The 56,737-nt window shown below is 50.5% G+C and carries 57 protein-coding genes and 1 tRNA gene (2 of these 58 running past the window's edge); 23 read left to right on the top strand and 35 right to left on the bottom strand.

Features of this window, described 5'->3' with window-relative positions; translation table 11 throughout:
• The 7 genes from BJF97_RS19040 to BJF97_RS19010 form a co-directional block, all read right to left on the bottom strand.
• On the bottom strand, positions 1-359 hold the 5' portion of the coding sequence (locus BJF97_RS19040; RefSeq protein ID WP_025106063.1) for a fimbrial protein. Its footprint begins 145 nt before the window's first position; the window shows 359 of its 504 coding nt (coding positions 1-359); it begins with the start codon at positions 357-359; its stop codon lies beyond the left edge, outside the window.
• A gap of 12 nt (positions 360-371) precedes the next feature.
• A complete protein-coding gene (locus BJF97_RS19035; protein WP_014229993.1) occupies positions 372-899 on the bottom strand; it encodes a fimbrial protein in 528 nt (175 codons plus the stop codon).
• 10 nt (positions 900-909) lie between these two features.
• Positions 910-3,537 (bottom strand): fimbrial biogenesis usher protein, encoded by a 2,628-nt coding sequence (locus BJF97_RS19030; protein WP_032693826.1) that lies wholly within the window; start codon positions 3,535-3,537, stop codon positions 910-912.
• A gap of 74 nt (positions 3,538-3,611) precedes the next feature.
• Positions 3,612-4,322, bottom strand: a complete 711-nt coding sequence (locus BJF97_RS19025) for a fimbria/pilus periplasmic chaperone (RefSeq protein ID WP_014229991.1) — start codon at positions 4,320-4,322, stop codon at positions 3,612-3,614.
• A 46-nt stretch (positions 4,323-4,368) separates the two neighbouring features.
• The gene (locus tag BJF97_RS19020) at positions 4,369-4,908 is read right to left on the bottom strand and encodes a fimbrial protein (protein ID WP_014838896.1); all 540 of its coding nucleotides are present in this window, start codon (positions 4,906-4,908) and stop codon (positions 4,369-4,371) included.
• 72 nt (positions 4,909-4,980) lie between these two features.
• The gene (gene fimA, locus BJF97_RS19015) at positions 4,981-5,523 is read right to left on the bottom strand and encodes a type 1 fimbrial major subunit FimA (protein ID WP_014229989.1); all 543 of its coding nucleotides are present in this window, start codon (positions 5,521-5,523) and stop codon (positions 4,981-4,983) included.
• A gap of 39 nt (positions 5,524-5,562) precedes the next feature.
• Positions 5,563-6,063, bottom strand: a complete 501-nt coding sequence (locus tag BJF97_RS19010; RefSeq protein ID WP_014229988.1) for a helix-turn-helix transcriptional regulator — start codon at positions 6,061-6,063, stop codon at positions 5,563-5,565.
• 804 nt (positions 6,064-6,867) lie between these two features.
• Here BJF97_RS19010 and BJF97_RS19005 point away from each other — a divergent pair.
• Both BJF97_RS19005 and BJF97_RS19000 read left to right on the top strand, forming a co-directional pair.
• Complete coding sequence (locus BJF97_RS19005; RefSeq protein WP_014229987.1) at positions 6,868-7,689, top strand: winged helix-turn-helix domain-containing protein; 822 nt, start codon at positions 6,868-6,870, stop codon at positions 7,687-7,689.
• Entirely contained in the window at positions 7,673-8,158 is a 486-nt protein-coding gene (locus BJF97_RS19000) for a hypothetical protein (RefSeq protein ID WP_014229986.1), read from the top strand. Before BJF97_RS19005 ends, BJF97_RS19000 begins: the two co-directional genes overlap by 17 nt.
• Positions 8,159-8,233: 75 nt before the next feature.
• Here BJF97_RS19000 and BJF97_RS32840 read toward each other — a convergent pair whose 3' ends face one another.
• Positions 8,234-8,446: a hypothetical protein gene (locus tag BJF97_RS32840; protein ID WP_077270226.1), complete on the bottom strand. Its 213-nt coding sequence runs from the start codon at positions 8,444-8,446 to the stop codon at positions 8,234-8,236.
• A 539-nt stretch (positions 8,447-8,985) separates the two neighbouring features.
• Between BJF97_RS32840 and BJF97_RS18995 the strand changes: the two genes are divergently transcribed.
• From BJF97_RS18995 to cap3, 7 genes are all read left to right on the top strand, one after another.
• The gene (locus BJF97_RS18995) at positions 8,986-9,948 is read left to right on the top strand and encodes a patatin-like phospholipase family protein (protein ID WP_070082969.1); all 963 of its coding nucleotides are present in this window, start codon (positions 8,986-8,988) and stop codon (positions 9,946-9,948) included.
• Between the two features lie 15 nt (positions 9,949-9,963).
• Positions 9,964-10,857: a nucleotidyltransferase domain-containing protein gene (locus BJF97_RS18990; protein WP_070082968.1), complete on the top strand. Its 894-nt coding sequence runs from the start codon at positions 9,964-9,966 to the stop codon at positions 10,855-10,857.
• A 59-nt stretch (positions 10,858-10,916) separates the two neighbouring features.
• Positions 10,917-12,662 (top strand): hypothetical protein, encoded by a 1,746-nt coding sequence (locus tag BJF97_RS18985; RefSeq protein WP_070082967.1) that lies wholly within the window; start codon positions 10,917-10,919, stop codon positions 12,660-12,662.
• A gap of 422 nt (positions 12,663-13,084) precedes the next feature.
• Positions 13,085-14,158: a CBASS cGAMP-activated phospholipase gene (locus BJF97_RS18980; protein ID WP_040120416.1), complete on the top strand. Its 1,074-nt coding sequence runs from the start codon at positions 13,085-13,087 to the stop codon at positions 14,156-14,158.
• Complete coding sequence (dncV, locus tag BJF97_RS18975; RefSeq protein ID WP_070082966.1) at positions 14,158-15,456, top strand: CBASS phage resistance system c-GMP-AMP synthase DncV; 1,299 nt, start codon at positions 14,158-14,160, stop codon at positions 15,454-15,456. The genes BJF97_RS18980 and dncV overlap by 1 nt, the downstream gene beginning before the upstream one ends.
• On the top strand, positions 15,456-17,225 hold the full coding sequence (locus BJF97_RS18970; RefSeq protein WP_077270218.1) for an E2/UBC family protein: 1,770 nt from the start codon (positions 15,456-15,458) through the stop codon (positions 17,223-17,225). The genes dncV and BJF97_RS18970 overlap by 1 nt, the downstream gene beginning before the upstream one ends.
• 40 nt (positions 17,226-17,265) lie before the next feature.
• The gene (gene cap3, locus BJF97_RS18965; protein WP_227502469.1) at positions 17,266-17,673 is read left to right on the top strand and encodes a CBASS system CD-NTase/cGAS isopeptidase Cap3; all 408 of its coding nucleotides are present in this window, start codon (positions 17,266-17,268) and stop codon (positions 17,671-17,673) included.
• A gap of 323 nt (positions 17,674-17,996) precedes the next feature.
• Here the strand turns inward: cap3 and BJF97_RS34795 are convergent, their stop codons facing one another.
• Positions 17,997-18,599: a hypothetical protein gene (locus BJF97_RS34795; RefSeq protein WP_071886202.1), complete on the bottom strand. Its 603-nt coding sequence runs from the start codon at positions 18,597-18,599 to the stop codon at positions 17,997-17,999.
• Positions 18,600-18,608: 9 nt separating this feature from the next.
• Entirely contained in the window at positions 18,609-18,968 is a 360-nt protein-coding gene (locus BJF97_RS18955) for a mCpol domain-containing protein (RefSeq protein ID WP_025368085.1), read from the bottom strand.
• A gap of 842 nt (positions 18,969-19,810) precedes the next feature.
• Between BJF97_RS18955 and BJF97_RS18950 the strand changes: the two genes are divergently transcribed.
• Positions 19,811-20,758, top strand: coding sequence for an ArdC family protein (locus BJF97_RS18950; protein WP_070082965.1), 948 nt, complete (start codon positions 19,811-19,813; stop codon positions 20,756-20,758).
• 196 nt (positions 20,759-20,954) lie between these two features.
• Here the strand turns inward: BJF97_RS18950 and mobC are convergent, their stop codons facing one another.
• The 20 genes from mobC to BJF97_RS18865 form a co-directional block, all read right to left on the bottom strand.
• Positions 20,955-21,701, bottom strand: coding sequence for a MobC family replication-relaxation protein (gene mobC, locus BJF97_RS18945; RefSeq protein ID WP_070082964.1), 747 nt, complete (start codon positions 21,699-21,701; stop codon positions 20,955-20,957).
• 9 nt (positions 21,702-21,710) lie between these two features.
• Positions 21,711-23,570 carry a type IV secretory system conjugative DNA transfer family protein gene (locus BJF97_RS18940; RefSeq protein WP_070082963.1) on the bottom strand — a complete coding sequence of 620 codons (1,860 nt, stop codon included), beginning with the start codon at positions 23,568-23,570 and terminating at the stop codon, positions 21,711-21,713.
• 698 nt (positions 23,571-24,268) lie between these two features.
• On the bottom strand, positions 24,269-24,571 hold the full coding sequence (locus BJF97_RS32825) for a TrbM/KikA/MpfK family conjugal transfer protein (RefSeq protein WP_077270217.1): 303 nt from the start codon (positions 24,569-24,571) through the stop codon (positions 24,269-24,271).
• Positions 24,572-24,631: 60 nt separating this feature from the next.
• Entirely contained in the window at positions 24,632-25,651 is a 1,020-nt protein-coding gene (gene virB11, locus BJF97_RS18935; RefSeq protein WP_070082962.1) for a P-type DNA transfer ATPase VirB11, read from the bottom strand.
• Positions 25,641-26,948 (bottom strand): VirB10/TraB/TrbI family type IV secretion system protein, encoded by a 1,308-nt coding sequence (virB10, locus tag BJF97_RS18930; protein ID WP_070082961.1) that lies wholly within the window; start codon positions 26,946-26,948, stop codon positions 25,641-25,643. Before virB10 ends, virB11 begins: the two co-directional genes overlap by 11 nt.
• Positions 26,945-27,832, bottom strand: coding sequence for a P-type conjugative transfer protein VirB9 (gene virB9, locus BJF97_RS18925; protein WP_070082960.1), 888 nt, complete (start codon positions 27,830-27,832; stop codon positions 26,945-26,947). The genes virB10 and virB9 overlap by 4 nt, the downstream gene beginning before the upstream one ends.
• A complete protein-coding gene (locus BJF97_RS18920) occupies positions 27,832-28,515 on the bottom strand; it encodes a virB8 family protein (protein ID WP_070082959.1) in 684 nt (227 codons plus the stop codon). The genes virB9 and BJF97_RS18920 overlap by 1 nt, the downstream gene beginning before the upstream one ends.
• Positions 28,508-28,648 (bottom strand): hypothetical protein, encoded by a 141-nt coding sequence (locus BJF97_RS34790; RefSeq protein ID WP_020078407.1) that lies wholly within the window; start codon positions 28,646-28,648, stop codon positions 28,508-28,510. Before BJF97_RS34790 ends, BJF97_RS18920 begins: the two co-directional genes overlap by 8 nt.
• A gap of 89 nt (positions 28,649-28,737) precedes the next feature.
• A complete protein-coding gene (locus BJF97_RS18915) occupies positions 28,738-29,769 on the bottom strand; it encodes a type IV secretion system protein (protein WP_070082958.1) in 1,032 nt (343 codons plus the stop codon).
• Positions 29,770-29,840: 71 nt separating this feature from the next.
• Positions 29,841-30,116 (bottom strand): EexN family lipoprotein, encoded by a 276-nt coding sequence (locus tag BJF97_RS18910; protein WP_012541166.1) that lies wholly within the window; start codon positions 30,114-30,116, stop codon positions 29,841-29,843.
• Positions 30,117-30,127: 11 nt separating this feature from the next.
• Entirely contained in the window at positions 30,128-30,856 is a 729-nt protein-coding gene (locus BJF97_RS18905; protein ID WP_070082957.1) for a type IV secretion system protein, read from the bottom strand.
• 22 nt (positions 30,857-30,878) lie between these two features.
• Positions 30,879-33,626: a VirB3 family type IV secretion system protein gene (locus tag BJF97_RS18900; protein ID WP_070082956.1), complete on the bottom strand. Its 2,748-nt coding sequence runs from the start codon at positions 33,624-33,626 to the stop codon at positions 30,879-30,881.
• 11 nt (positions 33,627-33,637) lie between these two features.
• The gene (locus BJF97_RS18895; protein ID WP_020078412.1) at positions 33,638-33,916 is read right to left on the bottom strand and encodes a TrbC/VirB2 family protein; all 279 of its coding nucleotides are present in this window, start codon (positions 33,914-33,916) and stop codon (positions 33,638-33,640) included.
• Positions 33,913-34,557 carry a lytic transglycosylase domain-containing protein gene (locus BJF97_RS18890; protein ID WP_070082955.1) on the bottom strand — a complete coding sequence of 215 codons (645 nt, stop codon included), beginning with the start codon at positions 34,555-34,557 and terminating at the stop codon, positions 33,913-33,915. Before BJF97_RS18890 ends, BJF97_RS18895 begins: the two co-directional genes overlap by 4 nt.
• 70 nt (positions 34,558-34,627) lie before the next feature.
• Positions 34,628-34,849 (bottom strand): hypothetical protein, encoded by a 222-nt coding sequence (locus BJF97_RS18885; protein ID WP_003036394.1) that lies wholly within the window; start codon positions 34,847-34,849, stop codon positions 34,628-34,630.
• Positions 34,850-35,245: 396 nt separating this feature from the next.
• Complete coding sequence (locus BJF97_RS32820) at positions 35,246-35,455, bottom strand: TraR/DksA family transcriptional regulator (protein WP_003036397.1); 210 nt, start codon at positions 35,453-35,455, stop codon at positions 35,246-35,248.
• Positions 35,445-36,032 carry a DUF2857 domain-containing protein gene (locus BJF97_RS18880; RefSeq protein ID WP_180566295.1) on the bottom strand — a complete coding sequence of 196 codons (588 nt, stop codon included), beginning with the start codon at positions 36,030-36,032 and terminating at the stop codon, positions 35,445-35,447. The genes BJF97_RS32820 and BJF97_RS18880 overlap by 11 nt, the downstream gene beginning before the upstream one ends.
• Positions 36,033-36,154: 122 nt before the next feature.
• Positions 36,155-36,340, bottom strand: a complete 186-nt coding sequence (locus BJF97_RS18875) for an AlpA family transcriptional regulator (protein ID WP_003036401.1) — start codon at positions 36,338-36,340, stop codon at positions 36,155-36,157.
• Positions 36,341-36,486: 146 nt separating this feature from the next.
• On the bottom strand, positions 36,487-37,413 hold the full coding sequence (locus tag BJF97_RS18870; RefSeq protein WP_003036404.1) for a hypothetical protein: 927 nt from the start codon (positions 37,411-37,413) through the stop codon (positions 36,487-36,489).
• A gap of 738 nt (positions 37,414-38,151) precedes the next feature.
• Positions 38,152-38,826: a TetR/AcrR family transcriptional regulator gene (locus BJF97_RS18865; protein WP_077266344.1), complete on the bottom strand. Its 675-nt coding sequence runs from the start codon at positions 38,824-38,826 to the stop codon at positions 38,152-38,154.
• 272 nt (positions 38,827-39,098) lie between these two features.
• Between BJF97_RS18865 and BJF97_RS18860 the strand changes: the two genes are divergently transcribed.
• The 8 genes from BJF97_RS18860 (at position 39,099) to BJF97_RS18825 (ending at position 47,652) form a co-directional block, all read left to right on the top strand.
• Entirely contained in the window at positions 39,099-40,511 is a 1,413-nt protein-coding gene (locus tag BJF97_RS18860) for an efflux transporter outer membrane subunit (RefSeq protein ID WP_070082953.1), read from the top strand.
• On the top strand, positions 40,511-41,710 hold the full coding sequence (locus BJF97_RS18855) for an HlyD family secretion protein (RefSeq protein ID WP_077270216.1): 1,200 nt from the start codon (positions 40,511-40,513) through the stop codon (positions 41,708-41,710). Before BJF97_RS18860 ends, BJF97_RS18855 begins: the two co-directional genes overlap by 1 nt.
• A 3-nt stretch (positions 41,711-41,713) precedes the next feature.
• Positions 41,714-43,246: a DHA2 family efflux MFS transporter permease subunit gene (locus tag BJF97_RS18850; protein ID WP_070082952.1), complete on the top strand. Its 1,533-nt coding sequence runs from the start codon at positions 41,714-41,716 to the stop codon at positions 43,244-43,246.
• A 105-nt stretch (positions 43,247-43,351) separates the two neighbouring features.
• Positions 43,352-44,278, top strand: coding sequence for a ubiquinol oxidase subunit II (gene cyoA / locus BJF97_RS18845; protein WP_077270215.1), 927 nt, complete (start codon positions 43,352-43,354; stop codon positions 44,276-44,278).
• Positions 44,279-44,280: 2 nt separating this feature from the next.
• Positions 44,281-46,278 carry a cytochrome o ubiquinol oxidase subunit I gene (gene cyoB / locus BJF97_RS18840; RefSeq protein ID WP_070082950.1) on the top strand — a complete coding sequence of 666 codons (1,998 nt, stop codon included), beginning with the start codon at positions 44,281-44,283 and terminating at the stop codon, positions 46,276-46,278.
• Positions 46,268-46,885, top strand: a complete 618-nt coding sequence (gene cyoC / locus BJF97_RS18835) for a cytochrome o ubiquinol oxidase subunit III (RefSeq protein WP_070082949.1) — start codon at positions 46,268-46,270, stop codon at positions 46,883-46,885. The genes cyoB and cyoC overlap by 11 nt, the downstream gene beginning before the upstream one ends.
• Complete coding sequence (gene cyoD / locus BJF97_RS18830) at positions 46,882-47,205, top strand: cytochrome o ubiquinol oxidase subunit IV (protein WP_070082948.1); 324 nt, start codon at positions 46,882-46,884, stop codon at positions 47,203-47,205. The genes cyoC and cyoD overlap by 4 nt, the downstream gene beginning before the upstream one ends.
• 54 nt (positions 47,206-47,259) lie before the next feature.
• The gene (locus BJF97_RS18825) at positions 47,260-47,652 is read left to right on the top strand and encodes a helix-turn-helix domain-containing protein (RefSeq protein ID WP_070082947.1); all 393 of its coding nucleotides are present in this window, start codon (positions 47,260-47,262) and stop codon (positions 47,650-47,652) included.
• A 181-nt stretch (positions 47,653-47,833) separates the two neighbouring features.
• On the opposite strand, the gene BJF97_RS18820 is transcribed toward BJF97_RS18825, so the two are convergent.
• Positions 47,834-49,102 (bottom strand): tyrosine-type recombinase/integrase, encoded by a 1,269-nt coding sequence (locus tag BJF97_RS18820; protein WP_070082946.1) that lies wholly within the window; start codon positions 49,100-49,102, stop codon positions 47,834-47,836.
• A gap of 161 nt (positions 49,103-49,263) precedes the next feature.
• Positions 49,264-49,339: transfer RNA gene (locus tag BJF97_RS18815), tRNA-Asn, on the bottom strand.
• Between the two features lie 330 nt (positions 49,340-49,669).
• Between BJF97_RS18815 and nac the strand changes: the two genes are divergently transcribed.
• The 3 genes from nac (at position 49,670) to ldtA (ending at position 52,664) form a co-directional block, all read left to right on the top strand.
• Positions 49,670-50,587, top strand: coding sequence for a nitrogen assimilation transcriptional regulator NAC (nac, locus tag BJF97_RS18810; protein ID WP_004852321.1), 918 nt, complete (start codon positions 49,670-49,672; stop codon positions 50,585-50,587).
• A 106-nt stretch (positions 50,588-50,693) separates the two neighbouring features.
• The gene (cbl, locus tag BJF97_RS18805) at positions 50,694-51,644 is read left to right on the top strand and encodes an HTH-type transcriptional regulator Cbl (protein ID WP_014229985.1); all 951 of its coding nucleotides are present in this window, start codon (positions 50,694-50,696) and stop codon (positions 51,642-51,644) included.
• A gap of 111 nt (positions 51,645-51,755) precedes the next feature.
• The gene (ldtA, locus tag BJF97_RS18800) at positions 51,756-52,664 is read left to right on the top strand and encodes a L,D-transpeptidase (RefSeq protein WP_236945571.1); all 909 of its coding nucleotides are present in this window, start codon (positions 51,756-51,758) and stop codon (positions 52,662-52,664) included.
• 121 nt (positions 52,665-52,785) lie between these two features.
• On the opposite strand, the gene BJF97_RS18795 is transcribed toward ldtA, so the two are convergent.
• Entirely contained in the window at positions 52,786-53,391 is a 606-nt protein-coding gene (locus BJF97_RS18795) for a glutathione S-transferase family protein (RefSeq protein ID WP_032693872.1), read from the bottom strand.
• Between the two features lie 179 nt (positions 53,392-53,570).
• On the opposite strand from BJF97_RS18795, the gene BJF97_RS18790 reads away from it, so the two are divergent.
• Positions 53,571-54,497, top strand: coding sequence for a LysR substrate-binding domain-containing protein (locus BJF97_RS18790; RefSeq protein WP_014838892.1), 927 nt, complete (start codon positions 53,571-53,573; stop codon positions 54,495-54,497).
• 37 nt (positions 54,498-54,534) lie between these two features.
• Here the strand turns inward: BJF97_RS18790 and BJF97_RS18785 are convergent, their stop codons facing one another.
• The gene (locus tag BJF97_RS18785; RefSeq protein ID WP_014229982.1) at positions 54,535-55,533 is read right to left on the bottom strand and encodes an aldo/keto reductase; all 999 of its coding nucleotides are present in this window, start codon (positions 55,531-55,533) and stop codon (positions 54,535-54,537) included.
• Positions 55,534-55,633: 100 nt separating this feature from the next.
• Here BJF97_RS18785 and BJF97_RS18780 point away from each other — a divergent pair, with 100 nt between their 5' ends.
• On the top strand, positions 55,634-56,548 hold the full coding sequence (locus BJF97_RS18780; RefSeq protein ID WP_032693825.1) for a LysR family transcriptional regulator: 915 nt from the start codon (positions 55,634-55,636) through the stop codon (positions 56,546-56,548).
• A gap of 52 nt (positions 56,549-56,600) precedes the next feature.
• Here BJF97_RS18780 and BJF97_RS32815 read toward each other — a convergent pair whose 3' ends face one another.
• Positions 56,601-56,737 carry the 3' portion of an AAA family ATPase gene (locus BJF97_RS32815; protein ID WP_223240603.1) on the bottom strand. 58 nt of this gene lie beyond the right edge of the window, so only the last 137 of its 195 coding nucleotides appear in the window; the start codon falls outside the window, past its right edge — the gene reads right to left on this strand; it ends in the stop codon at positions 56,601-56,603.

Below are 56,737 nucleotides of genomic sequence, written 5' to 3'. Positions count from 1 at the left end.
TTCAGCGTGGTGCCGCCCTCATCCTGCAGCTCAAGCTGGATGTTGCCGGCGGTACCCTGGTTCTTGTAATAGCCGGTGGCGTCCGCCGTACCGCTGAAGCTGGCGGTGACCCGCGACGTGCCGACCGGGCAGTTGCTCAGGGTGAGCGCCACGCTGTGCCAGGGCGAAGCGGCGCCGGCGGAGACCAGGCTAAAGGTATAGAGATCGCCGAGATCGACGGTGGCGTTAACGGTGGAAACGGTACAGGGTTTGGCCACCACTTTTCCGTTAACGGTAATGGTGACGTCGGCGGCCTGTAGCGTCGGGGAGGACGCCGCCAGCATCGCGGCCAGCAGCCATCCGGAATAGGTCGGGTTCATCAGCGCCTCCGGTTACTGAAATTCAAGCGTGAATGTTGCGGTTGCATTAACGTGTCCGGCGGTCACCGGTACCCGGGTAGCCATCAGCCGGGCGTAAAAGTTCAGCGTGTTGGTCTGGCCGGGGGTCAGCGTGGTCCAGGGGATCGCCGACGATGCGGCATTGAGCGGCAGCGCCGTCTGCTGCGCGTCAAGGATCTGCACGCCCATCCCTGCCGCCGCTGAGGCGCCGCCGTCGAGCTGTAGCAGGTCGGTATTGATGCTGTCGGCAACGCCAACAAAGCCGACCTTCACCGCGGTGACCGAGCTGCCGCAGGGCGACAGCACGATACGAAACGGCACCAGCGGCGTGGTTGCCCCAACCGCATGGAACTGCTTCGCGGCGTTATCCATCAGGTCAACGGTAAAATCTTTCGACTCACCCGCCACGGCGCAGGCGTTATCCCGAACGTAGCCGCTGATGGTGATGGTGCTGTCCGCCGCGCTGGCATTGTTGACCGCCAGCGATACGAGGGCGCTCAGCAGATACAGGGTTTTTCTCATCATGGTCTCCTTAGCGGCACTCGGCGGACAGCGGGATCAGCATCTGGTTCTGTTTTTCCGGCGGCAGGCTGTAGTCAGCCTCGCAGCTGGCGTTCGGACCTTCGCCCCATTTCGCCCGCACTTTGCCCGCCAGCGGCATCCCGCTCAGGTAGACCTGGCCGTTATCGGCGACGATGCTGCTGGCCTGGCTGCCGTCAGAAGTCACCAGCGCGCCGAAGGGAACCGGCTTACCGTTGTAGATGAGAGACATCAGCAGCTTGAGCCCGACGTGGGCCTTAAACTCCGCGCGGACAATCGCGCCGTGGGTCGGCACCACGCTGGCCACCGCATCGTCCAGGTCGACGTTATCGGCCAGGCTGTTGGTGTCCAGCGCCACCCGGTTTTCCCGGTATTCGGTGGCGTAGGGCAGCACGGCGTAGCCGCGCCAGTCGGTCTGAACCCCGGTCTGGTTTTCCACTTTGACGTTGTCTGCGCCGGGGGCTTTGATCAGCACCACCGTGTCGTTCATCGGCTGGCTCAGGGTGACGCCGTCGGCGTGAGCCAGCACGCCGCCGCTCAGGCCGTAGTACAGCTGTTTGATGCCGTCGCTGCGGCTGTAGCCAACGTTGGCGTTGCCGTAGCCGCCGCGGTAGTTCAGCGCCGCGTAGCCGGTGCCGCCGCTGTTGCCCTCACCGCCGCCGGCGTAGCCGGTCTGTATGCTGTAGCTCAGGTTGTTGTCCTCCAGCAGCGTGCCGTACAGCCCGGCGAGGCTGGTGGTTCTGCCGTTCAGATCGTTGGACATGCTGTAGCTGGCGCTGGCGTGCCGCCAGGCCGACTTGCTGTCGGAACGCAGCCAGTGGCTGAACGGAATATTGACGTTGACCGCCAGCATCTGATCGCGCCCCTGCTGCCAGGCGTTTTTGGTCAGGCTGTAGCTGAGCGTCCAGTTGATATCGTCGATGGCGGCGTTGAGTCCTGCCTGGAGCTGCTGATCGGCCTTGCCGGTGCCCCAGTAGGTCTGGTGGCTGCCGCTCAGATAGAGCGTGGCGGTGCGCCCCAACTGCTGGGTGACGCTAAGCTGCACTTTGCCGCGCTTGTTGTAAGCGAGGTTGTAGTAGTCGGTGAATTTAGGCTTCACTTCAATCACCCCGTCCTGGGTCTCGACGTTGTAGCCGCTCATCCGGCTGTAGGTGGTATCGGCGAAGCTGAAGTAGCCGCGGGTGGAGTAGCGGTAGCCCACCAGCTGAATATTGGTGCCGGTATCCGTCAGCGACTTGTTATAGAGGAAGCGCACCGACTGCCCCTGATGCTCGCTGTCATCGGGCAGGGTGGCGTTAGCCTGGGTGATATCCAGCGACAGTGCCCCCAGCTCCCCCATGTTTTTCCCCACGCCGAGGTTAAAGGCGCGGTAGCGGTCCGCCAGCTGGGTGCCGCCGTACAGCGTCCAGCCCGCCGGAAGGCCGTGCAGCAGGGTGCCCTGGAAGAACTTCGGTTTCTCCTGCTGATTGCTGCCGCTGCGGTACTCGCCGGCGGTAGCGGCATAGCGGGTATGGCCCTCGCGCTGGAGCACCGGAACGGACGAGTAGGGGACGGTGAACACCTGGCTGCTGCCGTCGGCCTCTTTGATGGTCACCTGCAGGTCGCCGCCGTTGCCCGCGGCGTAGAGATCGTTGATGGTAAACGGGCCGGGCGGCACCGTGCTCTGGTAGATCTCATAGCCGTTCTGTTTGACCGATACCTGAGCCGTGCCGCGGGCAATCCCGTGAATGACCGGGGCGAAACCCTTCTGGCTGTCCGGCAGCATATTGTCGTCGGAAGCTAGCTGCGCGCCGCGGAAGTTAATGCCGTCAAAGACGTCGCCGTTGGTGTAGCTGTCGCCCAGCGTGAGGCGCGAACGCAGTAGCGTAATATCACGCTCAAGCCACGAGTTGATATGCTGCCATTTGTTTTCATTGGTCGTCGAACTGCCGCTGCTGCTGTAGCTCCAGGTGGTGTTGTCGCGCAGGCGCCAGGCGCCGAGGTTCAGCCCGCTCTGCAGGTTCAGGTACGCGTAGTTGCTGCTGCCGCCGACGTCGTTGTGCACGTTGTTGCCGGTGAAGTTGTAGTTCAGTAGCCCGGCGTTAATTCCGTGGTCCCAGAGTTCAGGCGGAATATAGCCGCGGGCGCGGTTGCCCATAAACGCCTGGGGCACGGTCAGATACAGCCGCTGCTGCCCGGCATCAAAGCGGGTGGTGGCGTCTTTGATCATCTCGGTTAGCGGTACGCAGGCATCCGCCGCCAGCACGTCGATTCCGGCAATGGCCGCGGTATTCACGCCCATGCTGGCCAGCTGTCCGCGGGTCAGGCAGGGGGCCAGTCCGTGGCCCTTTTCAGCGGCATTAAAGGTGATATCGCGGGTGGTCATATACCCGTCATTCAGGTAGATATCCGCGCGATAGGTACCCGGCGGCAGCTCCTGGCCCTTTTCAAAACCGGACAGATCCGCCACGGCGGCGGGATCGTCCGCCAGAAAGCGTGGGTTGAAATAGAGCTCCGCCTGCGCGTAAAAAGCCGGTGAGGAAAGTAAAAGGGCAAGGGGGATCTGCGCGAATACGCGAGCAGATCCTGGAGTCATTCGCCGGGAGCCCAAGTGGTCGAGTCCATATTTCAGATGTGACATAGTCCCTCCGGTCCAAAGTCGCCCGGCCATCGTTATTTTTTTCGTTCAGGGGGAGAGCGCTGCTCCCCGGTCAGTTACTGCATGACGCCTTTCATACGCGGGGTGAGTGCGCCGTAGTCGTTAATCGTCCGGTATGTAATCTCGCGACCTGCATCGGACGGTAAACTGACGCTGGCTTCGCCCATCGGCGGGACCAGCGCATTTTTCAGCACCCGGGTTCCGGCGTTGAGCTCGGTGACCGTCTGGTAATAAGGGGTTGGGTTAATCAGCGTGAGTGAGCTTCCGCTGCGGCGGAACTTCAGCTTTTCCGCGGCCTGATCCGGCGGTAGCGCCAGTTTGGCCGGGCGGTAATAAAGCTTGATACGGCTGATAATCGCCAGCTGTAGCGTGTTTTCGCTGAGCTTTGATTTATCCATCGATGGAATTGCTTTGACGTTCATCCAGAACAGCGTTTCCCGGTCCTGCGGCAGCCGGCCATTGGTGGCATCGAGGATGCGCAGAGTATTCTCTTTCTTCCCCTGCATGGCGAACAGCGGCGGGGTAATGACAAAGCTCCCGTCTTTCGCGCCATCGGCGTTCTCTACCCATGACTGGATCAGATAGGTGCTGTCGTCGTTATTGGTCACCGCCAGCTGAGCCTGTTTCTGTCCGGCCGGATAAATCACGCGGGTCGCGCCCAGCGCCACGCCGGCCTGCGCCTGAGCGGTAAAACCGGCGGTGGAGAGCAGCAGGAGTCCTGCCAGTAAACCGCGCATCCCGCGCGTGGTAGCCCGTCTATTTTTCATGCTTATCTCTTTCTTTCTCACGGTGAATTCCTGTTACCGGCGCTGATTACTGGTAGGTCAGGGAGAACCAGGCCTGAGCATTTGCCGCTCCTCCGGTGACCTGATTCCCGGTGGAACGATATTTGGCGACAAAATGCAGCGTCGTTGGCCCCGTGTGCAGCTGCGTCCATGCCCCTGCGGGCGCATTGAGCGGGATCTGACTGCCGGTTTTATCAAACAGGGCAACGCCAATGCCGGTCGCGATCCCGGGACCCTCGCCAACCGAGAGGACGTCCGGATTTTTACCATCGGCGACGCCGTGAAACGCCACGCCAACGCGCTGGCTCACGGCGGTACTGCACTCCTGCAGGTGAATATCGAAGGGGACGGGGTTGGTGTCCTCCCCGGCCGAATGAAACCGATTGCTGCTGATTTGCCCCATCTTGACCGTCATCTGCCGGTCGCCCGCTTCAACGCGGCAGGACTCGGCAATGACTATCCCCTGAAAGCGCATGTTCCCGCCGGGCAGCATGGTGTCCCACTGGTTTCCTGCCAGCGCCAGCGGTGGGAGCAATAAAATCAACAGACCAGACTTCATTCTTTGCATCGTTATCACCCTTACTCTTATTCGGATAACGGGCCGTCCTGGCCCGACGCGCTTCCCTGCCTGATGAAAAAATTACTCGTACTGCACTTTAAAGGTGGCGTCAGCGTTAGCGGTACCGGCAGTGGCTGCGGCAGTCGCGTAGTAGCGAGCCTGGAACGGGATAACGTTGGTGCCATCGTTCAGCGTGGTTTGCGCGCCGAAGGCGGCGCCATCCAGCGCCAGCGGGGTACCGGTACGGTCAAGGATCTGTACGCCGACGTTAGTCGCGCCGCCCGCGGCGGAGTTCTGCAGGGCCAGTACCGTTGGGTTGGCGCTGTCAATCGCCGTGCCGGTAAACGCGACGGAGGCTTTGGTAGCGACGGTGGTATCACAATCATTCAGCTGGATATTGAAGCCGACAGCCGTGCTGGTGTTGCCTGCGGTCGCCAGCTTTGCAGAACGAACCTGGCCTAACTGAACGGTCTGGTCGATAGAACCGGCATCAACCGCGCAGGCCGCGTTAACCACTTCCCCTTTAAAATGCACCGTACCGCCGTTCACCGTAACGGTATCGGCCAGAGCCGCAGCAGAACTCAGGGACAGTGCTGAAATAACGATAAGTGCTAATTTGTTCATGATAAAACTCCTGTTTATGAATAATCCTGAAGCTATGCTTCACTTAAAAAAACATTTATTGTTGAAAAATAACTTTTGAAACGTAATCCTGTTTTTACAACCTAATTTATTCATCAGGTTGCGGCGGTGCGTATAAATAGTCTTAAGTTTCACGCCAAACTCTTCTGCGATCTCCTGGTTGCTTTCCCCTCTGCTTAACATGCTTAACATCTGCTTTTCACGCAGGCTTAGCCGGTACTTTGTATGATAATTTCCTGAGGTTTCTTTCTTTAAAAAGAAATTCAGGATGCTTCTGGTATTACTTTTTTTGTCCAGTACGGTTATTTTTTCAAATAGCTCGGACTTATAAAAAGCTAAGTCGCTGGAGGCGAAGGCAACAATGTTTTTATTTGAAAAATAAATCCACTCCGAACCCGAAAGGTCGTTAGAGTCCAAATCTATAATCAAAAAGAAATTGTCAATAAATTCTTCTCCAAGCAGTTCAATCAGGCCCAGAGTAAAATATTTATCCTTAGATAAAATATTAGTTGATAGATTCATATCTGAACGCGATCTCATCCTTGGGTTGACCTTTAACTCATCGTTAATAAAACCATTCAGCGAATTGAGAGTAATCTAACATCACCCATCTCAATGAAGCATGCGGCTGAGGCTCTAAAAGATGTAACCACTGCAAAGTTATCATTTTGTGGGTGTTTTGTTTGTGATTTTCATTATAAATGGCGTTAAAGGTTTATAATTTGTTTTTTTATAGGTTTTTGTAAATTAAAAATGATAGGGTTGAGTTATCATTAAGCCCTGAACAATAGGCACACTCTTTGTATTGGAATTTTCTTAGGGAACATTCCTTGATAAATGTCTGACATCTTTATCTTTAGCCAATCAGATTTCTTTTTATCTGGCTGTGCATATCCATTATAGAGATGTCCGGATTCTCGCTTTTACGCTGTCTTCAGGACGCTAATTCAGGCGGTGAAAATATCATCCCTGGCCATTTCATGTATCAGGTAGTTGATTGCGTGATGGTATTATTTAATCATCATTTATCTCCTCGGTTCTCACAGCTTCAGGACGCGTTCAGCTCATACATCCCGAATGATGTTCTGGTGGTCTATATTGTTTCAGGCGCAAGGTTAGCTCAGATGGGCCTGGTTACGCCGTGTGTTTCGATGAAGGCAATAATAGCATTGTGTTTTTTTTTAGTTATATGTATTCTCTTTTATTGGTTTTTAGGTGTTAAAATTCAATTTACAATAAAGTTAAGGTTATTATCAGTATGAAATACTGCGCATGTGCCTGATGTGCGGATTGTATGCGACTGAGGATTATTTGTAAGGCAGGTTTATGATCTACAAAATTCAAGGAACGATCCATTTCAGGAGCGATGACGGGCTGATATGGCTCGATGAAGACTCATGCGTCACGCTGACAGCCACCACAAGCCGCCTGCTTAAGTTCCTTTTAGACCATAGGGAGCATGTGGTTTACAGGAACGAGATACTTGAAAAAGTCTGGGATGCGCATGGGCTGCGGACCTCTAGCCATAGCCTCAATAAATATATTTCTGACCTGAGAGCCATCTTCAGGAATATGGGCTGTGTCGAGGAGATTATCGTTACCGTGCCCCGGGTTGGGTTTATGGTGTCCGCGAGCATACTGATTGAGAGAGTGGATAATTCAGCCCCCGCCATACGTAATGAAAACGATGCGGAAGCTATTGCGTTAAGCAGCAGCGGCTGTGCACATAAGGGAACACGTAAATTTTCTGCGGGATGGGCAAAAAAGTCTGGCTATGCGCTGCTTGCGCTATTTGTGTTGGTTATCCTTTTCTGGAGCGTGAGTGCCGACCGATATCGCCTGATTTTTGCGGCCAGCCAGGATGAAGGCTATTATCTGGGAAGCATTGATTCTTGCCCGGTCAGAACTTTTAACGCCATACCGAATGAGCAACAGCAAAAGATGATGGTTCTGGTCCGCCAGCTGATCGCAAAGCAGAAAATGGTGTGCTTAGGCAACAGCGTTTTTTACTTTAATATTTCGGAATCTGTATTAAAAGCCAATGAGGGAAGGGTTTTTTTGGCCCACTGTATCTACTCAAAAATAAAACCAGGTGCGCTGTATTCATGTGAGAACTACTATAGGCCTGATTATGAAATTCCTGAATAACGTTAAGGTAAAGAGCGTTTATGTTCTGTTGTCAATTTTATTTGCTGTTTTTGTTTGCGGCTGGCTGATAAATCATTTTCATCAGCAAAACGATTTTGATTGTTCCGCAAATTTGCGAATTGAATCGGGCTCATTTGGCTTTGATGCAAACTTTAAAACTTTCTTGCTGATGCGGGGAAATAACAGCGGCTATTTTGACGTTTCCGGAAAAGTGATCGTCGATAACGTCAAGTACAATGTCGAAAGATCGTATCATTTCATCTACGCAAAGAAAGCTAATAACATTTACCACTTAACCCAAACGACCATCTCGAAGCGGAAAGCCGACAATATGATCGAGGGAATGATGCAAAAAGTCTTTTTTAGCCCCGATCCGGACTCGGGACGCTATATTAAGATACAAAAGATGAAAAATGGCTGGATCGTCCGCAGCCTGTACTCACCCTCGTTTATTTGCGTAAACAATTGATATTAATAAGTTATGAGGTTTTTCCTCTGTTACAGCCAGAGGAGTGAGGCGGTTGCAGAACGCGTGCGGGGGTTACTAAAGAAGACGATCTGGCTGAAATGAGAGAGTAAGAAAGCAAAAAGCCCGCTCGAAAGCAGGCTTCTTAAATTTGGCTCCTCTGACTGGGATCGCCTTTGCCAGTAACTGGCTAATATTCAAGCTAAACCTGAATTGCCGTTCTGTCAAGACCACCAGAATGACCACCAATAGTTGCGGGTAACATAAAGCTGGGTTGAGTGAACCTCGGATATGGTGAGCATTACTATGGCGTTCCCTGGATGGGGTGGGTTTAAAAGTCACCTATTCGCAGAAGCGAATGCGTATAACAACTGATGCACGGAAAGCAGTAAATACTGATCAGACTCACCGCTTTTGAGCAAAGCCACTGTTGTGGATTTCATCAAAGTGGCAAATGCGTCAGAATAGATCAATGAATACTATAGGCTTGGCTCCTATTGTATAACTGGTCCTCAACTCTGAGTGTGAGGTAAAGTACAGAATGATGACGCTTAAACCATCGTAGCCCAATGCTCTGCAACGGATCAGGGAGACAATGGCTTGGGTCAAGAGTATTTTCTGACGCTTCTAGCCGCACCTACCTTATTTCGATGGAACGCGATCTTAAAAGCCTTACCCTAAATAAGTTAGCTTGCTATGCGATTTTATGGAGATTCATCCGCTCACGTTGTTGGTTTATGCAGGTGTCGGACTACTTGAAGTCAACCTACTTTTATAAAATGTTCGGTGCTAGTTGGATATCATCGTAGAGAACAAGGAGTGCAAAAATAATGACTTATTCTGTTTCGCCGTCATCACTGCTCACCGAGTACGACAACGACAATATATGCCGTGTTCTCGCACTTGATGGTGGCGGTGCAAAGGGTTTTTATACACTGGGTGTCCTCAAGGAAATTGAGGCTATGCTTGGGTGCCCGTTATATAAGAGGTTTGATCTTGTGTTTGGTACTAGCACCGGTGCGATTATTGCCGCGCTTATCGCTTTAGGATACGAGGTAGATCAAATACACGCACTGTATACCGAACATGTACCGCGAGTTATGTCCAGCCGGTCGGCTGCGGCAAGAACAATGGCGCTTCAGGATTTGTCTAAAGAGGTTTTTCAAGACAAGACATTCGAAGATGTTCTGATGGGTATTGGCATCGTCGCGACTCGATGGATGACCGAAAGACCAATGATCTTCAAAGGTAGTGTTGTACAGGCCCATGGTCGCCAGGGAACCTTCAGTCCAGGATTCGGGGTCAGCATCGCTGATGCAGTGCAAGCGTCTTGCTCGGCTTATCCATTCTTCGAAAGGAAAGTGATTGTTACCGCAGCAGGAGATAAGGTTGAGTTGATCGATGGAGGTTACTGCGCAAACAACCCCACCTTGTTTGCAATCGCCGACGCCACTGTCGCTCTGAAAAAAGATCACAAGGATATCCGGGTTATAAATGTCGGTGTTGGTATCTATCCAGAACCAAAACCAGGTCTCCTTATGCGGATTGCTAAGAAATGGCTCGCAGTCCAGTTGCTTCAAAAAACTTTAGAGATCAATACACAATCGATGGATCAACTACGCGACATTCTATTCAAAGATATTCCGACGATTCGGATCAGCGACACATTCGAACGGCCTGAGATGGCGACAGATTTACTTGAGTACAATTTAGATAAACTGAATACCCTTCGACAGCGTGGTAGAGAGTCTTTTGGAGCTCGTGAGGCACAATTAAGAGAGTTTCTAATATGAGAGAGGCGAAATAATATGGGAATACCTGAATCACAGCTCGATACATGGTCCCACCAAGGATCTATTACACAGTCTGCCTCGACTTATAGCATTATAAAGAATGCATTAGAGAGCGCAAACACTGAGTATCATGGAAAGAATTTTAAAGTATTCCTTCAGGGCTCCTATGGAAACGATACTAACATTTATGCTGAAAGTGACGTTGATGTAGTCATATGTCTTGATGATGTCTACTACAGTGACCTCACACAGTTATCACCAGAAGACAAAGAGGCGTACGACCGTGCATTTGTTCCCGCAACCTACTCGTATACTCAATTTAAGCAAGATGTGCTTGAGGCGCTTACAGAGCGCTTCGGGTCTGATGTTAAGGTCGGAGATAAGGCCATAGTTGTAGCGGCAAATGGAAGTAGGCGCAAAGCTGACGTTATCGCATCAATGCAGTTTCGTCGTTATTGGAAATTCAAGGGGCATTACGACTCACAATACGATGAGGGCATCTGTTTCTTTAATGGCGCTGGTGAACGGATTGCCAATTACCCCAAGCAGCATTCAGAAAATCTCACCTTAAAACATCAGGCCAGTAATAAATGGCTAAAGCCCATGGTTCGCGTACTGAAGAACCTTCGAAGTAAACTCATTGCTGACGGAAAATTGAAGTCAGGACTTGCACCTTCCTATTACCTTGAAGGTTTGCTCTACAACGTGCCAAATGAAAAGTTTGGCACCAGTTATTCTGATTGTTTTGTCAATGCCATGAATTGGATTCAGACAGAAGCAGATAAAGACAAGCTGCTATGCGCCAATGAGCAGTATTACTTGCTTTGGGAGGGGACACATACCTCATGGGAGAAAGCAGATGCGGAAGCGTTTATCGACGCTGCAATTAAAATGTGGAATGAATGGTGAAGTGAGCCCAAGAAACTGCTGTCTTAAGGTACGGCAAACAGTAAGTAGGAGGAATTGAGATGGCAGGTAGCATTATTAACCTTTTTATGTGGGGATATCAGGACAGTTACAGAATTCACATCCAGATTCTGGCACGGAATGTACTGAAAAAATTGGGAGCACCGGCTGATGCAGAAGTGCTGCTTGTTGGCGCTCGCCGCCCCAGTAGTAAAAATGCGAATCCGGTATGCGTAGAGCCAGAAGATGGTAAGTGGTATCTATCATTATTTGAAGGATTGCTGGATTCAGTTGAATTGATTTATAAAAGTCACCGGTTACAGAACATGATTTTTGGCGATGAGCCGAGCATGCGTGACAAGCCAGAGTGGATGCGTCGCGATTCAGTGCGAACATCGGTTAGTAAGGCACTTGAAGCTTTTGATACAGAGCATAACGTGACGTCATTTTGCGGAGAGCCTAGACGAATAGATGACTATTATGTTACCCCAGTCATACAGATTCCAAATGACACTTTCGAGCAATTCCCTCCTTTGCTCTCCAATCCTGTTGACGAAAACCAACAAGGACATGGATTTCGCAGTCTGATACATGCAGCGATGTATGCCGTTCTTCGTGAGGCTACCGAGGAATTACATAACCCTGATCCAGGACGATTTACCCATGGCAGCATGAGAGATGCCGAGGAAATAATACGGATTGCTGCAAAAGACTTTCTTCACACGCCCGGTCTCTCGATCGAACGACGATACATTCATACTGAGCTTTTCGATGCTTTGAACCTTGTCTCCTCTCTTATGTATGAGGGGACGAAAGGCATAGGCCAGCTCATTCTCGTCGATCCAGATAATGAGGCGGTTGAGTTCCAGGCGAAGTTTGTTGAGCCAGTTCCCTTTCGTGAGCCTCGATGGGTTCGGAAAGTCTTGCAGATGGCAGCATCAGGTGTCGGCATTATCGCAAATAGTCAGTGTATTTATGGACTTGGGAGACTCAAGGAGTCGCATAATTCCAGTGCACAAGATGCGTTCACGGTAGATTTCATAGATCATTATCACTGGGAGTTGTACTGTGGTAACCAAGCATTACTTCGCAGTCAATATGCTGTGCCCAAACTTCCACAGGAACCTTTTGACAAGGCTGCCTTCCTGGCAAATTACGCGAGGCTATTTCCGTTGTCGTCACAAGATAACGGCTTGCATTTGTGGAACCTTCTGATCACTCAAACTAGTCAGAAGCATGGTAGCATGCTTGTCGTTGCAGAAGATGCAGCCAGCGAGGCGCATCGGCTTTGCAAGCAAGGTACTAGCATCGTGCCAACTAGGCTCACTGAATCACTCCTTCGAAGTGTCAGCGGTATCGATGGAACAATACTGCTTGATCCTACAGGTCTTTGCCATGCTATCGGGATTATTCTCGACGGTGAAGTGACCGATGAGTGTACGCCATCAAGGGGATCTCGGTATAATTCTGGCGTGCGTTACGTACAAACGAGCAGCACTCGAAGGCTTGCGATCGTAGTATCGGATGATCGGACGGTCGATATCATTCCTCCAATTAAGCGACTGTGCAGTCGTTCAAGAATAGAACAATGTGTCGTAACACTGGAGGCGGCAACGCTCGACAACTATCATGATTCTCGGAATTGGTTAAACGACCATCGCTTCTATATCAACGCTGAGCAATGCGCTCGGATTAATGTCGTACTCGACAAACTAGATGCTGTTCCAAAAGAAGTAGGTCTTATCTATTTTGAAACTGAGAGATTTGAAGTTGACCCAGAGATGGACGAAAGCTATCTCATAGACTGACCGAATACCGCTGCGTGATGTCAATATTAGGTACCCCGTGCCAATATCATGGCCTAACGTTTGTTGGTGTAAGTAGGGATGTTATCGTCGTTGGCCTTATCGTTAGGAATTATCTTGCCTGTGGGGGGCTTCACTTTAGGTCAGGTAGGCTTCAAGAGTTTGGTTTATCGGACACTGCCTGATAGTGCCAGTGGATGCCACGTACCGCAAAGAGTCATCGAATGATTCTTCTCCGTTTCAAATGAAGACCTTCCTTTGATTGGATATAAAATGTAAAAATTTTAACTTTACAGGTTAAATCAATAAGTTTTATAGAATTAAAAGTGTTTTATACTAATTACAAAAACACTGATTATTTGTACATTGAAAAGAATAAAAACAGACATATCTTATAGCTATATTCTCTGGTTATGGGGTTTTCAATGTCTGAATTGCATGTAGTCAATGACCATGGGGTACGGCTACTCAGCCTAAATGGTGGTGGGGCCAGAGGGATGTTTACAATCAGTGTGCTTGCTGAGATTGAGAGGATACTTGCCTCTAAGCACCCTGACCAAGAAATCAGAATTGGCGATTACTTTGACCTCATCACTGGGACATCGATAGGTGGGATCCTGGCTCTCGGCCTTGCTAAAGGCAAGAGTGCTCGCGAGTTGGAATGTGTTTTCTTAGATAAAGCGAATGATATTTTTCCACCAAGATGGTGGCTGTTCAATCTCCTTAAATCACTTGTTGCTCCCATTTATAGTAGTAAACCACTTCGACAAACCATTGAAACGATGATCGGTGGTGAGACTACCTTTAAGGACCTGGCCCGGAGAGTAATGGTCCCGGCAGTCAATCTTTCAACAGGGAAACCTCAGTTCTTCAAGACACCACATAACCCAGATTTTACCCGCGACGGTGCACTTAAATTGATTGATGCCGCACTCGCAACCTCCGCTGCACCGACGTACTTTGCACCACACCATTGTGAAGACCTTGGTTCTTATTTTGCTGATGGAGGTTTGGTCGCCAACAACCCCAGCTATATCGGACTTTTGGAAGTTTTCAAGGACATGAAGTCTGATTTTCCTGATGTTGCTCATAAAGACATACACATACTTAATATCGGTACTACCGGGGAAGAGTATTCACTTAGCCCAAGGCTGCTGAGCAAAAAATGGTGGAATGGCTACTGCCGACTTTGGGGCGTGGGTAAAAAACTGGTCCTTACAACCATGACGGCTAACCAACATCTCCATAAAAACATGCTCCTGCGCGAGCTTACGCTCCATGGTGCCTCCGATAACTACACCAGTCTGGATGAAGTGATCCCTAATGAAGCAGCCAGCGACATCACTCTGGATAATGCCACGAAGAGTTCCATTGAAAATCTGAGTGCAAGGGGAAGACAACTCGCTACTGTGCAGTTCGCTCAGAACCAGAAGCTTAAGAGCTTTTTCACTACACCTGCAAAACCCTTTAAGCGCGCAATCGCGCAGGAGAAACTCTGATGCCTTGGGATTTTAACAATTACTATAGTCACAATATGGATGGCTTAATCAGTAAGCTCAAATTGAGCAAGACTGAATCCGATAAACTCAAAGCACTTCGTCAGATCGTACGTGAAAGGACGAGAGATGTATTTCAGGAAGCTCGCCAAGTCGCAATTGACGTGAGAAAGCAAGCGCTGACACTTGAAAGTGTCAGATTAAAACTTGAGAAAACAAACGTTCGCTACCTTTCCCCCGAAGAACGTGCTGATCTAGCGCGACTTATTTTTGAAATGGAAGATGAAGCACGCGATGACTTCATCAAATTCCAGCCTCGTTTCTGGACTCAAGGAAGTTTTCAGTACGATACGTTAAACAGGCCTTTTCATCCGGGGCAGGAAATGGATATTGATGATGGCACCTACATGCCCATGACGGTGTTTGAATCCGAACCGAGCATTGGACACACTCTGCTTCTCCTTCTCGTGGATACATCACTGAAATCACTAGAAGCTGAAAACGATGGCTGGGTATTTGAAGAAAAGAATACCTGCGGACGCATCAAAATCTATCGAGAGAAAACACACATTGATGTACCGATGTATGCGATCCCTAAAGAACAATTCCAGAAAAAACAAACAGCAGCAGATTCAGCACACCTCATAAAGTCAGATTCGGTGTTTGAATCTTTAGCATTGAACCGGGGGGGACGCGAGGCTTATGCCGTTGAGTCCGACAAAGTGAACCTGGCACTTCGCGAAGGGATCAGAAGATGGTCAGTCAGCGACCCCAAAATTGTTGAAGACTGGTTCAACGAAAGCTGTAAACGTATCGGTGGGCATCTGCGTTCAGTTTGCCGGTTTATGAAGGCCTGGCGGGATGCTCAATGGGAAGTTGGGGGCCCTTCATCAATCAGTCTGATGACTGCGGTCGTCAACATCCTCGATAGAGAATCTCATAATGGCTCCGACCTCACCGGGACGATGAAACTTATTGCTAGGTTGCTGCCTGAGGAATTCAATCGCGGTGTAGAAAGTCCCGACGATACTGACGAAAAACCATTGTTCCCTGCGGAAAGTAACCATAACGTGCACCAGAGAGCTATCGTTGAAACTATGGAAAGTCTGTACGGTATTTTACTTGCCGCTGAGCAATCAGAAAGTCGGGAAGAAGCGTTACGTAAAATCAACGAAGCATTTGGTAAACGTGTGACTAATGCTCTATTAATCACGTCAAGTGCTGCAGCTCCGGCATTTCTCAATGCACCATCCAAAGAGCCAGCATCTAAACCAATCAACAAAACGATGGTAAGTGGCTGATGGAGGACGGGCAGCTCCATCAAGTGATGACGGGATGCGGGTATCGCTATACGCGTGCCCGCAATCTCCCTGAAAAATCGATTCTGCACAGCAGGGAGCGAGGTGCAGGATATTACACGAAAGAATACGCGACTGATGCCGGTAATTTTAATGTTGCATTGGTGATTCATCCCGACCCTTTCACAGAACTGCCGACAGCATTCATTATTGAGCAACCTGAACAGTTCAAAAGTTGCCTTATGCCCCATGTCGCCCTGGAAGGGTTCCTTTGCTATGTTGAGCAGATGGAAGCAGACTGGGATTCCAACGATCTGGAAGGGACATATAAAGAAGTTGATGCACAGATACACCAGACCCTCATTAATTCGGTATCCGCTGCTACGCAAGGGGTAAATGCTAAGAGAGAACTGGAAGGGGAGTTTGCCGCATACTGGCATCCCAGCGAGACACTCTTTCTTCTGTCAAACGCAAGTCGGGGGACCACACTTAAAACCTCTTTGGCAAAATTACTTAAGTCTGATGGAACTACCAGACAGGAGTACATAACGGTTGAGGAATCATCCCCGGAGGACTCGGAAGCCGTTATGACCAAGTGGCTCAAACAAAGGTATTTCCCCAGAACTTCGTTAAAAGAAATACCCATCAGCACGCATTACATTTCTGTAAATCCCAGCCGTCTTGCCGGGATGAAATGGCCACCGTCTTCATTCCGGGACTTACTGGAATGGCTTGAAAAATCAGACCACAATGCCAGAGATAGAGTCATTGAAAACATCAAAGCCGAAGGGAAGAAAAGGTACATTTTTCTCTTTGATGTTTTAAACCAGGACATCTTAGCTATCTATGTTGAGTTCAATACGCAGTCTGTTGATTTCAGAAGGCACCGGAAGTCAGCCAAAAACTCAACGGTCAAGCTTGCGGCGATGTTGGGTGGCAAAAGTGTTTGCACGGAATATCAAAGGCTGGGTGTCATTCGTGCTGACATTGCGACGCTCCTTAGCCGGAATACACGACGGAAGGGGGCAGTAAGTCTTTCAACAAAGCGTATAGCGTTGATAGGTTGTGGAACAATTGGAGGGTATCTGGCCGAATTATTACTACGCAACGGAGCCGGATGTGGCAAGGGTTCTCTACATCTTTATGATGATGATATCTACAAACCCAGTAATTTTGGCCGTCATACCCTATCGTCACATGATTTCGGGTGGCCTAAATCCCTTTCACTTGCGGCAAAGCTCCAGGACTCTGTGCATTTACAGACAAAGATTGTTGGATTTATGGAACAATTCCGTATCAGCGCAGATGAAATGCAGAAGTACGACATCATTATTGATGCGACAGGACGCCCACCTGTATCAAAACGCATCGCTGCGGTGGTTAGACAGATTCCACTGGAGCAAAGACCATTTATTATTCACGCGTTCAATGATGGCAACGGCCGGGCATCAAAAGTCTTTATTGACGATGGCCGAAGCTGTTACGGGTGTATGGTTTCTAACCCTGCAAAATACCATAAAGGAACCGATTCACGGTTTATTGATCTTGATATATCAAGCGAAAAAAATAAAAGTTGTGGCAGCACTTACACCCTTTATGATGCAGCAGTTAGCAGCATAACGTCATCTCTGGCGCAGATGGCCGTGTTAAGTACTCTAGAACCAGAGTTAAAGTGGACTTACAACGAACATATCCTTGAGGGAGGGCGTTCGCTCAGGCCTCAATTTTTGCCACATCAGCCTAATTGCCCTGTGTGTAATGAACATAAATGAATTGGTATTCATCGATAATTTTGACAATCATGTAGTGGTCATGAGCGAAGTCGTTCGACTGCTCAAGTCATATCGCCAAATGCAATATGTCAGCACCGAAGCTGGAGGGGTTCTGATAGGAGAACGCCGGGGACCTCACATCGTTATTACTCACATTTCGGAACCAGGGCCGGGTGACATCAGGACACGTAATCGGTTTGAAAGAAAAGGTGACCATCATCAGCTGAAAGTAGATGAACTTTTTAAACAGTCAGATGGCTTTCTTGTTTATTTAGGCGAATGGCATACACATCCCGAAGATTTTCCTCAACCGTCTTATACAGACATGAAATCTTGGCTGACTGGACTGATCGCAACAGAGACAATGCTCCTGATTATTGTAGGCAGAAAATCTGAGTGGGTAGGAATAAAAAACGGAAATGATATAAAAAGTATAAGAGAGAAGTAAAAAGTAGATGAAACTGTTGAGTTTTACTCATTTTTAACAGTATGGTTAGTGTGTTAAAAGAAATTTAATATGATTGCTCTTTTGGGGGAGTCTAATGGGGGGGCGAAAAAAACACCACTCGAATTTTCCGCGGAATTCTTTACAAGTGGAGTCTCCCATAACAATCAGTCTTGATGGAATATATGGGGTGTGCAGGGGTGTTGATCTAGGAGAAATGGCTACTGAAAGGAGTTTATCCATGATTAATATATCAGTAGCGCGAATTATCCTTCTATTTTAAAAGAACGATCATGGCTGGTTGTGGTAATTAAACATTCCGGAAGTTAATAAAAAGATATGTCGGAGTCAGTGTTAAGTGATATTCTCTTTATTGATATTCTCCCCACGGATTTTCTGTCTGTATAATATCGACCAGAAAGTTGGAGCGCATTGTTACTTTCAATTACGTCGAATATGGTCGAGCCAATATACTCGCTCCAATTAGGGTTTTTAGGGGTTGATTTATATACATAGTACAATTTGTTGTTATCCAGCTCCTTAGTTGGCGTTGCTTCTAGCGTAACAGATTTAACTGTGGGGCCGTGCATTTCTATCTTTGTTACAAGGAGTGCTTGCTTTATTTTGGCGCGGACTTCAATTTCATTGTTTGTTTCTGTGATTATATGTCCAACCCAAATTCCATTTAAATCAGGATATATGTCTTTCTTGAAAAACCTTATTGTTCCCCATATTAGTCTTGATATCTTTGATGAAAGGAGAAAGAAGTTTATGATAATGGATGCTAATGATGATATTGATAACAATTTGAACAGGCTTAAGTCAGAAGACAGAACTGTCTTAAAGATCCAAAATGAAAGTATTGTGACAAATAAAGAGATTAGTGATACCGTTTTTAACAACCAGTCAAATCTTATTATTCTAAACATTTCGCACCATTATAATATGTCTTTGTAAATAGAAATCATATTCTTACCATTGCTTTTAGAATTTAACAGTGCAACATAGGCTTCTCTTAGATTCGCACCCACACCAGCTGAAAATGTAATTTCGTCAAAGGAATAGGATTTTATCTTATCAAAAACAACGTTAAGATTGACCTCGTTGTCTGTTTTCGCTGTAACACCATCTGCTGCTTGGAAAATTATCTCAAATCCATTGGATAAGAGCATTTTAGATATTTTTTTTGTGGTGTCATTTAATTTGTTGCTTATGTATATCAACCTCTCTTCTGAGTTGGATAAGTATGATGAGGTTATTTTTCTCCCCACATCATCGCCATCTATCGCTATGTACATATTAACTCCAAACTGACATGGATTATTATCTTAGTGGTTATATTATATCAACCCTGAATGCTTAGTTGCAAATGAATTTATTTACTTAAAAACTTTGCTGTTTAAGTTGTATTTATACTCGACCAAGACGAGGTTTGTATTTTAAAAATTTTTAATGTTAATGGGTTTGATCCTGGGTCTTGTTAAATACATCAAGTGTGTTGAGGTTTTATATGTTCAATGTGGCGATTAATTCAATTGTTCTGCTTGCAATCTATACTTAAATGATAATTATTGAATCTTTACACTGAAAATTTCTCATGACATTGGCATTAAGATTAAGTGAAATAATATATTTGTTAAGCCTTTGAGAATGATTCCCCGGTTACGGTGCTGTGGCCAGTTCCAAGAAAACTCTCACTCCAGATCTAGGTGGTGGTGGATAGACTGGATGCTGCGTTCAATAATGAGACTGCCCAGCTCCGGTTGTAAGTGATGCCGGAACGAGACAATTAATTTAAGAACAAACCGCCCCCGGTTAGCAGGATCGTCTCGTCCGGCAGGAAAGAATGCTAACACCTACATGAAGTTCCTGTCAGTGCCAGTCCTCGACTCAACACCACCAAATCTACTTTTCACCACTGCAGTGTAAGGGGCGCTATGCCCGGCTATGCAGGGGCAGGTTTTTTCTCCCGTGCGCTTTCCGTTCTTCATATCTGCTTCCGGTTAATCGTTTCCCAACACAACCCGTCCTGCAAGGGTAAATGGCACGCATGCTGCGCCCTTGCAGGGCAGAACGATGCCGGGAAAGCGAACCGTCAGGCGATACGAAGACGAAAATCACACACTGACGGAGAAAAACCATGACAATTTCCCTGCATAACCCCCGGACAAGCGCCCCTAACACCGCAGCGGTGACCAGCGTATCCCCGCTGGACCCGTCAGGCTCCTCAAAAACGAAATTTTCAAAAAACAGAAAGGATATTTATCAGACCGTTACCGACAACATCATTGCAGCGCTGGAAGCCGGTGTTAAACCCTGGTCCTGCCCGTGGCAGCGTGTATCCGGCATGTCTGGTCTGCCATCCAATTACACAACCGGAGCAGCCTATAGCGGTATGAATATCATGCTGTTATGGTGCAGCGCATCTAAACAGGGGTTCAGCGATTCACGCTGGATGACCTACAAACAGGCACAGGCAGCAGGTGGACAGGTTCGCACGCGTGAACATGGTACAACAGCCATTTTCTATACCACCCTGGAGAAGGAAAACAACGCCGGAGACATTGACCATATCCCGATGCTGAAAACGTTCACCGTGTTTAACGTTCAGCAAATCGACGGCCTGCCTCTGACAACTGAAACAGTTAGCCCGGAAGCAACCTTTGACCCGTTGCCGCAAGCTGAAAACCTGTTCAGGAAGAGCAGCGCAAACATCATCGAGAAAGGACAAAATGCTTTTTTCAGTCCATCAACAGATGAAGTCTGGCTACCGGAACGCCATCTGTTTTCGGATGCGGCCAATTTCTACGCTACCGGCCTGCATGAACTTGTCCACTGGAGTGGGGATAAAAAACGCCTGAACCGTGAAATGAAAGGTAAGTTTGGCAGTGCGGATTATGCAGAGGAAGAACTGGTGGCGGAGCTGGGAAGTGCTTTTCTGATGGCGGACCTGGGGATTGAGGGAGAGGTACAACATGAAAGCTACATTGCTTCCTGGCTGAAAGCGCTGAAAAATGACAAGCGCTATATTTTCAAAGCGGCCAGTACCGCCTCTAAAGCGCATCGTTATCTGATGGATAAACTCTGAGGCCGGAGCTGGACAACCGCAAGGGAACGCGGTTACATGGTTTTTAACCGGCAACGCTGCAAGGCGCAGACTGAGGCGGAACGCAGCACAGCGAGTACCGAACAGTCTGTGTCTGGCAGTGGGATAAAAAAAATGCCCGGCCTGGCGAGTATCGCCGCCAGGCCGGTGAGGCCATCACGATGGCCTGAGTAAAAGCTTACGTATAGCTGCCTAGTGACAGGTATTTCAGTTCATCAAGGGTATAAATGCGAAACACCCGACGGTGGCGTTCTTCCAGCGGGACGTGCTGATGGTTGATGATGACATGACTGGTGCTGTCAAACAGCAGTTCAAGCGCACGCTTCTTCTGTGGATCGGGCACAACATAAAAAACGTAAATCCACTGCTTGCGGGTACGAGCCAGCAGGTGGCTTGCCATGATCGACTGATAACGGGCCCGGGTTTTCAGGCGGCGCTCGGTTTCAATGGCAATAACGTTACCGTCAGGCAGGGTCAGTAACCCGTCCGGGCGATGTTTTACCTGATACTGGCTGAGAAAACTGGCCCGGTCGCCGTTAATCCATCCCGAAGCACCTTTCTTCTCCAGAATAAGCCTGGCGGCCTGATTATCAAGATGGTGCTCCAGCGTCCAGCCGGTGATTTTTGATGGTTCAAACCGCGCAGGAAAGATTTCATCATCCGGGGTTAACACTACCGCCAGCCCGTCGCTGGTGATCCCCCATAATGAAATCTTCATTGTCCGTGATTCAAGCACATGCTTCTGGATTAACCCCATTCGCTCCGTTTTTGCCAGCAGCGAATAAAGCGATTTGTGGTCCCGGAAACCAAATAACAGCATCAGCGTTTTAAAATCACTGTAGGTTTCTTCTTTCAGGAAGTTCAGCAGTTGTTTTATTTTTTCGTTGTTACGCGTCTGGCGCTCGTTAAATGACGAAATCAGCATAACCACTCCTTAAAAATCCAGCGGGGACAGGTCTTTTTCATCATCAGATTTTGGCGTTGCCGGTCTTACTTCCCTTTCGTCAAAGAAAAGAGCCGGGTGAGTTGTCATCACATCCGGCATGGCTGGTTTATCATCCTCGCCAAAATCCAGCATGATCTTCACCGGGGCTGCCGCTGCGGCAATATCAGGGGAAACCGAAAAGATTTTTAGCTGACGCTTTCTGACCTTTATCGGTGAGATCAGTGAAGCAGAAGGTAGCGTTTTTGTCGTAAAGATAAAGCTGACAAAATCGGGCAGGTTCAGGATCATATTGCTGTCAATAAAGAAACGTTCGGCCTGGCGGATTGTGCGCTCACTGTCGATGGTTTCCGTCAGCATATTATCCGTCTTAGCCTTGCGGAGTTCGTCATCCACCAGAATAGTGCCTGACATTCTTGCTACCCATTCTGCCGTATCCGGGTCCATAACCCGGTAAACCAGTTTGAATTTGGCATTTTCAACGACCGCACCGACAACGGCGTCACCTTTCAAATCTGCCGGGCAGTCTTTTAAATCGGCGATGGACTGGTGGTCCATAATAATGTGTACGCCTTTATCCCGCGCCGCGCCTAAACCTTCCAGCGCTGGCCTGGATAAATGGTATTTCAGTTCGGAAAGATAAATAGCAATGGGGCGGGGGACGTCTGTTACTCGATCGCGCTTTTCTGCCAGCTGGTAAAGGCGAACCAGCAGCATGCGCTGGGCGGTAATAATTTTGCTGTTTCGCATGGAGCCGACAACATAACAGCAGCCGCCTTCATCAAATATGTGCTTAAGCGAAAAGCCTTCTGGTGAGTTAATGGCATTGAGTAATGCCAGCTCTTCAATTTTCCCAAAGAACGCTTTGATTTTTTCGGCAATACCCTGAACGTAATCACCGTTATAAACATCCCGGATTGTTGCCGATGGGTTATCACTGACAAATTGCGCGGCCATACGCGCGGCTTTTCGGTCATCAATACGATAGAAGTCCGATTCCTGTCCTTTTTCCGCCAGGCTGAACCCTGCAACAAACAGTTCTTCCAGTTCATCTGGCGTGATATCTTCAATCAGGTTTAACTGGTATTGCTGTTTCCGCAGGTCAATCAAAGCAAAAGGCTTGCCTGCATCCTCGCAGGCTTTGCGGTAAAGGTGGGGTGCCCATTCATCATCCTTGGGGTCCATCACAAACACACCTTCACCGGCCAGAATACTTTGATAAAGTAATATGCCGGTGGCAACCCCTTTACCGGCTCCGGTGGTGCCGATAATATCCGCATGTTGTTTCTGCCAGTCTTTTAACGGGAGATACATCGGTTCGTTCTCCCTGTCCATGCCAGTAAAAATACCTTTATTCAGATCGATATAATCCAGCGGATCATAATGCAGTGTTTCCGGCAACAAGGACTTTACGGTGCGGACATCGGTGCGCAATTCCCGTTCAAGGGTGGTCTTTTTAACAAGGCGTTTCTTTATTTTGTCCAGTTCCGGCGTGAATACCCGGCGAAGCATAATATGAAAAATAATACCGGTTACAGTGAAAGCAATCCGTACTGACCACGCCAGTGCTGAATTATCACTGGTGAGTCTGATTTTATACAGCCACTGAAAGGATCCGATAACTATCGGAGCCAGTGTGCCGGAGAGAAAACACAGCATGGAAAAAGCCATAATCAGCTTTTTCCAGAGCGGAGCTTTCTGCCGTTCATCGCTTTTCATTGATGCAAAAAACGGCATCGTCAGCCCCGCTAATAACGCCAGTATCAGTTGTTGCTGTTGCACAAAAGCGAGCAGCGCCAGCATCCCGTTCACTATCGGTGACAGTGAAGCGGCAAGCTTATTTAAAATCATGATGCCTCCTTCGTCAGCTATTCGCCCCATGACATCGCCCCATCAGTTCGCCCCACGGTGTCGGGCGAAAAGGCGGGGCGAACGTAAGGGACGAAGAAGGTGACCGCTGTGCGGCCATGTGCCGGAAAGCATGCTTCCCGGTACGAAACGGCGTGCGCCAGTACATGCGGGCTGGACGCCCTTATTGCCTGCCGCATGGGGGTAATGTCGTGGCTGTACGCCGCACCAAAACCCCCAGAGTCAAAGGCGGCACACCGTCGCCCGCTACGCGCGACCACCCCCTTTAAGACGGTCGCTTTCGCCTTTTTCTTCCCTTTGCTCGTTCCTCGCAGCGGGAATAAAAGGGAAGCTGACCTTTAAAGGGGGTGGTCGCGCCACGCTACCGGCTTCAGGCCGGAGACTTAGCCGCGACGGTGTGCGGGGCTGTGCCCCCCAGATAAACCGCTGTCGTGGGCGACAGCTTTTCGCTCGCTGGGGCGGCGAAATTTATCCGGCTCCCCCCGGCCTGCAAAATCCGCGTGGGCGCGGCTGTTTGCAGGTGAGGCGCGGTGCCTGAATTATTTTCGCTCCTTAACCCGCGAAAATATTTCTGTCCGCTGCCTTATTTTTACGGCCCCTGTTTCTTCGCTCCTTAATCCGCGAAAAACAGAAGCCGTAAAAACCTGAAAACCGTCATGCTCTGTGCCGTCTCGCCAGTATTAATCACGAACGCGGCCATATTTACTGATGATTTGACCGATAGCCGCCGGGTCTGCCGAATCACATTCACTTAAAAATGATTGTCTGGCATCGGCCGTATGGTCAGGAAGAAAGCCGTGTTTATTCTTTTTTACGATATTAAAGAATGCCCGTTCAGCGTATTGACATTCACTGCCACCGCCATTTCCGGTTGCTTTACCATACATACATAACACCACTTCGCAGGCATCAGCAGCCAGTACAGATGTTGAACATAACGCCATAACGCAGAGCAATAATACGGAGGATATTGCTTTTTTCATTTCAGTCACCGTTATGATTAATGAAAGATTACGTATTCTGGATAACGTTATTTGCCGGAGTTATTTTCTGAATGTCTCTTTCATGCTGTTTAAATGAACTGGCTTAAAGTAAATATCACACATCCGGCGCACATCGCCGTGTATATCAATACTGATGATGACATCAATGCTTTTAAGTACCTTGCGTAACAGCACATCGAAAGGAATATTCCGGCAGTCGGGGTTTTCATAGCAGCGGTCAATGATCCCTTCAATACATTCTTCCGGGCTGCCCGCATGTAGGGAGGTGATTAACCCCTCATGCCCGGAGCCGATAATTTTCAGCGCGTCCCACGCTTCCCGTCCACGAATTTCCGCCAGTAATATCCGGTCAGGGTTCATACGATAATTAGCACGGATCAGCCTGCCTGGCGTGACAATGGCGTTATCCCCGGCATCCGCTGGGTAAAAAAGATGAACATAGTTGGCGTGGTGATAAAAACGGATTTCAGGATTGTCCTCAATTGTAACCAGCCGGAGATGCGGCGGAATATAATGCAGCAGCGTTTTCATATAGGTGGTTTTGCCGGAGCCGGTTTCACCCACAATAAAAATCGTTTTGCCGTATTCCACCGCCTTTTCCATAAAGCGGGGAATATCTCCGCTGTGATATAACTGAATCAGTGCATCATCCTGGCTTTCCGTTTTCTCCTGACCGGACACACGCTGATAAAATCCCGCATCAATCCATGACTGATGTGTTTTCTGTTCAAACGAGGGTTTGCGCAGCGTAATGGATACCGTATTACGCTCACAGGCTGGGGGAATAATCGTCTGAATACGCTCGCCGGATTCGAGTGTGGCCGACAGTATCGGTGACGTATCGTCAATATTATCGTCATGCCAGGACGCCAGTGCTCTGGCAAAGGCGTAACACTGACGCAGCGTGACCGGGGATTCACGCTGCTGCCATGCCCCCTTTATTTTGGTGTGCAGTTCCCCCGGGCGGTTAATCGCGATTTCGGTCAGCCCTTCGACTGGCAGATAATCACCGAACAGCTGATTTTTCATAAAATCCAGTGACAGGTTTTCAGCGCTCATACCATTTCTTTTTCAGCCGTAGTTGATAAACAGAGGAAAAATCAATATCCGTGCCAGTCATGATGCCGATCACATCGCCCTGGTTCAGGTACATCGTGGGCGGGATACTGATGCTGTTTTCCAGCGTCGTTTTCGCCATTTCCGCCGTGGCGGCGCGGGTGTTTTCGGTATAGTCGGTATTGCGGTCTTTACCCGGCGCGGCCTCTGATGCCGCTGCCGCCACGTCCTGCACGGTACTCAGCATCAGGGCGTTGCCGAAACGCTCCCAGAAATGGCTGTCGATCCAGCCCGCGATCCCCGCCTCACCGAGCGGGCCGGTGGCCTGCGTATCGGTGAGCGGGATTTGCAGGCTGCCGGGCTCCGGCGTGCGCAGCTCCGTCCACAGCACAAACATCCGGCTACGCCCGTGTTGCAGTGCGCCGGTGCGGTAGACGCCACGGGCGACCGTTCCTGCCGGGATCAGTTTCACATGGTTACTTGCGCTCCAGACATTTTCACCGATCAGGCAGGAGATATGACCGCCAACATCGGATACGAAGCGCCGCATCATCGAACACGGAATATAGTGATCCACCGGGATATAGAGATCGGGATCAAGGCCCAGCCGCCTGACACCGGTGACGCGGGCAACGCCCGGATTGTCGTTGTTATTGCTGCCTGCCGGTGCTGTCGTATCCGGGCAGCGCAGGCTTCCATCTTCGCCACTGACCAGTACCGACTGACAGGATGTGTACGCCGTGGAGGCTGACGGTCTGCCCGACGTTTCCGTGTTGCTGCGCAAACCGCTTCGGGACGAGCGTGTGTTGTCGCTTGACCCTGTACTGCCGCTGTTCAGCCCGTCTGCCAGCGCTGCCGCCTTGTTCAGGGCGGGCGGCCCGGACGACAGAACTGGAGTGGCCGGGGCGCTATGACTGGCAGGGCCTGCGCTTTCCTGCCTCCCTGGCCCGAAGAGGCCAAACGGGTTACTGTCCATGCCCAGATCCTTACGCTCCTGCTGCACCGCCCCGGAGGAGGGCAGCGGCGCGGTGTCAGATCCTTTCTCATCACCTCTTTTCAGGGTGCTGAGAAAACGATCGCCACCGGATGCCAGCGCAATGACGAGTACCAGACTCAGCAGGCTGACGATAAGCGTGCGGCGACCGGAAGCCTTACGGAAACGGGTCACTTCTGGCTGACCAGGCGGTGTTTTCTGCTCCGCCTCCTGATATGCCATTGCCGCGCGGGCGCGTTCACGGGCTTCCTCTTCCCGTTCTGCGGTAGTTTTTTCCGGTTCGTCCGGGAAAGATTTGTCGGTCATTTTGCCTCCAGCGTAACGGAGGGTGAAACGGTGTCACTGCGGGTTACCGGGATACGCCCGAATCCGGCGTTTTCCACGCCCACTACCGAGGTCCCGTAACGCAGTACCAGTTGCGGCGATGCCGGAACTACCATCACGGTGTAGTTGCCCTGTTGAACTGTCTGCAGCGTGACCGCCTGCTCCTGACCATTAACCACCCGGAAAACGGAAGGCAGGGTTTTCGTGGAGGAAAAACCGATATACGCAAAACGACCGTCATCCCAGGTAAAGTCCGGGGCGATGAAGGCTGAGCCTGCTGCCACCCGTTTTGTATAGCGCCAGTTGCGCGGAGTGGTAGCCTTCCCGAATGCCGCCGCTATCCGCTTGCGGTCCAGTGTTTCCTGCTGTCGTTGCTGACGGGTGGCGCTGGCGGCGGCTGACTTTTTCCTCTGCTCATCGGGATAGCGGTAGCGGATAACAAATGCCTGAGCGGGCGAGTCTTTATCCAGCACGTTCAGCTCCAGGCTGTAATCGCGCTTCGATGTCACCACGAACAGATTGGTTTTCCAGTCTTTTGCCGTCGGCAGAAATACCTGGCTGACGGTGTTGCCGCTGGCATCCGTGACCGGCTGGGTAATCGGGTTCGGACTGACGCCCACCCGGTTGTCGCTTTTCGTCACGGTCCAGCCTCTGGGAAAACCCGCCTGCGCATCGATAACGGTTTCATCGTCATCAAACACCAGCATGGTAACGTAGCCGGGGCGGGTACTGACGACCGTGGCGTTCTGGCTGTTGTAGGTGACGTTCTGCATCCGGCTGTCATACGCGCTGCCGCGCGGTATCGCTGCGCTCCATGCCACGCATGACGCCAGTAAGCCAGAGAGGAGCAGGGTATGTCTAAGCATCATTCCCCCCTCAGCTCTTTATCGCGCTGGTAGCTGGTGACGATAAAGCCCAGCGGGTTCACTTCGCGCTGGCTGCCGGTCAGTTGCCGGTGCGGGACGTAGCGGTATGTGAGACGGATATTCCAGACATCCGTTTTCACGGAATTATCAGCAATACGGCGGATAGTGCGCTTGATACGCAGGGTTGCCAGATTATCCGGCCCGGTGGCAGGCGCATGCACATTGGAAATAATGTCGATATCAACAACATATTCCGCCTTGTTAAAAATCACGTCAGGTGCCTGGTCGCCGTTAAACCCGTCCAGATAGTCCCGGTTCACGCTGTCACTGTTAAATAACTGCACGTCGTCATAATCACGCTGGAGGGAGAAATAATTATATCCCTCGCGGAGTCTGACATAGTGTGCTGCCAGTGAATGCGCCAGTGCCTTTTCAGACGAAATATCCCGCTCCTTCACGCGGGTCATATATTCATAGCGCCCGGTCTGTTTATCCACTGACCATAATTCAGTGTCGATGGTTTTCAGCGGCAGCAGAATAATAATGGCCGCAATCGCCATTGCGGCCAGAATCAGTCCGGCAGCGGCCACCCGCCAGGCGGTTTTTCGGGAACGCTCTTCCTTTTCCAGCAGGATGGATTCAAAAGAGCGGGAAACATTAACAATGTTCTGAATATCAGACATGGTGAGTCAGCTCCTGAATAATGGCGGGGGAATTTACCGGCTCGGGTTCGCCGGATACCGGCGGGAGGTCGCCCTGATGCCGTGCGCAGCCCGTCAGCGCGCACAGCATCAGAAGGATGATGCTGAATTTCATGGAAGCCCCTTATCGTATGGATGCAGGAATGCCGCACCGGTGGCGCAGGCCACGGCGTGACGGGGAAAGGAAATTAACGGTACGAAGGATTAACGGTGACGCTGCCGGTTCTGGCGTTTCATACTTTCGATGGCGGCGGCGCGTTTCTGCCAGGCGCTCACGGTTTTACCCGCGCCTGCGCTAGTGAGCCTGTCGGTCGATGCGGCGACGGCCATGCCGCCTTTCGCAGCCAGGCGGGCACCACCCTTTACAACCGGACCGGTGAGGTCGGCGGATTTATTCGCCAGTCCGCTCAGACCACTCATGGCTGCCCCCTGTAGCACCGCCTGTACGGCGGCCCCGCTGAGTGCGCTGGCGAGCTTCGCGGAGAACCAGACCACCACACCTGCCGCAATCCCGGCCAGCAGGCACTGCGCCGCCAGCGTGACCATATTGGTTTCAGCGGATGTTTTTGTTGCAGCATCCAGTATCTTATTCAGGTAATTAATGGCGATACGGATGGATAAGGCAGAAAACATGATCGTTAATATTGCCGCGAAAATCGTTTTCAGCCAGTTATCAAACATCGGTTTAAGAAAACCGTAAAACAGGCAGAAAATAAAGAGCGGCGCGGTGGTCGTCATTAACAGGATGGTGATTTCGGCGAGCAGGTTCACAAAGGTGGCTGCCATCAGCAGGACAATAGAGCCGCCCCATACCAGGACTTCGGCAAGGCCACCATTCAGTTTGACGTAAGTTGAGGTGTCCATATTAAATAACTTTTGCCCCAGCGCCTGTGCCTTTTCCCAGACTGTATCCAGTAGCGCCCAGACGTTATCATCGCCGCTGATACCGTCTTTGAGTCCCTGGATAGCTGCTACCGCCAAATCCAGCCAGCCATCCCGGTTTAACGCAAAGGTTGTGATCAGCAACATTCGCCCCACATCCCAGGCGACATCTTCTACCGGGGTCCGGAGTTTGCCAGCCAGCGTCTGATAACCGCGAAACAGTATAAATAGGGTAAAAGAGCTGACGATGATGACGCTGATCATCGTGCCGTAAGTGGAAGACTGACCTTCCAGTACGGCATTCAGTCCATCCATGATGTTTTTGTCCATACCAACAAAAATACCACCGGACATGGTGCCTCACCTGATATATAAAGAAAGGAAATAGAAAACAGGGAGGATTCCCTGTTTTGCTGGAGGAGAAATTACTGTGTCACTGCATTTCGTTTTTCAGCTTCCTGCTGAAATATCGCCTCGAATTTCTCCTTAACCCCGGGCTGGCCTTCCTGTGCAAACATAAGTGCTGCCCGGTGGGCAAATTCGCAGTTATCGCTTGCCTCGCCATCCTCCAGGCATTGCGTATAAACCGCATAAGTTTCGTCAGGATGCTGCTTATACCAGGCTTCGGATTTGGTTTCCTTGCAGCCGGACAGTAATATCACGCCTGAGAGTGTGCATAAGGTGAATAAGGATCTGAGCACGGATAACCTCCTTATAAATTATTAAGGTCAGCAACAGGTGCCGTTAGCTGCTGCTGTTCAAAGGCTTTCTGTCTTTGCTGTTCCAGCAATGTCGTTCGCTGTTCAGCCTGTCTGACAGACATCTCCCACTGATTCGTCAGCGCATTTAACTGTACGCTTTTCGCCGCAATGGCGTTAGCCAGATCCTGAGACTCTTTCGAGTCCTGCGCATTCGATATACGGTCAGATAAGTCTGATATATCGCTGAGTGTGCTGTTGATCCTGTTTTCAACGTCAGTGGTATTCTCAATCGCCATTGCCTGATTAAGGATTATCTGTTTGCAACTGTCGGCCAGGGCCTGAGACTTTATTCCTTCCTGTTCCTCGCTGCATACGCTGAACGATTTGTATTTGCTGTAAAGGTTTTGCAGTTCAGCAGAATATGAACTGTTTTTCGTGGTCAGCAGATCATCCAGTGAAATACCGTTCTTACGGAGATTATCAATATCGGTTTTCAGGCTCCGGGCATCACTGAGAAAACCCTGAATATCTCGCACGCCGGTTGCAGTGGCTAACTGTTTTTTATACGCATCAAGTTCACTTTTATAATGGGTAACCGTATCCTCCCATTGCTGTAATTTCTGCATCCACTGGTTAATGGATTCGGTATTCTGCACGGCGTCGAAAACCGGTATTCCGGCACTGAACGCCTGCGTCGAGAAAAATAACGATAATGCCAGAAGGTGATCCCGGGTACGCATTAATATTACCTCCGGTCTACTGTCAGATGGCCAGCTCAAGGAAAGCGTCTTTCCATTCATCAGGTCGCATACCGTCTTGATAAATGGCATCGAATATTTTCAGGTTGTCCTCACTGCCGCTGAGAAGCCGGGTGAGTTTACCCAGTCCGGACAGATCCATTTTCGCCATTGCCACAAACGGGCGGGTTTCCCCGGCCTGCAACGGTGTTTTCAGGATGACCATATAATGCTCGCCCGGATCAAGGTTTCTGACCGTCTCATAAACGCTGTCCGGCACTTTCATTTTCTCCACGTAATCCGCATAGCTGGCTTTCGGATTGGCGAGGAAAATCTGGGTACCGCACTGCTCAATAATCGCCGGGGCGATGGGGTGTCTGACGATTTCATCCGGTGACTGTGTTGCCGGAACGAAGATACCGTTCAGCTTGCGGATGACTTTCAGCATATTGAGGGAGAAGCGGGAAAATTCGACATCGGCCAGCCAGCGCCAGAACTCATCCATAAACATCACCAGGCGGCGACCGTCCAGAAGACTGGTCACACGATACAACAGGTAAAAGGTCACGGGACCGCGAATATCGTCATCATCCAGAAATTCGGTGCCGTCGATACCAAAGTTATCGACATCATTGATGGTGAAAGTATCGGCCTCGTTATCAAACACCCAGCCGAACTCGCCCCCCTGCGCCCACTGTTTCATGCGAATACGCAGCCCGTTGGTGCGGGCGTCTGTGGTCGGCGGCTCCGGCAGCACTTCCAGCAGCCGGGTGATCCCGAACCGGCGGTACTCCGGCGGATAGTCCAGCATGATGGTGTCAACGGCGGCACTGATCCGCTCCTCATCGCGCGGATCGAGCGGCTTACCGTTGCGGCGGCACAGCATGCGCACCAGACGTTTAATGAAACTGATGTTCCGGCGGGTTGGCTCCAGCGCAAACGGGTTGAAGCCGGTGGGCTCGCCGATACGGATGCGGAAATAACGCCCGCCCGCCTGGCGGATCGCCATCTCCGCCGCCCGATCCTTATCGAAATACACTGTGGTCAGCCGTTTGATGGTGGCAGAAGGCGCAAACGTCGTCGGGTTGCGGTATTTCTGCATCAGTTGTTGCATGACCGTCATCAGCAGGGTTTTGCCGGAGCCGGTTTTCCCGATAATCGCCGTGTTCCCCGGCGTTTTCTCACCGGTGTCATCCCGCCCGGCCTGGCTGTCGTGAAGGTTCAGGTAATACCCGCCACCGCCGGGCGATGTGAGGATGGCGATGGCATCCCCCCACGGATTGCCGCTGCGTTTGTGGGGATGGAAGTTATGCAGGCAGGCCATATCGGCAAAATTCTGGCTGCTGACGGCCACCAGTCGGGGACGCAGCGTATAGACGCCCGGCAGTTGCGCCAGATATGCGGCGGGCAGTGACAGGGTGGAGAGCGTCGTCATAATACCCAGATCGGCGAAGGGCTGGGCCAGAACGTTAGTGTCCTTCACCACCTGTCCGGGACTTTCTGAGGAGATCAGCAGGGAAAAGTGGAATTTACCGCACGACACATGCCCGGACTGCAGCAGGTCGCGCAGGACAATCAGCTCTTCGCGCTGGGAAATCGCGTCGTCGTCCGCTGAGTTCAGCCGTTTTTCCGCCAGCCGGATATGATGCTGCGCCTCATCCCGTGCCATGCAGGTAAAGGACTGCGTCAGAACATACTCGCTTTCGGCGTACAACAGTGCATCCAGCATACCGGTATGGGTTTCCGGGGAATAATCCTTAATCTCCAGGCTGCGAAAGAAGCGGGAACCGCTGACCGTCTGGCATTCACCGGTGTCGGTGGTGAAAAACACGTCCGGCGTGCTTAACGTTTCATAAAACGGCGAGCGCGTTACGGCCACTTTCTGCCACTGGCCGGTGATCAGGCGGTGGAAGAACGCCAGTTGCGAGGAATATACCCGCCCGTTTTCTTCATATATCCCCAGCGGCATTGCCATATAGCGGGATAATGAAGATTCCAGTGCTTCGCGGTATTCCAGCATGACTTTGAGTGCCTCATCCAGAGCTGCCTGGCGTTTACCGTGCGGTTGCGCTTTCATGGTTTTCTTCTCAATTGCAGAGAACGGCGCGTAGCAGACGGTGAAAAACAGCCGGTGTCGCCAGAACGGTTTTTCTTTTACCGGCTGGTAATACCGACGTGTTACCTCATCGGAAAAGGGAATACCGGAACCGGCTTCAAAAGCATCATGGTATTTTTCACGGAGCCGGTGAATATAGAATGTTAACGGCAGACCCTCATACGAACGAATAACGTTATTCAGGTGTGTCGCCATGAGGGTCAGGTGATGTTCGTCTTCACATTCAAAGACCGTGCCGCCCAGCTCCCAGGTGGCAACAAAATCACGGTGACGGTTTCTGATGACGTAAGGGTGAATATGGGAGGAGTACGGAATATATTTATCCAGCGTAATACGCTCGCTTAATTTCATTTTCTGAATAAACTCCGAGACATCAACGTTATCGTACTGGTTTGCCAGCAGGGCATTCGCGCCAAAATGGGTATTGGTGAAAAGTCGTCCACGGGTTTTAAACGCCAGCCAGAGCAGACTGAAATAATGAATATCCTTTCGGGCTTTGTTTTTCATTTCCGCCCAGGCAGGAATGAGCAGAATCGCCAGGTAATAGCTGACATAGACCGCCAGCAGGACGATGGCCCCGCTGACGAGAACGAACGGCACCAGAGGAATACCCATAATGGCGGCAGGCCGCGTCAGTGCTTTATTCAGTGTAGCCATCGTTGCCTCTCTTATGACGCCCAGTAGGCACCGAAGCCGGACGCGCCGACAATCAGGATCGCGCCGATGATGACGTTACGCATATCGTGCAGGCTCTTGCCGTCGAACAGCACCTTGTAGCCCACCCACATGGTCGCCAGCGTGATGGTGACGGCGGCCAGTCCCAGCAGTCCGGTCGAGGTATTGCTCAGTGTTTCATTGGCCTTGTTAAAACCACTGTCCGCCGCCAGCACCGGGGAAGACAGCAGCACGGAAACAACAGCGTAGTAACGGCGTTTACGCATGATCATTTCTCCTCATCAGGGATAACAGGGATAGCGCCGCGAATGACGGAACCGGGATAATGCAGGGAAGTCAGGACCGGCGCAGTGGCACCGGCTGGCTCGCCGCGCAGCACAACGGCGGGATAGCGGACAGGTGGTTGCGCGTTCCGGTCAGGGTCACGCTGCCGCTCTTCCCGGGTGGACGGGACGACATAGCCAATGCGCTGCACGTAGCTGGTCTGGTTAAAGGCCGATTCCGGTCGCTGGCCGGTTTCAAAGTTGCCGGAGTAGTAACAACTGAGCGCCCGTTTCAGTGTTCCGCCGCGCCGGTAACAGTCGGCGAGAATGCGCTCAAATACCGACAGATTGATGCAAGGGTTAAGCAGGTCGCTGGCCGTGACGCCGTAATGGCGGAAATTGGTGCTGGTGATTTGCATCAAGCCGACCGAATAGCGTCGGCCTTGCGCCGCCAGCCGTCCGGTGAGGCTCATCGCCTCATCATGGCTTGCGGGAAAATGTGAAATCACACCTTTGCCACCCGGCACGATTTCAGCAATGGCGTAAGGGTGAAAACCGGATTCGACCCGTGCCACATCAAGTGCCGTGGACGGGTGAACACTGGTGGCGCACTGCGTCGCCAGCGCCAGAAAGGCTGTGGTGGAAAGCATAGTGGCCTCGTAACCGTGGGTCCGGCAGCGTACACAAAAACACATTACCGGGGAGAAGGACAAAAGCGGGTTAAACGGCTGCGGCATCCTGTGAAATGTCACTCTCTTCTCTCGGTTCAAGCAGTACCAGCCTGCCTGAAACCGCAATACCGGGGATCAGCACGATATTCAGGCCAGGCTTACCGTTATGTGCGAAGGCCACACCAACCCTGGTCCAGTACGTGTTTTTCTCGCCCTGTGCATCGGGCTGACTTTCCTGAGTGATAAAGACGTGATAATTGGGTTTTCTCATGGTATTTCCTTTAATAAAATAGCCGTGAAAGCAATAAAAAGGTCACATCCCGGTTCTGCATTCCGGTTTTAACGGGTCAGCGAGAACATTCAGCGGCACCCTGAATTGTGGTTACGTGACAGCCCGATCCAATTTGTTAAAGAACAATCCCCGGCCTGGACGAATGAACGTCCATCAGGGCAACCATGTTGTTATGGCATTTTCAGAATCAGATATTCAGTGCGGGATATAAACGATAAATTCAAAACAAAAATAAGAGAGATAAACTGGCAAGGATTATCAGATGCGGAAAGAGGGGGAAGGATGCAGAACAGATAATAAAGAAGGCATTATATTTTAATGGAAACAGAAAGACGTGCAGAGAAATAATATCCCCGAACGTCTTTATCGCTATTATTAGCGTCTGCGATGCTCAAGTTGTTCCTGACATTCTGTACAGGTGGTTATGCCCGGCAGAGTCTGCCGTCGTTTTTCAGGAATAGGTTTACCACATATACGACAGTGAAATAATGATGGTGTTGAACCCGGCTTAAAACGGTTCTGCTCAATCATCTCCTCCAGTCGCTGTTCATTAAATTCCTGATCGCGGTCGATCTCATCCGGCATGGAGAGTCCTCCTGCCAGTAGCGGCTTCCTGTTCGCACAGTGCGATACGTTTCCAGACCGTGGTGAGTGACAGCGCTTTGGCCTCTGGCTGCAGGATTTCCGTCACCTGCATCATGGTGATCAGTGCATCGGGCGATTCAAGGTTTTCTACCCTGCGCTGCTGCCATTGCAACCAGATAGCCACATCTGTCTTTTCATCCGGTTCAGGCGTTCGGCCATACGGCACGCTGACACCCAGCAACCGACGGCGAAGGCAGACTTCATTGGAGGTGAGACCAAAATAGTGGTTCATCAGTGCGATGGAGCCGCCCAGTCGTATGGCCCGGTCAATCAGTTGTCGGCGCTGTTCTTCCTGACCAGAATGGGCCAGCAACTGGTGCAGAACATCGTGGCGTAGCGAGACTGCGATAAAAGGCGCGGCTGCTCGGCTCAGCGTAAAGAGTGCATCTGGCGAGAGCTGGCTGAGGGCATTCATTTCGTCAAATGTGAAACCGAGTTCTTCACAGTGACGAATATTGCCTTCATTAAGCGCCTGCAGGGCATTGGTGAGTACGGCGTAATTTAGTGAAGGGATCATAATATGTATTCCGTATATTTTTTTTCAACAGGCAAGATAGATGCAGAAATATCTGGGTATATGGCCTGTTGGAGGGTATTTAGTCGAATCAGTTGCTTTGATTCGCCTTCCCTTGACCGCGTTTAGCGCCGGGACAATTTAATATTGATCCATTCGTCAATTTCTGATTCCAGCCAGGCCACACTGGCTGGTCCGATTTTTATTGAACGAGGAAATGTACCCTCTTTCATATACAGATAGATTTGTGAACGTTTCAAGCCGGTTTTTTCTTCAACCTTTTTTAAGCGTAATAACTGATGTGATGTCATGATTGTCTCCTGTAGCAAAACAAACATTGGTATGCCTGGAGATAATAAAAAAGCATAACGGAAGGAGAAGTGGTAGTGGTAAACCCCGTATTACGGGGTTTAATAAACTAAATACGGGATCATATTGTTGACAGATAAACACAATATCAATTTAATAAGGATGAGGATGGAGGGGAGCCACGCTCTAGTGCTGTTTTTAAAGTATCACCGCTTAGACGGTCAGTGATACCATCAGCTGCCGCCCATTCTTCAAAAATTGTCAATAATTTATAGGGTTGTTTTATTAATGGACTGATAACATCATTGTGCCTACAAGCGAGCCAAAATAACCTTGACAAGGGGGTGGATATTCTAGTTGAAGAGGGGAGGGATTTCTCTGTAACCTGGGTGCTAATTAGTTTCTCAATCTCTGAGTAACGAATAACAAAGCAGGAATCCTGAGGCAAATTATAGAGGGGGAAATATTCTTGCTTTGTATTTTGATTTATCGTTCCCTCTGAAGAAATTCTCTCCATAATATCAAATGCTAGATCTGTTGGTAGGTTTTTTATTTGATGTTCAATTCTACACTTCCAGGTTGTTTTTTCAAACAGCTGAAAAACTTCATTGGACATAGTAACAGTGATGCCATAATTTACCGTGTTTTTCCCAATAATTGGTAATGGTATATTCAATGAGCATGCGAGAAATTGCTTTATTAAAATACATTCAAACCCAATAAGTGATGTATCAATAATATTTTGTGTGGAGTGGACGTATCTGCCCTCAGTACTGAAAATTGAGTCCCATCCATTAATAAAGCTATTTTTTTCTAGCAGACATAAACGATGAATCAATGTCCCTCTAGCTGGATGCATTTTTACTTTTTGAAATGCATATTTTATTTTTCGCAGAATAATTGGAGATTGAAAGTATATGGCGAGATTAATTTTATTATATAATGCATAACGGTAAATATCACTCTCTTTGATTCTTTCGTTGCTCTCTGTATTAATTATGTTAACGGCTTCTTGTATGGTTACCCAGTCAGGTTTCGGAAGCGAACCGTTTATGATCTCGCTGCTTTTCAACATGAAAAACTCCTTTTACATATTTTTCTATGCAAAACTTAAATTACGATTCACTGTTTCATTATTCATGAATATTATCGATAATGTACAAATGAATCCTATTTTATAAAGTAAAGAGTTTAAAAATAAAATTGTTAAACTAGTTTTTAGTTCGCTATGAAATTTTCTCTCGTAACTATGGACGAGGAGACAATTTCCTGAGAGAATAATGAAGGATGAACTGAATAATATTAAGACTAACGAAGATAAAACACTATGAATAAAATATCGAGCCGAAATAATAAAGAGTAGTAGTACAAGATCTTTATGGCGAAAATTTTCATATTTTCGTTTGTAGGATCCCTGTTGAGAGAATTCAATAGTAATCCAATCTTTTATGTTGCAAGGGTTATGTTTGAGGCAGTTGCTTGAGCGCTGCTTTGGCTCATAGATGCTTCCTGGTGCTGGTAGAGAAATTGCCTCCCAGTGCTCCATTAGTTCTGAAAACCTTACTACTCCGATCATGCTAACGTCTCCTGACTAAAACGAACGGTACGGTTCGATTTGATCAGGATAGACAAAATTTCTGTCAAGAGGCAAGTTAGGGTGCTAACTAAATTTAGTCGCCTGGAGTTATAGAGAAGAAAGATTCGGAAAATGTAATCCACTTGATGGTAGTGTTCCATATAATAATATGGAACAAATTGATAATATTATAAACTCCTGAGCATCTTCTAATTTCTTTAAAACTGGTGATTATAATTATCCTTTACGAAAGGCTAATAAAAAGGCATTGACCGCATCCTTTGCCCATTGATCACGCTGTGCAGCAGAAGTGGAAGATTTTGGATGCATTAAGCACTGTATTTGAGGCTCACCGCGTACCATATTCACGAATAAGGAAGCAACTGCATTTCGCCCAATACCACCTAACGAAATTTCCCCTTTAGATTCAGCTTGTTGTAGTATTTCTTCAACAATGTTATTTATCTTTTCTGGACCTGCTAAATAGAAACGTCTACCTAATTCAGGAAAACGCGGTGCTTCAGAAGCTACAACACGGTAGAGAGCGAGGCCATTTTCCGAAAGCACAATATCCAGATACGTTCGGGCTATTTTAAATAATTTATCATAAATATCTTTTCCCGAAATTTTAATTTTATGTACTTTTTGAAGAAAACGCTCACATTCTATTTCAATCACTGCTGTAAATAATGCTTCTTTATTTGGATAATATGCATATACGGTTGATTTTGAGACTCCAGCAGCCTGTTGGATCATATCTGTTGATGCTGCTGCATAGCCTCTTTCCAGAAAAATAGCTTTTGCTCCTTCAAGCACACGTTGTGCTTTTTCAGGTAAGTTACTAACTATATCATTAGAAAGTATTTTATTTTTTCTTCTAGTGTCAATTGAGGTCTTTGTTGATACCGACATCTGCACTTCCTTATCCGGAATAAAGCTTGATCTTACCATAAGATGAAACTCGAAATCATATCGTTCAGGCCTGAGTGCTACTCACGTATTGTTGCGACGTAGTTGAGTGAAATTTGGTCTTGACTGTACCGAACCGATCGGTTTATTTTGTTCGCCATAAACTAGAATAAACAGGGCGATCAAGAATGAGGTGTGTGTCAGGTTACAGATTTGCACATGGGACGAAGTCAGTAAGGTACCGTCCGCATTATCTGAAAGGATGTGTTATCTCCGTGCTCAGTCTTGCTTTGGGGTCATGTGCTGCGATCCCCGATCTGGGAACTGCTCCTCAGCCGGAGCAGGCTGCGGCGCTGATTTCACAACGCAGTTTTTCCGCTCCGCATGCTGACTGGCCGCAGGAAAAATGGTGGATGGCCTTCGGCGATACGCAGCTTAACCAGCTGATGAGTGAAGCCACCGCGCATTCACCTTCTCTGGCACAGGCAGAAGCCCGGGTGCGTGAAGCCACGGCCAGAACCGGTGTCGCCCGTTCCCGGTTATACCCGTCAATGGACGCCAGCGCGTCCATTGATAAAGAGAAGCTCAGCTACAACTACATCTACCCTAAAACAGCCGTGCCGCACGGATGGAATGATATGGGGCAGGCCAGCCTCAACTTTAGCTGGGAACTGGATTTCTGGGGTAAAAACCGGGATGCGCTGCGTGCCGCGACATCCGAAGCCAGCGCCGCTGAGGCAGATGCCGCCGCCGCGAAACTGATGCTGACGACGATGCTCGCGGACGCTTATATCCGTCTGCAGTACCAGTATAACAGTCGTGACATTGCGGCCCGACAACTGCGTAACCGGACGGATACCGTCAGGCTGGTGCAGTTACGCCATGCTCAGGGACTCGATTCCAGAGTCTCCGTAGAAGAAAGCGGTGCCCGGCTGGATGCCGCCAGAGCGGCGCTGGCTGAAGCCGATGAGCAAATCAAATTAACCCAAAACGGCATCGCGGCTTTACTGGGCCGGGGGCCGGACAGAGGGCTGGATATCCTCAGACCCCGGTTGCAGATGCGCCGCCCTGTCGGGTTACCTGATGCGCTGAACGCAAACCTGCTCGGACGCAATCCGGAAGTGGTGGCCGCACGGTGGCGGGTTGAAGCCGCCGCCAGCAATATCGGTGTTGCCAGAGCGCAGTTTTACCCGAACGTGAACCTGATGGCCTTCGTCGGATACCAGTCACTGGGGCTGAATAACCTATTCAGTTCGGGCTCTGATATCGGGAGCGTCGGGCCAGCCATCAGCTTACCCCTTTTTGAAGGCGGGCGTTTACGCGCCAACTATAAAGGTGCGAGAGCGGAATATGAATATGCGGTGGCGTCGTATAACGAGGCGCTGACACAGGCATTACGTGAAACTGCTGATGCTACACGGAGCCTTGCTGCTCTGGTGGACAGGTCAGAAGCAACCGCATCTGCTTTGTCCCACAGCGAGGAAGCTTATCAGCTGGCAAAAGCTCGGTATCAGGGGGGGCTGGCCGATTATCAGGAGGTTCTCATTTCTGAAGATGCGTTACTCCAGGCTGAGCTGGCGAATACAGCCATGCATTCCCGGGGTTATGTCTTGGATGTGTCACTCGTCAAAGCCCTCGGGGGCGGATTTGAATCCAGTTCAACATTTGATGCGCAGGTGAAACCGTAATGACTGAAGATAAAAATAAAAACGGCCCACAGGATATGGACAGGGCTCCGGATAGCACGAATGCAAAACCGGATAGCGGTGATAAAAAAAAGCATCGCCGTAAATTATTCGCTTTGTTTGGTGGCGTCCTGATTCTTATCGCCATCGGTTATGCCATCTGGCTGATTTTCTTTGCCGGTAAATCCGTCTCAACGGATAACGCCTATACCGCTGCCGAAGTTGCGGACGTCACGCCACTTGTCGGCGGACCGGTGAAGAAAGTAAATGTGGTCAACACGCAGCTTGTGCATGCCGGTGATGTGCTGGTCGTGCTTGATGATACGGACGCCAGAATTGCGGTGTCACAGGCTGAAGCTGAGCTTGGCAGCGCCCGGCGGAAGGTGATGCAGATTATGGCCAATGACACCGCTCTGGGCGGACAGCTTGATTCGCGTGAAGCAGGTATTCAGAGCTCCGAACATGATGTGGCGAGGGCACGGGCCCGGTTTGATAAGGCCACCCTTGATGAGCGACGTCGCCGGAATCTGGTGAAAGCCGGGGCCGTATCTGAGCAGGATTTTACGGATGCGCAGACAGAATTACGGGAGGCAACGGCCGCGCTGGGAGAAGCGGAAGCCAGTCTGAAAGCTGCTCGCGCTGGCAGTGTCGAAGCAAAAGGATCCCGGCAGGCGAACGAGGCCCTGTTTCTGAACAGTACCGTTGAAACTAACCCCATTGTGGTGGCGGCCAGAACCCGTCTCGATCAGGCCCGTATAAACCTAGCGCGTATGGTTATCCGGGCCCCGGTGGATGGAGTGGTAACACAGCGCTCAGTGGATATCGGGCAGCATGTTCAGGCCGGAAACCGGCTGATGCGGGTTGTGCCCATCGAGGATATTTATGTTGATGCGAATTTCAAGGAAGGCCAGCTCAGCGACGTCAGACCGGGCCAGAAGGTAGAGCTGACTTCAGACCTGTACGGCAGCGGTGTTGTTTATCACGGCGTGGTTCAGGGATTTGACGGTGGCTCCGGTTCCGCGCTTTCACTGATACCGGCGCAGAATGCCACGGGTAACTGGATTAAGGTCGTGCAGCGTCTGCCGGTGCGCGTTCGTCTGGAGCGGGAAGAACTGCGTAAAAATCCTCTGCGCATCGGGCTGTCCATGGAAGTGACGGTGGACCTGACATCGAATGCCAGAGATGACCACACGGAGAAATAAGGTATGTCTGGTTCAGCATTTCCACCTCTGTCCGGATTCAAACTGGTTGTTGCGGCAATCGTGCTCTCGCTCGGGAATTTTATGGTGGTACTCGATACCACCATTACTAACGTCGCTATGCCCACAATATCCGGTTACCTGGGCGTGTCGACAACAGAAGGAATCTGGATCATCACCGCCTATGCGGTGGCTGAAGCCATCACGGTGCCGCTGACCGGCTGGCTGGCGATGCAGTTCGGTCAGGTGCGCGTATTCCTTTTTTCTGTTGTGGCATTTGTGATTTTTTCTGTCTGCTGCGGTCTTTCCTGGTCACTACCGAGCCTGGCCATTTTCCGTGTGCTGCAGGGGCTGGCCGGTGGCCCGCTGATCCCGCTGTCATCCACGCTGCTGCTTGCGGCATTTCCTGAGAAGAAAGCCAATATCGCCGTGGCGCTCTGGGGAATGATGACGGTGGTGGCGCCTATATTCGGTCCGATACTGGGTGGGCTTATCTCGGATAACTGGAGCTGGCAGTGGGTGTTTTACATCAATATCGGCTTTGGTCTGATTGTGGGGTTTGGAACCTGGTGGGTGCTGAAGGGGAAAGAAACACATGTCAGCCGTTCCCGGCTGGACAGCGTGGGGCTGGGTCTGCTCGTCATCTTTGTGGCAGCCTTTCAGATCATGCTGGATAAAGGACGTGAACTGGACTGGTTTTCCTCGGATATCATCATTGTCTGCACCATTGTGGCCGCTATTGCCCTGATCTCGCTGATTATCTGGGAGCTCACCGCTGAGCAACCGGTGCTGGATCTGAGCGTGTTTAAGTCACGTAACTGGGTGGTATCAACTGTCACGCTCTGTCTGATGTTCGGTATTTTCTTCGGGAATATTGTGCTGACCCCCCTCTGGTTACAGCAATGGATGGGGTACACGGCAACCTGGGCCGGGTATGCGACGGGCCCCATGGGGATCCTGGCCGTCCTGAGCTCGCCCATAATTGGTCGGCTGCTGCCGAAGGTCGATCCCCGTCTGCTGGTGAGCTATGGCATGGGGGTACTGGCGGTCTCCTTTGTGATGCGTGCCCTGCTGACGTCGCAGGCTGACTTTATGTCAGTTGCCGTTCCCATGTTCGTTCTGGGGGCCGGAGTTCCCGCCTGCCTTATCACGCTCACCTCGCTGGGCGTGTCCGAACTGCCGCCGGAGAAAGTGGCGGCCGGTTCCGGGCTGCAGAACTTCCTGCGTGTCATGTGCATGGCGGTGGGCTCTTCCCTGACCCAGACCTACTGGGAACATATGACAAAATTTAACCGGGCGGAGCTGGTGACGGCAATCAATCCTGACGTGCCAGGGATTGTCAGCAACACGCTGGGCGCGACCGGTATTCCGGCAGACACGTCAGCGGCCCTGTTTTCGAGAATGATCGACAGTCAGGCCATCATGCTGGCAACGAACGATTTCTATCAGTCGGCTACCGTTCTGATGCTGGGGTCCATAGGCATTATCTGGCTAATCAAAAAACCGAAAGGGCCGCTTCAGAAGATGTCGGGCCATTAAATAACAGGAATGGCGGTAGCGGGAATGAGAAGGGCAGAGCGTCTCCCCGTGAAAAGGTTTCATTATTTATTGCCGGTCTGCAAGTCCGTGAAATGAGGTTGTCCCATGCGACATCATAAATATAAGACCATTGTGAAGTGCCTGCCGGTAATAACAGGGACGTTATTACTGAGCGGATGTCATGCCGTTTTACTTGATCCCAAAGGGCAAATCGCTATTGAACAACGGGCGCTAATCATTACGGCTTTTTGTCTGATGTTAGTGGTCGTTATTCCTGTGGTTCTGATGGCAGTTGTGTTTACCTGGAAATACCGGGCCACGAATACCACGGCGAAATATACGCCTGACTGGTCCCATTCCAATAAAGTGGAGGCGGTGGTTTGGACGGTGCCCGTCCTGATTATTCTGTTTCTGGCCGTTCTGACATGGAAGTCCACCCATGCGCTGGACCCATCCAAGCCACTGACCTCTGCGGTGAAACCCATCGATATCGAAGTTATCTCCCTGGACTGGAAATGGTTGTTTATTTATCCCCAACAGGGCATTGCCACCGTCAATCAGATTGTATTCCCGGTAAATACCCCCTTGAATTTGCGTATTACATCCAATTCCGTGATGAACGGCTTTTTTATTCCGGCACTCGGCAGCCAGATTTATGCGATGCCGGGCATGCAGACCCGGCTGCATCTGATCGCCGGTGAAACGGGAACCTTCAACGGAATCTCGTCCAGTTACAGCGGCAGGGGCTTTTCCGGCATGAAATTTAAAGCGACTGCCGTACCGGATAATACCGCGTTTGAACAGTGGATCGCTGATGTGAAGAAATCACCGGATATGCTGCTCGGTCCGGCTGATTTTGAAAAACTGGCTGAGCCTGACGAAAACCACCCGGTTGAATTCTTCTCTGTCGTTGATCCGAAGCTGTTCAGATACGTGACTGAAAAATTTAAAGCACACGATCACGATAAGGAGACGGGCATGACTGGGTCAAAGCCGGAACAACACCTCTCACACAGAGCGCGGGGAAATTAATTATGCTTACAGGAAAACTGACGCTGGATGCCATACCTGAGGACCCGATTGTCAGGGTGACGATCGTTGCTATTCTGATACTTGGTGTGGCAATTGTTGCTGCCATCACATATTACGGTAAGTGGAAATATTTATGGTCCGAATGGCTGACCTCCGTTGACCATAAAAAGCTCGGGATCATGTACATCATCGTCGCGTTTGTGATGTTACTGCGCGGCTTTTCCGATGCAATCATGATGCGCAGCCAGCAGGTACTGGCCTCATCCGGAGTGGAAGGGGCAGGGTATCTGCCGCCTTGGCACTATGATCAAATTTTTACGGGTCACGGTGTAATCATGATTTTTTTCGTGGCGATGCCTTTCGTTATCGGCCTGATGAATATTGTTGTGCCCCTGCAGATTGGCGCGCGTGATGTGGCTTTTCCTTTCCTGAACAACCTGAGTTTCTGGTTAACGGTGGTAGGCGTGGTGCTGGTTAATCTTTGCCTGGGAGTGGGGGAGTTTGCGACCACCGGCTGGCTGGCATATCCGCCGCTTTCGGAGTTAGCGTACAGTCCCGGTGTCGGGGTGGATTACTGGATATGGACACTCCAGCTGTCGGGGATCGGGACCACACTGACCGGGATTAACTTCTTCGTCACCATACTGAAAATGCGTGCACCGGGTATGACGATGTTTAAGATGCCGGTGTTCACCTGGGCGTCGTTGTGTACCAACGTACTGATTATCGCCTCTTTCCCTGTGCTGACCGTCACGCTGACATTGCTGACCCTTGACCGCTATCTGGGCTTCCATTTCTTTACCAATGATATGGGCGGCAACATGATGATGTACGTCAACCTGATTTGGGCATGGGGCCATCCGGAAGTGTATATCCTGGTGTTGCCGGTCTTCGGGGTCTACTCGGAAGTGGTGGCAACTTTCTCTAAAAAACGCCTTTTCGGTTATACCTCACTGGTCTGGGCAACGGTCGCCATCACGGTGCTCTCCTTTCTGGTATGGCTGCATCACTTTTTTACCATGGGAGCCGGTGCGAACGTGAATGCCTTCTTCGGGATCATGACGATGATTATCGCCATCCCGACGGGTGTGAAAATCTTCAACTGGTTGTTCACCATGTATCAGGGGCGCATTCAGATGCACTCTTCCATGTTATGGACAATAGGCTTTATCGTCACGTTCTCCATAGGGGGAATGACCGGGGTCCTGCTGGCCGTTCCGGGAGCTGACTTCGTTCTGCACAACAGTCTGTTCCTGATTGCCCACTTCCATAATGTGATTATCGGCGGGGTGGTGTTCGGCAGTATGGCTGGTGTGACCTACTGGTTCCCGAAAGCGACAGGTTTCACCCTGAATGAAAAATGGAACAAGCGGGCTTTCTGGTTCTGGATCATTGGTTTTTATGTGGCCTTTATGCCGCTGTATGTGCTGGGTTTCATGGGGATGACCCGCCGTCTGAGTCAGAATATTGACCCCCAGTTCCATTCCCTGCTGGTTGTGGCCGCTGTCGGTGCAGCGCTGATCGCCTGTGGGATCCTGTGCCAGGTCATTATGTTCTGGGTGTCAATGCGCGATCGTCACGAAAACCGTGACCTGACCGGGGACCCGTGGGATGGGCGGACACTGGAATGGTCTACCTCTTCCCCGCCGCCGTTTTATAACTTTGCTGAGGTGCCCGTTGTCCGTGAACGTGATGCGTTCTGGGAAATGAAGGAAAAAGGCGACGTGTACAAACAGCCAGCCCGCTATGAAGAAATTCATATGCCGAAAAACAGCGGGGCGGGGCTGATTATTGGTCTGCTCTGCATCGGGTTTGGCTTTGGGGCTATCTGGCATATCTGGTGGCTTGCGGGCTTGTCATTCCTCGGGATTATCCTGACGTGGGTGATTAAAAGTTTCGATGAAGATGTGGATTATTATGTGCCAGTGCCCGAGATCCAAAAAATCGAGGATCAGCGTTTTGCAGAAATAAGCAAAGCCGGAGTGACATATGGTAAGTGAAGCCCTGCATTCATCTGAACGCGCCCGTACAGTGCACGGGCATCAGGAGCCAGGAGACAGTAAGGTTTTTGGTTTCTGGATCTACCTGATGAGCGACTGCATTATCTTCGCCACTCTGTTCGCGACTTATGGCGTCATGGTAAACAACATCGCAGGTGGCCCATCGGGTAAAGATATCTTCGAACCCTCGTTTGTCCTGGTGGAAACCGCACTGCTTCTGCTGAGCTCGATCACCTATGGGTTTGCCGTTATCAGCATGGACAAAGACAGTGAAGGGGGAGTTCTTGGCTGGCTGATCCTGACATTTCTGTCCGGGCTGGGCTTTATCGGAATGGAAATATGGGAGTTTAGTCATCTGATTGCTGAGGATTTTGGTCCGCAGCACAGTGGCTTTCTGTCGGCGCTTTTTACCCTGGTGGGGACTCACGGTCTGCATGTGACCTGCGGACTGATCTGGATGCTGGTCCTGATGTATCAGGTTGCCCGACGAGGTCTGTCAGGATTCAGTCGCCCCCGTCTGATATGCCTGAGTCTGTTCTGGCATTTCCTTGATGTCATCTGGATTTGCGTGTTCAGTATTGTTTACCTGATGGGAGTAATGCCATGAGACATTCTTCAGACGCACAGGGCGTAGCTTACGGCAATACGATGTCTTATATAAACGGTTTTCTCCTGTCTGCCATGCTGACGGCGATCCCGTTCTGGCTGGTTATGGATAGTGGTGTTTCCTCAGGAATCATTGCAGGCGGGGTCATTGCGTGTGCCGTTGTTCAGGTACTGGTACATCTGGTGTATTTTCTTCACCTGAATGCTTCTTCTGAAATGCGCTGGAACCTCGCGGCCATTGTCTTTTCCGCTGTCATTATCTTTATCATTATTACCGGGTCGTTGTGGATCATGTGGAATCTCAATCATCAGATGATGTGAACAGGACTTTGACCTTTCCGTTATTCCTGTCTGCCTCATTGTGGGGGGCTATATATGGACATAAAAAAAATACGAAAGGAAAAGATAAACCGGCTTGTGGTGTATGAAATTATGCAATGGATTGATGAGCATCTGGAGGGGCCGCTTAAGGTTGAGGATGTTTCCGCAAAAGCTGGTTATTCTAAATGGCATTTCCAACGGATGTTCAAGGAGGTGGCAGGAATAAGTCTGGGAAGATATATAAAGCTTGAAAAACTAAGGCGTGCTTGTTTTTTACTGGAGAATACGGATATACCCGTCATAGAGGTGGGCTTTATGCTCGGGTTTACCAGTCAGCAGGTATTTACCCGAGCGATGAGAACTGAAATGCATCATACACCAGGGGCCGTCAGAAGGAATAAACCTGTTATGAAAAAGAGTTCTGCTATAAAGAGTGATGAGTCATAACCCTCAGTGAATATTATGCCCCTCATAGTGTTTTGTTCTAAAATTACAGGACAGCTTTTAATATCAACTGGCAAGGATAAATGGAAGGGGAAATACCATGAAGAAGATACAGAAAAATAACAACAGCATCTGCGTTGTCAGGTGCTGTTGTTATTGTAACCCTGATTAGTTTTTTGCTGACTCAGGTAGCTTCATGGCTGATATTTTTACTATATATATATGGAGGAACATAGTTTTCCCGGCATGTATAAAGATAATCAGACCACCACTGCATCATCGCTGTACGGGCTTCCAGATGTTCGGCTTTGTGGATATAAGCTATCCGCACGCTGTTGCGTTCCTGATGACTCATTTGGCGTTCAACAGCATCCTTTGACCAGAGTCCGGATTCCATTAAGGCGCTGCACGCCATTGCCCGAAAGCCATGGCCGCAAATGTCCATTTTCGTGTCATAGCCCATCAGTCGCAGTGCCTTGTTGACTGTATTTTCACACATTGGCCTGTAAGGGTTATGGTCACCGGGGAACACGAGTTCCAGATGACCTGAGATTTCCTCTACTTGTTTCAGGATAACGATAACTTGCCGGGATAATGGAACAATGTGGGGCGTGCGCATTTTGGCTCCGCGTCCGGAATAACGAACACCGGGAAGAGCTTCGCGGGTAGCGGGGATGGTCCAGATACAGTTCCTGAAATCAAACTCGCTCCATCGGGCGAAACGCAGTTCACTGGAACGGATAAACAGGTGAAGGGTCAGAAGGACCGCTTGACGGGTTAACTCTCGTCCCTGCTGATAACCATCAATGCGCCCCAGCAATTCCGGTAGGCGTTCCAGCGGCAGGGCGGGGTAGTGGCGCTTAACGGGGGGCGCTGTCACGCCGTCAAGGTTTGCCGCCGGGTTGCTGTCAATGAATCCCTGATGAACCGCATGACGCATGATGTTACAGAGGTGCTGCCGCGTGCGGGACGCGACTTCCAGCAGACCTTTTTTCTCAATGCTTTTCAGCAGGTCAATGAAATGACGGGGTTTAAGTTCCGTGACGGATAGATGTCCGATAACCGGAAAAATATGATTGTCCATGCTGGCAAGCAGACGGTCAGCGGTATTCTGCGACCATTTTTTATTGCTTTTATGCCACGCCAGCGCCACTGTCTTAAAGACCTTTTCCGGTGAGCGGGCGGCTCTTTCGGCTATACGTTGCTGAGCGGGGTTAATGTTCTGCGCCAGCAACTTGCGGATACCGTCTCGTTGTTGCCGGGCGTCGGAAAGGGATACATCGGGATAAGCGCCTAAGCCAAGGCGGGATTCTTTACCGTTAATTCGATACTTAAGATACCAGAGACGTGAGCCGCCTGGATTGACCAGGAGGTATAGACCGTGTGTATCGGAGACTTTGAAGGATTTTTCAGAAGGCTTGAGACTGCGGATTTTCGTGTCGTTGAGAGACATATGGGGGTCACTCCATAATCGAACCAAACTGACCCCAAATCTGACCACCAAATTCTCCCGATGCGGAGGGTAAAATCAAAATGCACCGGGAAGAGTTTTCACGCTAACCTGTTGAACCAACATCATATAATGATTCGCAAGGATGCATGAAAGCAGGAAATTGGCTCCTCTGACTGGACTCGAACCAGTGACATACGGATTAACAGTCCGCCGTTCTACCGACTGAACTACAGAGGAATCGTGTGAACGGGGCGCATATTAACGATGACCATCCCCCTTGTCAAAGCCTGAATCACCTTAACTTGTTCGTTTGCTGACAATTTCAGCAGAGTGCCTGTTTTTACGGCATTGCGCCGCCGGATGCACCGTTGCGGTGCATTTATACCCCTAATGGGGCATACCGCAATCCGCTTACCGGGCAACAAAATCGCGGTTTGCTATCAGTATCCCTTATTACGCGGCCTGCAGCGGCATTTGCGTCCCTGCAAAAAAGCTGGCAAGCAAATTGCAAAACCTTCTGCATCTAAACGGCCAGTGTTGGTACTGGTGTTCCTTACAGGAGGCAAAATGAACTTAAGACGACTGAAGTATTTTGTGAAAATCGTCGATATCGGCAGTCTGACCCAGGCCGCTGAAGTCTTGCACATCGCACAACCGGCGCTGAGCCAGCAGGTTGCGACCCTGGAAGGCGAGCTGGACCAGCAGCTGTTGATCCGCACCAAGCGCGGCGTGACGCCGACCGAAGCGGGCAAGATCCTTTACACCCACGCCCGGACTATCCTGCGTCAGTGCGAGCAGGCGCAGCTGGCGGTTAACAACGTCGGTCAGACGCTAAGCGGCCAGGTGTCAATTGGGCTGGCCCCGGGCACGGCGGCTTCGGCCATTACCATGCCGCTGCTGCAAACGGTGCGTAACGAGCTGCCGGAAGTTATGGTCTATCTGCAGGAAAGCAGCGGAACGATCCTCAACGATAAGCTTATCGACGGTCAGCTGGATATGGCCGTGCTCTATGAACGTTCCCCGGTCGCCGGGATCGTCAGTCAGCCGCTGCTGAAGGAAGATCTCTACCTGGTCGGAACCCGGGATTGCCCGGGGCAGAGCGTGGATTTGACGGCGGTTGCGGAAATGAATCTGTTCCTGCCGCGTGATTACAGCGCCGTTCGCGCAAGGGTCACCGAAGCCTTCACTCTGCGTCGACTGTCGGCAAAAATTATCGGCGAAATTGAATCCATTACCACCCTGACGGCGGCTATTGCCAGCGGCATGGGCGTCACCGTTCTGCCTGAGTCCGCCGCACGTTCGCTGTGCAGCGCGGCGAATGGCTGGATGGCGCGCATCAGCACGCCGTCAATGAGCCTGTCGCTGTCGGTCAATATGTCGGCACGCGGCAGTCTGTCGCCGCAGGCGCAGGCGGTTAAGGAAATTTTAATGTCGCTGGTGAGCCGTCCGTCGCTGGAAAACCGTGAATTATTGTTAGTCAGTTAGGCTATATTCCTGAATGGAATAAGTTGCTGGTTTTTATTATTTGTTAGCAGGGACAACAGACTTTAACAATAGTGCATATGTTATGTCTGATAGCCCGGAGGAAAGGGTGAACTTCCAGCAACTCAAAATTATTCGTGAAGCGGCCCGTCAGGATTACAACCTGACGGAAGTCGCCAATATGCTCTATACATCGCAATCGGGCGTCAGCCGTCATATTCGTGAACTGGAAGAAGAGCTGGGGATCGAGATTTTTATCCGCCGCGGCAAACGCCTGCTGGGGATGACGGAGCCGGGCAAAGCGTTGCTGTCGATTGCCGAGCGTATTCTGAATGAAGCCAGCAACGTTCGTCGCCTTGCGGACCTGTTTACCAACGATGCGTCCGGCGTCTTAACCATCGCCACCACCCACACCCAGGCGCGCTATAGCCTGCCGCCGGTGATTAAAGCCTTCCGCGAACTCTTTTCCGACGTACGTCTTGAATTAGTTCAGGGGACGCCGCAGGAAATTGAAGCGCTGCTGCACAACGGCGGCGCGGATATCGGCATCGCCAGCGAGCGCTTGAGCAACGACCCGACGCTGGTGGCTTTCCCCTGGTTCCGCTGGCACCACAGCCTGCTGGTCCCCAAAGATCATCCGCTGACCCAGGTGACGCCGTTAACCCTCGATGCCATCGCCCGCTGGCCGCTCATTACCTATCGCCAGGGGATTACCGGGCGTTCACGTATTGACGAAGCCTTTAACCGTAAAGGGCTGATGCCGGATATCGTATTAAGCGCTCAGGACTCCGACGTTATCAAAACCTACGTCGAGCTGGGGCTGGGCGTGGGGCTGGTGGCGGAACAGTCAGGCGACGCGCGGGAATCTGATACCTTTACGCGTCTCGATACCCGCCATCTGTTCGATGCCAATACCGTCTGGCTGGGCCTGAAGCGCGGTCAGCTGCAGCGAAATTACGTCTGGCGCTTTATTGAACTGTGTAACGCAGGGCTGTCGCTGGAGGAAATTAAACGTCAGGCGATGGAGCCGGAAGAGGCCGCAATCGATTATCAGATTTAGCAGGATGATAAATCAGATATGAAAGAGTAAACGAAGCTATAATTCATTCACGATTATCGCCACAAAGGAAGGGAAATTGTGCGGCGTGTGAAACTGCTTTGTTCTCTTATTATGATCCTCACCAGCCAGAGCGCTCTGGCGGTGAGCTACCCGTTGCCGCCGGAAGGAAGCCGCCTGGTGGGCAGCCCGCTGACCATCACCATTCCGCAACACAATACCCAGCCGCTGGAGGCCTTTGCCGCTCAGTACGGTCAGGGCCTGAGCAATATGCTCGAGGCCAACCCCGGCGTCGACGTGTATCTGCCGAAGTCGGGCTCCACGCTGGTGGTCCCGCAGCAGCTTATCCTGCCCGCTACGGTTCGCAACGGGATCGTGATCAACGTGGCCGAAATGCGTCTCTACTACTATCCGCCCGATGGCACAACGGTTGACGTTCTGCCGATTGGCATTGGCCAGGCAGGACGCGAAACCCCCCGTAACTGGGTCACCGCCGTGGAGCGTAAGCAGGAGGCGCCGACCTGGACGCCCACCGCCAATACCCGTCGTGAATACGCCAGCCGTGGCGAAAGCCTGCCCGCGTTTGTGCCCGCAGGGCCGGATAATCCCATGGGCCTGTACGCGATTTACATCGGCAGGCTCTACGCGATCCACGGCACCAACGCCAATTTCGGCATTGGCCTGCGCGTGAGCCAGGGCTGCATCCGCCTGCGTAACGACGACATCAAATACCTGTTTGATACCGTTCCGGTCGGGACGCGCGTGCAAATCATCGACCAGCCGGTGAAGTATACCGCCGAGCCGGACGGCAGCCGCTGGGTTGAGGTTCACGAACCGTTGTCGCGTAACCGCGCGGAGTATGAATCGGACCGGAAGGTGCCGCTCCCCATCACGCCGGCGATTCAGGCCTTTGTGAAGGGCGAGGGGGTGGATGTGAATCACGCGGAGCAGGCGCTTGAACGCCGTTCAGGGATGCCGGTGGAGATTGGTCGTGCATCACTGCACGCCGGTAGCGGTTTTTAACCCTTTCCCTCACGCCAGGCGATTTCTTCCATCAGGATAACGCGCCCGCGGTTGCCGGGCGCTCTCGGTTGCCGTGGCGATTCACGTTCAGGGTTTAGCTTCATCGCATTGAGCTGATGCTTTAGCTAAAGGGATGTTTTTTAAAGGCGCTATGGGTTTCAAATAACTCGGCAACGGACCGGATATGATTAAAGTCTCCCGCATGAACCACGTGAGGGATCGTTGACTGAATAAAGGTCCAGATAACCGTACTCGTTACGGCCACCTGATCGGGAACCGCGGCCGCCGGACGCTCCTCCAGCAGCCTGTTCCACTCCCTGCAGGCTGCCAGCAGCTGAGTCGTGATGCGCGCTATCCACGGATTATGCTGCTTTTCCGCCGGGCGCAGATTGTGTTCATAGACATTTTGTACCGCCTTTTCACCCGCGGCGAGAATAAAGCCCAGCGTTTGCAGATCCCTTGCCAGCGCGTCCGGCGCGACCGGCAGCAGCTTGCGCCCCGGGGCTGCCTGGGTTTCAAAATAAGAGAGTATCAGCGACGAATCCATCAGGCGAATTCCGTTATCCAGCACCAGCGTCGGCGCTTTGACCGCAGGGTTTATCCTGGAAAAGGCTTCAAAGCTGCTGAATACGGACAGCGGGTGACTTGCAAACTCGACGCCGTAGAGTTCAAGGGAAATCGCCACGCGCCTTACATAAGGTGAATCCATCATGCCAATAAGCTTCATCATGATTTCTGTTTTCCTGTGCTGGTGAAATAGGCTGAGGTTAATGCTTCATTGCCGGCGGTGAAGAAACAGTACAATAAATTCGTCATGGCGAATATCTTCAGTATCTTACCGGTTGGGTTAGTATTACTGACAGATTGTGGGTCACGTTTTACGCGTCAGGTTGTGGGAGCGGTAACATGGCGGATTTTCCCCCTATTGCGAGTTTACGTAGTTTTGAAGCCGTGGCGCGTCTTGGCAGCGTGACGCTGGCGGCGAAAGAGCTACACGTTACGCATTCAGCCATCAGCCAGCAGATTAAAGTGCTGGAGGAGATGGTCGGCCTCAAGCTGTTTATCCGTCACGGCCGCGGCGTGCAAATTAATGAAGAAGGGCGGCTCTATGCCTTACAGGTCCGCGAGGCTTTGCACCATATTGCTGATGCCACCCGGCTGGTGCAGGTCAACCCCCGCCGGCAGGAGCTGACCCTGGCGATGGTGCCCTCGTTCGGCTGCCACTGGTTGTTGCCTCGCCTGGAACGGTTTCGGGAGAAATACCCCCATATCTCGCTGCGAATACAGGCGAGCCTGGCGATAACCAGCATGCAGCAGGAAGGGGCGGATTTGGCTATACGCATGGGAAAAGGCGACTGGGAAGGAACGGAGAGCCATTACCTTTTCTCCGATCAGCTTATCGTTGTGGCCGCGCCAACCTATAACGGCGGCGTGCTCCCCCGTACGCCGTCAGAGATAGCGAAGAGCAACATTATCTTTTCCATGGAGTCGTGGAAAGCATGGTGTATCAACGCGGGGCTTGAAAGAGAGATTGTGCCAGGCGGTTTGTGCATCAACGACTCGAACCTGGTGCTGGAGGCAGTCCGGCTCGGTAAAGGTATCGCGCTGGAACGCCGCTCTTTAGTCCAGGATGCGCTCTCCAGGGGTGAACTGGTACAGCTTACGTCTTTCACCGCCCCTTATCCGTGGCCTTACTGGCTGGTTTCATCGCAGGGCGCAGAGCAGAAAAACGAAGCCGTTCTATTTAAGGCCTGGCTTGATGAGGAGGTTACCGCATGGCGCCAGCAAACTGGCGCGGTGGAGGAGAAATGTGCGCGAGACGGTAAACCTTAGCTCCCGCCGGAAAGGCGGGAGAATTTATAGCAGGATGTTACTTATCGATTAAATGAAAATCACCCTGGGTATATCTTAATCCGTGAATATTGTCAGGGGTAAAGATGCGATCGATGAGTTTAATATCAACATCGGAAATAGCCAGGCTGGCTGCGCCGGCATTATCCTGCAAATGCGCGATTTGGCGCGCGCCGGGAATGGGGACAATATCATCGCCTTTACTCATCACCCACGCGAGAGCGAGCTGGGCCAGGGTACAGCGATATTTATCGGCCACATCCCGCAGCTGGCTGAGTAGCTGCTGGTTTTTCCGCATGGCATCGTGCTGGAAGCGAGGAAGATTGCGCCGAAAATCATCCTCGGCGAAGCCGGACCGATCGGTGATTTTGCCGGTTAAGAATCCACGACCCAGCGGGCTATAGGGCACAAATCCTACCCCTAATTCGCGGCAAGTTTTGAGAATGTTTTCTTCCGGCTCGCGGGTCCAGAGAGAATATTCGGTCTGAACGGCGGCGATCGGATGAACTTCACAGGCCCGGCGCAAAGTATTGGCAGAGACCTCGGAAAGTCCGATATGGAGAATTTTCCCTTCCTTGACCAGATCTGCCATTGTTCCCACTACGTCTTCAACGGGGACGGTGGGATCAACGCGGTGCTGATAAAGGAGATCAATAGTCTCGACGTTGAGACGTTTTAGGGAGCCTTCTACCGCTTCGCGGATATGTTCAGGACGGCTGTCAACGCCGGCCATACGCTCAAGCCCCTGACCGCCAGGAAGAATGCGGAAACCAAATTTGGTCGCAATCTGTACCTTATCGCGAACGCCTTTGATTGCTTTTCCGATCAGCACTTCATTCTCAAATGGGCCATAAACTTCTGCGGTATCAAGGAAGGTGACGCCCAAATCAACCGCAGCGTGAATGGTGTTAATTGCCTGCGACTCTTCGGCTCCGCCATAGGCAAAACTCATTCCCATACAACCCAGACCTAATGCCGACACCTGAAATTTGTTCTTTCCCAGATAACGTGTTTCCATTTTATTTTCCTCACTCGTACAATGTGCTGAAATATATACTTTCCTTTTCCATTCACAACAATTAATCTCTTTCTAATGCAGTATTTTACGGATGTTAACAATGAAAAATATTCCCGAATTGCAACATGTAGAAATGCTTATTCTTATTGTGAAGCATGGAAGTTTTCGTCAGGCAGCAAAAGAGTTGAATATTTCTCCACCAACGTTAACTATTGCCATAAATAATCTGGAAGAGAAACTGGGCGCGAGGCTTTTAAATCGTTCTACGCGCAGTCTTTCCCTGACCGCTATCGGCCAGGAATTTCTGAATGACGTTACTCCTGTGCTCAATGACTACAGGCGGGTGATTGATAACCTTAATGAGCACAGAGCAAAGCCGGAAGGAGTGGTGAGACTAAACTTGCCACGCATTGTGCTGGATCTCTTCTTTCAACGTTACTTCGCACCGTTCAAAAATGAGTATCCGGATATTAAACTTGAGTTATTCACCACGGACAGAAAAGTCAATATTATAGATTCAGGATTTGATGCGGGTATACGCTATACGCAAGATGTACCTAAGGATATGATTGCCATACCCTTTGGCGAACCGCTATCTCTTATTCCAGTGGCGAGTGCGGATTTTATAAAAAAATGCGGCGCACCCTCTTCACCAAAAGATCTCGTTAATTTCAGATGCATTAATCGTTGCTTTCCAGGTGGGGATCTGTACCGCTGGGAGTTTATTAGCGCTACGGGCGTTATAACGGAAGTGGCTGTGAAGGGCGATCTGGTGATGGATTCCGATGCGGCGATGATACAGGCTGCGGAATCTGGATTAGGTATTGCCTTTGTGTATGAGAATCTGGTTCAGGATAAAATTAAAGAAGGCGGGCTTGTCCGCTTACTGTCTGATTATCGTTATCCTGCCGATCATTTTAATATTTACTATCCGAGCCGCAAACATATCCCGGTCCCCCTGAGAACATTTATAACATGGGTGATGTCGATGAATAAAAATATCCTGGAGCAATAGCATGTGAAACGGCGGGTGAAAATAGACGGGATGAAAAACTGATTTTATCACGCTATTTTGTATTACTGGAAAAGTCTTCGAGTTGAAAAGTCGCACTACCGTCTGCTAAAAATCTGCATATTATCTCTGAGAGCGATGTTTTTCCACTGTTGTTTCGGCCAACAATGACTGTCGTCTGTTCCTCTAATA

The sequence above is a fragment of the Klebsiella sp. LTGPAF-6F genome (assembly GCF_001753185.1).
Taxonomy (GTDB): Bacteria; Pseudomonadota; Gammaproteobacteria; order Enterobacterales; family Enterobacteriaceae; genus Klebsiella; species Klebsiella michiganensis.
Note: the sequence above shows the minus strand (reverse complement) of the source record. Positions and strands in the feature narration are given on the sequence as shown.

Excerpts from the sequence above, each read along its gene's own strand:
- BJF97_RS18980 (WP_040120416.1), top strand. The coding sequence starts at position 13,085 with ATGTCTGAATTGCATGTAGTCAATGACCATGGGGTACGGCTACTCAGC.
- BJF97_RS18995 (WP_070082969.1), top strand. The coding sequence starts at position 8,986 with ATGACTTATTCTGTTTCGCCGTCATCACTGCTCACCGAGTACGACAAC.
- BJF97_RS18990 (WP_070082968.1), top strand. The coding sequence starts at position 9,964 with ATGGGAATACCTGAATCACAGCTCGATACATGGTCCCACCAAGGATCT.
- virB11 (WP_070082962.1), bottom strand. The coding sequence starts at position 25,651 with ATGAGCGCTGAAAACCTGTCACTGGATTTTATGAAAAATCAGCTGTTC.
- mobC (WP_070082964.1), bottom strand. The coding sequence starts at position 21,701 with ATGCTGATTTCGTCATTTAACGAGCGCCAGACGCGTAACAACGAAAAA.
- BJF97_RS18875 (WP_003036401.1), bottom strand. The coding sequence starts at position 36,340 with ATGACATCACATCAGTTATTACGCTTAAAAAAGGTTGAAGAAAAAACC.
- BJF97_RS18855 (WP_077270216.1), top strand. The coding sequence starts at position 40,511 with ATGACTGAAGATAAAAATAAAAACGGCCCACAGGATATGGACAGGGCT.
- BJF97_RS18870 (WP_003036404.1), bottom strand. The coding sequence starts at position 37,413 with ATGTTGAAAAGCAGCGAGATCATAAACGGTTCGCTTCCGAAACCTGAC.
- BJF97_RS18885 (WP_003036394.1), bottom strand. The coding sequence starts at position 34,849 with ATGAGAAAACCCAATTATCACGTCTTTATCACTCAGGAAAGTCAGCCC.
- BJF97_RS18950 (WP_070082965.1), top strand. The coding sequence starts at position 19,811 with ATGACAATTTCCCTGCATAACCCCCGGACAAGCGCCCCTAACACCGCA.
- virB10 (WP_070082961.1), bottom strand. The coding sequence starts at position 26,948 with ATGACCGACAAATCTTTCCCGGACGAACCGGAAAAAACTACCGCAGAA.
- BJF97_RS32825 (WP_077270217.1), bottom strand. The coding sequence starts at position 24,571 with ATGAAAAAAGCAATATCCTCCGTATTATTGCTCTGCGTTATGGCGTTA.
- BJF97_RS18895 (WP_020078412.1), bottom strand. The coding sequence starts at position 33,916 with ATGATCATGCGTAAACGCCGTTACTACGCTGTTGTTTCCGTGCTGCTG.
- fimA (WP_014229989.1), bottom strand. The coding sequence starts at position 5,523 with ATGAACAAATTAGCACTTATCGTTATTTCAGCACTGTCCCTGAGTTCT.
- cyoC (WP_070082949.1), top strand. The coding sequence starts at position 46,268 with ATGGTAAGTGAAGCCCTGCATTCATCTGAACGCGCCCGTACAGTGCAC.
- ldtA (WP_236945571.1), top strand. The coding sequence starts at position 51,756 with ATGATCCTCACCAGCCAGAGCGCTCTGGCGGTGAGCTACCCGTTGCCG.
- BJF97_RS18825 (WP_070082947.1), top strand. The coding sequence starts at position 47,260 with ATGGACATAAAAAAAATACGAAAGGAAAAGATAAACCGGCTTGTGGTG.
- BJF97_RS18940 (WP_070082963.1), bottom strand. The coding sequence starts at position 23,570 with ATGATTTTAAATAAGCTTGCCGCTTCACTGTCACCGATAGTGAACGGG.
- cyoA (WP_077270215.1), top strand. The coding sequence starts at position 43,352 with ATGCGACATCATAAATATAAGACCATTGTGAAGTGCCTGCCGGTAATA.
- cyoD (WP_070082948.1), top strand. The coding sequence starts at position 46,882 with ATGAGACATTCTTCAGACGCACAGGGCGTAGCTTACGGCAATACGATG.
- BJF97_RS18985 (WP_070082967.1), top strand. The coding sequence starts at position 10,917 with ATGGCAGGTAGCATTATTAACCTTTTTATGTGGGGATATCAGGACAGT.
- BJF97_RS18780 (WP_032693825.1), top strand. The coding sequence starts at position 55,634 with ATGAAAAATATTCCCGAATTGCAACATGTAGAAATGCTTATTCTTATT.
- BJF97_RS34790 (WP_020078407.1), bottom strand. The coding sequence starts at position 28,648 with ATGAAATTCAGCATCATCCTTCTGATGCTGTGCGCGCTGACGGGCTGC.
- cap3 (WP_227502469.1), top strand. The coding sequence starts at position 17,266 with ATGAGCGAAGTCGTTCGACTGCTCAAGTCATATCGCCAAATGCAATAT.
- BJF97_RS32820 (WP_003036397.1), bottom strand. The coding sequence starts at position 35,455 with ATGCCGGATGAGATCGACCGCGATCAGGAATTTAATGAACAGCGACTG.
- BJF97_RS19030 (WP_032693826.1), bottom strand. The coding sequence starts at position 3,537 with ATGTCACATCTGAAATATGGACTCGACCACTTGGGCTCCCGGCGAATG.
- BJF97_RS18850 (WP_070082952.1), top strand. The coding sequence starts at position 41,714 with ATGTCTGGTTCAGCATTTCCACCTCTGTCCGGATTCAAACTGGTTGTT.
- BJF97_RS19005 (WP_014229987.1), top strand. The coding sequence starts at position 6,868 with ATGATCTACAAAATTCAAGGAACGATCCATTTCAGGAGCGATGACGGG.
- BJF97_RS19035 (WP_014229993.1), bottom strand. The coding sequence starts at position 899 with ATGAGAAAAACCCTGTATCTGCTGAGCGCCCTCGTATCGCTGGCGGTC.
- BJF97_RS18920 (WP_070082959.1), bottom strand. The coding sequence starts at position 28,515 with ATGTCTGATATTCAGAACATTGTTAATGTTTCCCGCTCTTTTGAATCC.
- BJF97_RS18970 (WP_077270218.1), top strand. The coding sequence starts at position 15,456 with ATGGAGGACGGGCAGCTCCATCAAGTGATGACGGGATGCGGGTATCGC.
- BJF97_RS18955 (WP_025368085.1), bottom strand. The coding sequence starts at position 18,968 with ATGTACATAGCGATAGATGGCGATGATGTGGGGAGAAAAATAACCTCA.
- BJF97_RS18900 (WP_070082956.1), bottom strand. The coding sequence starts at position 33,626 with ATGGCTACACTGAATAAAGCACTGACGCGGCCTGCCGCCATTATGGGT.
- BJF97_RS18820 (WP_070082946.1), bottom strand. The coding sequence starts at position 49,102 with ATGTCTCTCAACGACACGAAAATCCGCAGTCTCAAGCCTTCTGAAAAA.
- virB9 (WP_070082960.1), bottom strand. The coding sequence starts at position 27,832 with ATGCTTAGACATACCCTGCTCCTCTCTGGCTTACTGGCGTCATGCGTG.
- BJF97_RS18905 (WP_070082957.1), bottom strand. The coding sequence starts at position 30,856 with ATGCGTACCCGGGATCACCTTCTGGCATTATCGTTATTTTTCTCGACG.
- BJF97_RS18790 (WP_014838892.1), top strand. The coding sequence starts at position 53,571 with ATGGCGGATTTTCCCCCTATTGCGAGTTTACGTAGTTTTGAAGCCGTG.
- BJF97_RS18785 (WP_014229982.1), bottom strand. The coding sequence starts at position 55,533 with ATGGAAACACGTTATCTGGGAAAGAACAAATTTCAGGTGTCGGCATTA.
- BJF97_RS18880 (WP_180566295.1), bottom strand. The coding sequence starts at position 36,032 with ATGATCCCTTCACTAAATTACGCCGTACTCACCAATGCCCTGCAGGCG.
- BJF97_RS19010 (WP_014229988.1), bottom strand. The coding sequence starts at position 6,063 with ATGAATCTATCAACTAATATTTTATCTAAGGATAAATATTTTACTCTG.
- BJF97_RS18865 (WP_077266344.1), bottom strand. The coding sequence starts at position 38,826 with ATGTCGGTATCAACAAAGACCTCAATTGACACTAGAAGAAAAAATAAA.
- BJF97_RS18915 (WP_070082958.1), bottom strand. The coding sequence starts at position 29,769 with ATGTCCGGTGGTATTTTTGTTGGTATGGACAAAAACATCATGGATGGA.
- dncV (WP_070082966.1), top strand. The coding sequence starts at position 14,158 with ATGCCTTGGGATTTTAACAATTACTATAGTCACAATATGGATGGCTTA.
- BJF97_RS34795 (WP_071886202.1), bottom strand. The coding sequence starts at position 18,599 with ATGTTTAGAATAATAAGATTTGACTGGTTGTTAAAAACGGTATCACTA.
- BJF97_RS18795 (WP_032693872.1), bottom strand. The coding sequence starts at position 53,391 with ATGAAGCTTATTGGCATGATGGATTCACCTTATGTAAGGCGCGTGGCG.
- cyoB (WP_070082950.1), top strand. The coding sequence starts at position 44,281 with ATGCTTACAGGAAAACTGACGCTGGATGCCATACCTGAGGACCCGATT.
- BJF97_RS19020 (WP_014838896.1), bottom strand. The coding sequence starts at position 4,908 with ATGCAAAGAATGAAGTCTGGTCTGTTGATTTTATTGCTCCCACCGCTG.
- BJF97_RS18890 (WP_070082955.1), bottom strand. The coding sequence starts at position 34,557 with ATGCTTTCCACCACAGCCTTTCTGGCGCTGGCGACGCAGTGCGCCACC.
- nac (WP_004852321.1), top strand. The coding sequence starts at position 49,670 with ATGAACTTAAGACGACTGAAGTATTTTGTGAAAATCGTCGATATCGGC.
- BJF97_RS19025 (WP_014229991.1), bottom strand. The coding sequence starts at position 4,322 with ATGAAAAATAGACGGGCTACCACGCGCGGGATGCGCGGTTTACTGGCA.
- BJF97_RS19000 (WP_014229986.1), top strand. The coding sequence starts at position 7,673 with ATGAAATTCCTGAATAACGTTAAGGTAAAGAGCGTTTATGTTCTGTTG.